This is a genomic window from Streptomyces sp. CC224B (assembly GCF_030010595.1).
In the GTDB taxonomy this organism is placed as follows: domain Bacteria; phylum Actinomycetota; class Actinomycetes; order Streptomycetales; family Streptomycetaceae; genus Streptomyces; species Streptomyces longispororuber.
The window spans coordinates 1-56,603 of the sequence record NZ_JASCXL010000021.1 but is presented as its reverse complement, the minus strand read 5'-3'; the positions used below and the strand labels follow the sequence as shown (position 1 = coordinate 56,603).

The window sequence follows — 56,603 nt, the reverse complement described above, 5'->3', positions numbered from 1 at the left end:
GCCGAGCACGATGGCCAGGAGCAGGCCCGTGAACAGCAGCAGCGGCAGCGGCTGCGCGCGGGAGGCCACCGACAGCGCGAACAGGACGAGCGCCCCCAGGAGCACCACCGTCACCAGCACCAGGAACAGCTGCGGGCGCTCGACGAGGAACAGCCGCTTCATCCAGCGCAGCGTGCCGACACCGCCGTCCCACTCGTTGTGCCACCACTTCTGCACCGCGAAGTAGCCGTCCCAGCGCCCGAGTCGGGCCCCCACCCAGCCCACGTACCCGAGCCAGCCGAGCGGCGCGAGGACGGCGCCCGCGACGGCGGCCGCGGAGAAGCGGCGGCGCAGGGCGAGCGCCGCCGTCACGGTCACCGCGGCGGCCAGCGCGACGCCCGTCGGGCGCGTCAGGCCCGCCAGCGCGGCCAGCGCCCCCGCCGCCACCCACCGCTCGGTGAGGACCGCGTACAGGGACCACGCCGCGAACGCGGTGAACAGCGACTCCGTGTAGCCCATCCACTGCACCAGGGCCACCGGCAGGCACGCCCACAGCGTCACGAGGAGCACCCCGGCCCGGCGCCCGTGCAGCCGGTCGCCGACCTTGAAGATCCCCCACGCGGCGAGGAAGGACGACACGAACGCGACCGCAAGGCCGACCGCGCCGCGCGGCTCGGGCAGCAGCACCTCGCCCGCCCGGATCAGCAGCGGGTACAGCGGGAAGAACGCGAGGTTGTTGGTGTCGAAGGAGTGGCCGAGCGTCTCCGCGTACCCGTGGTCCGCGATCCTCAAGTACCAGTCGCAGTCCCAGGATTCGGCGAGCAGGTGCCACAGGCCGCGGTGCTCCCGGCGCGCCCACACGGCGAACACCAGCAGGCCCAGGGTGCGCACCGCCGCGTACGCGAGCAGCGCCGGGGCCGCGTGCCGCAGGGCGCCGCTCGCCCGCGCGCGAAGCCCCCTCGGCAGCCGCGGGGCGCTACGGGACCGGCGTGACGCCGGGACGCGGGACGGCGCGGCGGCGGTGGCGGGGCCGGGCGGTGGGGCGGGGGGTCCGTACGGCACGGCGGCTCCCGGAGCGTGACAACGAGAAGGTGCGCTACCGGTCGGACCCTTCCTGGGGGACCGGCAGCGCACCGTCACGCTGCGCCGACTGCCGCGGGGAACCACCCGTACGGGTGGACTCCCGGCAACGGATTTCCGCTGTCGGAGGGGGCCGTCAGATGCCCGCGGCCGCCGCGAGGTCCCGCTTGAGGGCGGCGAGCAGCTCCGCCGCCCGCGCGTGGGCCGCCGGGAGGCCCGCCCGGTCGGCGACCGGGACGACGACCTCCAGGTAGCACTTGAGCTTGGGCTCGGTGCCGCTGGGGCGCACGATGACGCGGGCGCCCTCCAGCGCGTACCGCAGGCCGTCGGTGGGCGGCAGCGTCTCCGTGCCCTCCGTCAGGTCCTCCGCGCGCGTCACCGCGAGGCCGGCGAGGCGCGTCGGCGGCTGCTCGCGCAGGCGCCGCATGGCGTCCGCGATCAGCGACAGGTCCTCCACGCGCACCGAGAGCTGGTCGGTGGCGTGCAGGCCGTGCTCCACCGCCAGGTCGTCGAGGAGGTCGAGCAGGGTCCGGCCCTCCTCCTTCAGCTCCGAGGCCAGCTCGGTGACCAGCAGCGCCGCCGTGATGCCGTCCTTGTCGCGGACGCCCTCGGGGTCGACGCAGTAGCCGAGCGCCTCCTCGTAGCCGTACCGCAGGCCGTCCACGCGGGCGATCCACTTGAAGCCCGTGAGCGTCTCCTCGTAGCCGACGCCCGCCTTCCCGGCGATCCGGCCGAGCAGCGACGACGACACGATCGACTCCGCGAAGGTGCCCCGCGCCCCGCGCCGCACCAGGTGCGCGGCGAGCAGCGCGCCCACCTCGTCGCCGCGCAGCATCCGCCAGCCGGTCCGCTCGGCGTCGGTCGGTACGGCCACCGCGCAGCGGTCCGCGTCCGGGTCGTTGGCGATCACCAGGTCGGGCCGCGCCGCGCGGGCCGTGGCGAACGCCAGGTCCATCGCGCCCGGCTCCTCCGGGTTCGGGAAGGCCACCGTCGGGAAGTCCGGGTCGGGCTCCGCCTGCTCGGCCACGAGCACCGGCTCGGGGAAGCCGGCCCGCGCGAAGGCGGCGAGCAGGGTGTCCCTGCCGACGCCGTGCATGGCCGTGTAGACGGTCCGGGCGGTGCGGGGGGACCCGTCGGCCAGGACAGCGTCCGTACGGGCCAGGTAGGCCTCCAGGACGTCCTCGCCGAGGACCTCCCAGCCGCTGTCGAGCCGCGGCACGTCGGCCAGGGCGGCGACCGCGGCGATCTCGGCCGCGATCTCCCCGTCGGCGGGCGGCACGATCTGCGAGCCGTCGCCCAGGTAGACCTTGTAGCCGTTGTCGCGCGGCGGGTTGTGGCTGGCGGTGACCTCCACGCCCGCGACGGCGCCCAGGTGCCGGATGGCGAAGGCGAGCACGGGCGTGGGCAGCGGCCGGGGCAGGACGGCGGCGCGCAGCCCGGCCCCGGTCATCACGGCGGCCGTGTCCCGCGCGAAGTCCGCCGACTTGTGGCGGGCGTCGTAGCCGACGACCACCAGGCCGTCGGTGTGGCCCTTGCCCTTCAGGTACGCGGCCAGGCCCGCGGCCGCGCGGATCACCACGGAGCGGTTCATCCGCATCGGGCCCGCGCCCAGCTCGCCGCGCAGGCCGGCCGTGCCGAACTGGAGGGTGCCGCCGAAGCGGGCGGCCAGCTCGGCCCGGGCCTCCGGCGTGTCCGCGGCCGCCAGGAGCTTGGCCAGCTCCTCGCGGGTCTCCGGGTCCGGGTCCTCGTCGAGCCAGGCCTGGGCCCGCGTGATGAGTTCTCCGTGGTCCTGCACGTGTGGTCAGCCTCTCCGTGAGGGGGTCGTACGACTCGGGGCGCCGGGGTCAGACGCGCCCGAGGACCTTGCCGAGCAGCTCGCCCATGCGGGTGGCGGAGTCGCGGCCCGCCTGGAGGACTTCCTCGTGGTTGAGCGGCTCACCGGTCATGCCCGCCGCGAGGTTGGTGACCAGGGAGATGCCGAGCACCTCGGCCCCGGCCTCGCGCGCGGCGATGGCTTCCAGCACGGTCGACATGCCGACGAGGTCGGCGCCGATGGTACGGGCCATCCGGATCTCGGCGGGCGTCTCGTAGTGCGGGCCGGGGAACTGCGCGTAGACGCCCTCTTCCAGGGTGGGGTCGATCTCCTTGCACAGCGCGCGCAGCCGCGGCGAGTACAGGTCCGTGAGGTCCACGAAGTTCGCGCCCACGATCGGCGAGGTCGCCGTGAGGTTCAGGTGGTCGCTGATCAGGACCGGCTGGCCCGGGCGCATGCCCTCGCGCAGACCGCCGCAGCCGTTCGTCAGCACGATGGTCTTGCAGCCCGCGGCGACGGCGGTACGCACGCCGTGCGCGACGGCGGCGACCCCGCGGCCCTCGTAGTAGTGCGTGCGGCCCAGGAAGACCAGGACCCGCTTGTCACCGACCGTGACGGAGCGGATCTTGCCGCCGTGGCCCGCGACGGCGGGCGGCGGGAACCCGGGCAGCTCGGTGACCGGGAACTCGGCGTCGGGGGTGCCCAGCGCGTCGACGGCCGGCGCCCAGCCGGAGCCCATCACGAGGGCGACGTCGTGGGTCTCGGCGCCCGTGAGCTCGCGCAGGCGCGTGGCGGCGGCGTCGGCGGCGGCGTACGGGTCGCCCTGGATGTCGTCCGGAATAACTGAAGCGTTCACGCCGAAGAGGGTAGCCGCTTACGCCCTACGCGCGTAGATGACGATGGTCACGGCTTGAGGACGCTGCGCTTGTGCCTTCCCACAAGGCACGGCGACCACGGGCCCCCGAGCCCATCCCTTCCCGAAACCGACTGACCCCGGGGGTGGTCGCAGAGGCAGCACGGGTGGGCCGGAGGCGGGGACGACGGCGCGCAAGCCGCCAGGTCGGGGCCGGGGGTGGTTACAGAGGCAGCACGGGTGGGCGGGTGGGAAGAATCCGCCGCGGAGCGGCGGGAGGGGGACGACGGCGGGTCAGCCGCCAGGTCGGGGCCGGGCGGGCGGCGCCGGGTGGCACGGGTGGGCGGGTGGGAGAAATCCGTCGCGGAGCGGCGGGGCAGGCCGGGGCCGGGCGGGCGGCGCAGGGGCTGTGCGGGCGGGTGGGTGGGAAAGGCGGGGCCCCTGCGCCCTCAGCAGGGCCGCTTCCGCAGCCCCATGACGTAGTCGTGGGGCGCCCCCGCGGACTCGGCCGCATCCGCGATCTCCCCCAGGTACCGAGCCGACGGCAACCCGCCCTCGTACCCGTTGAGCACGTACACCCAGGCAGGCTCCTCGCCCTCGAGGGTATGCACCCGCACCCGCATCCGCCGGTAGATGTCGAGCCCGACCCCCTCCCACCGGTCCAGGGAGTCCTCGTCCATCGGCGCGACGTCGTACAGCGCGACGAAGACCTGCGAGCGCGGCGCCTCCACGATCGTGGCGAGGGCGCCCTCCCAGCCCATGTGCTCACCGCCGAACGTCAGCCGCCAGCCGTTGAGCCAGCCGGACGCGCGCAGCGGCGAGTGCGGGGCGCGGCGGCTCATCAGCCGCGCGTCGAGATTGCCGGCGTACGCGGCGTAGAGCGACATGCCCCGAGGGTACGACTTTCCGGCGCGGGCGCCTCACCCGGTGGACGCCCCGGGGCCCGGCCCCGTACCGCGCCGCCCGGCGGGGCACGGACCCCCCGGGGGCACGGGGTGCCCGGCGGTGCGGGACAATGGAGTACGTGACTCGGATCGTGATCATTGGCGGCGGACCCGGCGGTTATGAGGCGGCCCTGGTGGCCGCCCAGCTCGGCGCGGAGGTGACCGTCGTCGACTGCGACGGTCTGGGCGGGGCGTCGGTGCTCACCGACTGCGTCCCGTCGAAGACCCTGATCGCCACGGCCGAGGTCATGACGACCTTCGACTCCTCGTACGAGGAGCTGGGGATCATCGTCGAGGACGACACCCCCCACATCGACCAGGCCGCCCGCGTCGTGGGCGTGGACCTCGGCAAGGTCAACCGGCGCGTGAAGCGGCTCGCGCTGGCCCAGTCGCACGACATCACCGCCTCGGTGACGCGGGCCGGCGCCCGGGTCCTGCGCGGCCGCGGCCGCCTGGAGGGCCAGCAGGCCATGGACGGCTCGCGCACCGTCGTGGTGCGCGCCGCCGACGGCACCGAGGAGCGGCTCACCGCCGACGCCGTGCTCATCGCCACCGGCGGCCACCCGCGCGAGCTCCCCGACGCCCAGCCCGACGGCGAGCGCATCCTCAACTGGACGCAGGTGTACGACCTCGACGAGCTGCCCGAGGAGCTCATCGTGGTCGGCTCCGGCGTGACCGGCGCCGAGTTCGCCGGCGCCTACCAGGCCCTCGGCTCGCGGGTCACGCTGGTGTCGTCGCGCGACCGCGTGCTGCCGGGCGAGGACCCGGACGCCGCCGCCGTCCTCGAGGACGTCTTCCGCCGCCGCGGCATGAACGTGATGGGCCGCTCCCGCGCCGCCTCCGCCAAGCGCGTCGGGGACCGCGTCGAGGTCACGCTCTCCGACGGCCGCGTCATCTCCGGCACGCACTGCCTGATGGCCGTCGGCGCCATCCCGAACAGCAGCGGGATGGGCCTGGAGGAGGCCGGGGTCAAGCTCAAGGACTCCGGGCACATCTGGACCGATCGCGTCTCGCGGACGTCCGCCCCCGGGGTGTACGCCGCCGGTGACGTCACCGGCATCTTCGCGCTCGCCTCGGTCGCCGCCATGCAGGGCCGCATCGCGATGTACCACTTCCTGGGCGACGCGGTCACGCCGCTGAACCTGAAGACCGTCTCGTCGAACGTCTTCACGGACCCCGAGATCGCCACCGTCGGCTACTCCCAGGCCGACGTCGACGCGGGCAAGATCGACGCCCGGGTCGTCAAGCTGCCGCTGCTGCGCAACGCGCGCGCCAAGATGCAGGGCATCCGCGACGGCTTCGTCAAGATCTTCTGCCGCCCCGGTACCGGCATCGTGGTCGGCGGCGTCGTCGTCGCGCCGCGCGCCTCGGAACTCATCCACCCCATCTCGATCGCGGTCGACAACAATCTGACGGTGGAGCAGATCGCCAACGCCTTCACCGTGTACCCCTCGCTTTCGGGGTCGATCGCCGAGGTCGCCCGCCAGCTGCACACCCGCAAGGTGACCGGCGAGGCCTGACCCGGGGGCCCGCGCCACCGGGCGACGGCCGCCGGAAGTGATCCCTCCGGCGGCCGGATCCATCACCGCGCAGGTCACAGCCTGTCGCGGCGCATGCGTCCGGCATAGGCGCCGCGAGTTCCCCTATACCACTCCCACCCCTGTCGTGCGTACAACTTCTGTAATTCGGCGCAAACTGCTGAAAGCAGACGGTCGTTGGGGTTACTGTCAGTTTCGTGTTCGCTGCAGAACGTCGCCAATTGATCCTCGAAATGGTGCGGGCCAACGGAGCGGTGTCGCTCCGTGAGCTCGCCCGCGTCGTCCAGACCTCCGAAGTGACCGTACGGCGGGACGTGCGCGCGCTGGAGGCAGAAGGACTCCTCGACCGCCGGCATGGCGGTGCGGTATTGCCGGGCGGATTCACGCGGGAGTCCGGCTTTCCGCAGAAATCACATCTCGCGTCCGCCGAGAAGACGGCCATCGCCGACCTCGCGGCGGGTCTCGTCGAAGAGGGCGAGGCCATCGTCGTCGGGGCGGGTACGACCACGCAGGAGCTGGCCCGCCGGCTCGCGCGGGTACCCGGCCTGACCGTGGTCACCAACTCGCTGCTGGTGGCCCAGGCCCTCGCCCACGCCAACAGAGTGGAGGTCGTCATGACCGGCGGCACCCTGCGCGGTTCCAACTACGCGCTGGTGGGCAGCGGCGCCGAGCAGTCCCTCCAGGGGCTCCGGGTCTCGCGCGCCTTCCTCTCCGGCAGTGGTCTGACCGCCGAGCGCGGTCTCTCCACGTCCAACATGCTGTCCGCGAGCGTGGACCGGGCGCTCGTGCAGGCGGCGGCGGAGGTCGTGGTCCTCGCCGACCACACCAAGCTCGGCACGGACACGATGTTCCAGACCGTGCCGACGGACGTCATCACCCGGCTCGTCACCGACGATCCGCCCGCCCACGACGACCGCGCGGCCACGGAGCTGCAGGCCCTGGCGGACCAGGGCGTGCAGATCACCGTGGCCGGCGGAGCGGCGGGCCCCGGCCAGGCCCCCGGAGTTGACTCCGTCCCCACGGGCCGCCAGCCCCGCCGGGACGTGCCGCTGCCCGGCCAGCGACGGGGGCACGGGGGCCAGGCGCCGCAGCTTCGCAGCGCGACGGTCCTGGGTGAACAGCAGCCCGGGGAGCGGGCGGCGCGGGTGGCCGACCTGCGCCGCCGGTAGCCTCCGGCGGGGCGGGGCTCCTCGGCGCCCCGCGCCTCCGGGCGGGGGTCAGGCCGAGGGCTCGGCCCTGAGGCCCCGGAGCGTCAGGGTGAGGAGGCGGTCGGCCAGCTCCGGGTCGTGCGGGGACTCCTCGGCGGCCAGCGCGATCGCGTTGGTGAGCTGGAGCAGGTCCTCGATGGCCACGCCCGGGCGGACCGCTCCCGCGGCCTGCGCGCGGCCCAGCAGGGCCGCGCCCGCCTCCCGCATGGGCCGGCTGCACCGCCCCAGCGGGGTGGTGTCGTCCCGCGACACCGACATCAGGGCCCGCGCGAGCCCCCGGTACTCACTCGCGTGCGTGACGAGGGCCCGCAGCCAGGCCACGAGGGCCGCGCACGGCTGCGGGGCGTCGAGCAGTTCCCGCGAGCGGGCGAGCAGGTCGCTCACCGCGTCCTCGAACACGGCGCTCATCAGGGCGTGCCGGTTGGGGAAGTGGCGGTAGAGCGTGCCGATGCCCACGCCCGCGCGGCGGGCCACGTCTTCGAGGGAGGTGTCCGTGCCGTGCTCCGCGAAGGCGGAGCGGGCCTCTTTCAGGAGGCGCTGGCGGTTGCGCTGGGCGTCGGCGCGCATACGTCCTCCTCAGTTGCCGGGGGGCTTGCTTGTTCTTCCCCGCCCGCCCCTTCATCGCGCTTCGCGCTCGTCCTCAAGCGCCGGACGGGCTGTTTCTCTTCTGCGCGTCCGTTGCCTGTATCGCGCTTCGCGCTCGTCCTCAAGCGCCGGACGGGCTGATTCTCCTCCGCGCGTCCGGTGCCTTCACCGCCGCTGCGCGGCTTGTCCTCAAACGCCGGACGGGCTGGAGAACCCGGGCTCGTGCGCCGGACGGGCTGAGAGTAGCGCGTCCAAGGGGGTGACGTCCCCGCCCGCCCGGCCCCGGTAGGGGCGGGCGGGCGGGGGGACATCCGTCGCGGAGCGGCGGATCACCGTCAGGTGGCGACGGCGCCGCGCCGGGCGGGGCACCGAGGCCCGGAGGGCCGAGCCGGGAACGGCCCAGGGCACCCACGCCAGGGGAGATCAGTCCTTGATCTCGCAGATCGGCGCGCCCGACGTGAGGCTCGCGCCCACCTCGGCCTGCAGGCCCTTGATCGTGCCGGAGCGGTGGGCGTTGAGGGGCTGCTCCATCTTCATGGCCTCGAGGACCACGACGAGGTCGCCCTCCTTGACCTCCTGGCCCTCCTCGACCGCGACCTTGACGATCGTGCCCTGCATGGGCGACGCGAGGGTGTCACCGGACGCCGCGGGGCCCGACTTCTTCGCCGCGCGGCGCTTCGGCTTGGCACCGGCCGCGAGGCCCGTACGGGCGAGGGACATGCCCAGGGACGAGGGGAGGGAGACCTCCAGGCGCTTGCCGCCGACCTCGACGACGACCGTCTCGCGGCCCGGCTCCTCGTCCGACTCCCCGTCCGCGGGCGCGGCGAACGGCGGGATGTCGTTGACGAACTCGGTCTCGATCCAGCGCGTGTGAACCTGGAACGGCTCGGTGGAGCCGGTCAGTTCGGGCGCGAACGCCGGGTCGGTGACCGCCTTGCGGTGGAACGGGATGGCCGTGGCCATGCCCTCGACCGTGAACTCCTCCAGGGCGCGCGCGGCCCGCTGGAGCGCCTGCGCACGGGTCGCGCCGGTCACGACCAGCTTGGCGAGGAGCGAGTCCCACGCCGGGCCGATGACCGAGCCGGACTCGACGCCGGCGTCCAGGCGGACACCCGGGCCGGACGGCGGCGCGAAGGTGGTGACGGTACCGGGGGCGGGCAGGAAGTTGCGGCCCGGGTCCTCGCCGTTGATGCGGAACTCGAAGGAGTGGCCGCGCAGTTCCGGGTCGCCGTAGCCGAGCTCCTCGCCGTCGGCGATGCGGAACATCTCGCGGACCAGGTCGATCCCGGAGACCTCCTCGGTGACCGGGTGCTCCACCTGGAGGCGGGTGTTGACCTCCAGGAAGGAGATCGTGCCGTCGAGGCCGACGAGGAACTCGACGGTGCCCGCGCCGACGTAGCCGGCCTCCTTGAGGATGGCCTTGGAGGCGCGGTACAGCTCGGCGTTCTGCTCCCCGGTCAGGAACGGTGCCGGGGCCTCCTCGACGAGCTTCTGGTGGCGGCGCTGGAGGGAGCAGTCGCGGGTGGAGACCACGACGACGTTGCCGTGCTGGTCGGCGAGGCACTGGGTCTCGACGTGGCGCGGCTTGTCCAGGTAGCGCTCCACGAAGCACTCGCCGCGGCCGAAGGCGGCGACGGCCTCGCGCACCGCGGAGTCGTACAGCTCGGGGACCTCGTCGAGGGTGCGGGCGACCTTCAGGCCGCGGCCGCCGCCGCCGAACGCCGCCTTGATGGCGATGGGCAGGCCGTGCTCCTCGGCGAACGCGACGACCTCGTCGGCACCGGAGACCGGGTCCGGGGTGCCCGCGACGAGCGGGGCGCCCGCGCGCTGCGCGATGTGCCGGGCGGCGACCTTGTCGCCCAGGTCGCGGATCGCCTGCGGCGGCGGGCCGATCCAGATCAGGCCCGCGTCCAGGACGGCCTGGGCGAACTCCGCGTTCTCCGACAGGAAGCCGTAGCCCGGGTGGACGGCGTCCGCGCCGGAGTCCTTGGCGGCGGCGAGCACCTTGGCCATGTCGAGATAGCTGGTCGCGGGAGTGTCACCACCAAGGGCGAACGCTTCGTCTGCGGCCCGCACATGCAGCGCGTCCCGGTCGGGGTCCGCGTAGACGGCGACGCTCGCGATCCCGGCATCCCGGCACGCCCGGGCGACCCGGACAGCGATTTCGCCACGGTTGGCGATGAGCACCTTGCGCACGATGGCTCCCTCCTTGAAACAAGCCGAGTTTAGGGACTGCCGACACGAGCTTTCGACCCGTCCCCATTGGTGAGCTTGCCCACACGGAGCGTGATCCGAGGCTCGCTCGACCCCCGAAATCCCTTGTCGCACCGTGGTACGCAGGGTCCCACCAAGGCAGGGTAGTCCTCCGGTGTGGCCAAGGTCTCTGTGCGGCCGTGCTGCGGAGCACCGGGTTTCTTTGTGGAGTCCCTACGAATGGCCCAATGATTCTTTGCCCGTGCCACAGCCTTTGTCCCCTGGTTTACCCATTGGTAGCGTGCCGGTCGTCCCGTAGGTACTACCGGTAACAGCCCTGGGTGGAGGGCGGGTGGAGCGGGCGCCGTGGCACGCGGGCCGGGGGCGCGGCGGGCGCGGCCGTGCCCGCGCCGCCGGAGGGCGGGCGCGCGGGGTGGCCCGGGCGCCCGGTGGAGCGGCTCAGCGCTGCCACAAGTCGGTGATGGCGACGTCCAGTTCCGCGAGCAGGCGGCGCAGCAGCGGCAGTGACAGGCCGATGACGTTGCCGTGGTCGCCGTCGATGCCGTCGACGAACGGGGCCGAGCGGCCGTCGAGGGTGAACGCGCCCGCCACGCGGAGCGGTTCGCCGGTCGCGACGTACGCCGCGATCTCCGCGTCGGAGGGGGTGCCGAAGCGCACCACCGTCGAGGCGGTGGCGGCGGTGTGCCGGCCGGTGGCCGTGTCGTACACGCAGTGGCCGGTCTGCAGGACGCCCGCGCGGCCGCGCATGGACTTCCAGCGGGCGGTGGCCTCCTCGGCGTCGGCGGGCTTGCCGAGGGCCTGGCCGTCCAGCTCCAGGACCGAGTCGCAGCCGATGACCAGGGCGCCCCGGACGTCGGCACGGGCCGCGACCACGGACGCCTTCGCCTCGGCCAGGGCCTTGGCCAGCTCGGCGGGGGTGGGGGCCGAGACCGCGTCCTCGTCGACGCCGCTGACGATCACCTCGGGGGCGAGGCCCGCCTGGCGCAGCAGGCCGAGCCGGGCGGGGGACTGGGAGGCGAGGACGAGGCGGCGGGGCTGATCACTCATGGGCCCAGGGTAGCCGCGGCCCTCTCAGGCCACGCCCAGGACCAGCATGGCCAGCAGCATCGCCACGGCCAGGAGGACGCCCGCGCGGCGCATCTTGGCCTGCATGTCCCGCATGTCCTGGGGCGGGTCGTTCTCCGGGTCGGACCACAGCATGGCTCCGATGGTGCGCGCCGGGCCGGGACGGCGCCTGAGTACGCGTACTCAGGTTCCGCCCCGGCGGGCCGGACCGGTCAGACGGGCCAGTACGTGCGCCCCCACGCCGCGGGGCCCGGCGCGGGCAGCCGCTCGCGGGCGACGCGGGCCGGGTCCGACCAGGCGGCCGGGGTGCGGGGCGCGCCGGACGGCGCCTGCGCGGCCGCCGCGGCGCGCGCCTGGACCACCGCCAGGGCGGCGGCCAGCTCCTCGGGGGTCGGGTTGCCCCGTACGACCTTGATCACGAAGGGACTCCTCGGGGATCGGGGACACGGCATCGGGACACGGCATCGGAACACGGCACCGGGAGTACCGCGTCGAGGACACGGCCCTGCGCGCGGCCGTGCGGCCGGGCTACAGCGGGATGTTGCCGTGCTTCTTCGGAGGCAGTGATTCCCGCTTGGTGCGGAGCTGACGCAGGCCGCGCACGAGGTGCGAGCGCGTCTCGGACGGCATGATCACGGCGTCCACGTAGCCGCGCTCGGCGGCCGTGTACGGGTTCAGGAGCGCGTCCTCGTACTCCTGGATGAGCCGCGCGCGCGTCGCCTCCTCGTCGTCGGCGGCGGCGATGGTGCGGCGGTGCAGGATGTTCACCGCGCCCTGGGCGCCCATCACCGCGATCTGCGCGGTCGGCCAGGCCAGGTTGAGGTCCGCGCCCAGGTGCTTGGAGCCCATCACGTCGTACGCGCCGCCGAAGGCCTTGCGGGTGATCACCGTGATGAGCGGGACCGTCGCCTCCGCGTACGCGTAGATCAGCTTGGCGCCGCGGCGGATGATGCCCTCGTGCTCCTGGCCGACGCCCGGCAGGAAACCCGGCACGTCCACGAAGGTGATCACGGGCACGTTGAAGGCGTCGCAGGTGCGCACGAAGCGCGCGGCCTTCTCGCTGGCGTCGATGTCGAGGCAGCCCGCGAACTGCATCGGCTGGTTGGCGACGATGCCCACCGGGTGGCCCTCGACCCGGCCGAAGCCGGTGAGGATGTTCGGCGCGAACAGCGGCTGGGTCTCGAAGAACTCGGCGTCGTCCAGGACGTGCTCGATGACCGTGTGCATGTCGTACGGCTGGTTGGCGCTGTCCGGCACCAGCACGTCCAGCTCGCGGTCCTCGTCGGTGAGCTCCAGGTCCGCCTCCTCGGGGAAGGCCGGGGGCTCGCTGAGGTTGTTCGACGGCAGGTACGACAGGAGGGACTTGACGTACTCGATGGCGTCCTTCTCGTCGCCCGCCATGTGGTGCGCGACCCCGGACGTCGCGTTGTGCGTCCGGGCGCCGCCCAGCTCCTCGAAGCCGACGTCCTCGCCGGTGACGGTCTTGATGACGTCCGGGCCCGTGATGAACATGTGCGAGGTCCGGTCGACCATCACCGTGAAGTCCGTGATGGCGGGGGAGTACACCGCGCCGCCCGCGCACGGGCCGACGACCAGGGAGATCTGCGGGACCACGCCGGAGGCCAGGGTGTTGCGGCGGAAGATCTCGCCGTACATGCCGAGGGCCATGACGCCCTCCTGGATGCGGGCGCCGCCGGAGTCGTTGATGCCGACGACCGGGCACCCCGTCTTCAGGGCGAAGTCCATGACCTTCACGATCTTCTGGCCGAAGACCTCGCCGAGGGCGCCGCCGAAGACGGTGAAGTCCTGCGAGAACACGGCGACCGGGCGGCCGTCGACCGTGCCGTAGCCGGTGACCACGCCGTCCCCGTACGGACGGTTCGCGTCCAGGCCGAAGTTGGTCGAGCGGTGCCGGGCGAACTCGTCGAGCTCGACGAACGAGCCCTCGTCGAGCAGCAGGTCGATCCGCTCGCGCGCCGTCAGCTTGCCCTTGGCGTGCTGCTTCTCGACCGCGCGCGCGGAGCCCGCGTGCTTCGCCTCCTCGATGCGGCGCTGCAGGTCGGCCAGCTTCCCTGCGGTGGTGTGGATGTCGGCCCCGGGGGCGCCGGGACCGGTGGAACCGGTGGGTGCCGGGGACTCCTGGGGCTGCGCGGTCTGCTGGTGGGGCTCGTGAGGCTCGGACATCGGGACGCGGCTCCCTGCCTGCTCAGAAGGGGACGGTGACGGCCCAGGGGGTGTCCGGCGGGCCGGCACGGCGGCGCGGGCCCCGGCCCGCTCACCGCGCGGCCGGAACGCCCTGGCTGCTGTGCCACGAGGCCGTTCCGGCGGCCGGCGAGCGCACGCGCCGGACGCCGCGCCCCGCCCTGCGCCGACCCGTCGGACACCCCCCGTGGCGCTGGCTACTGACTCGTAGCGTATCGGCGTGGATACGCCTGTGCAGTGCGGCGTTTACCACACCTAGGGTGGCTTGCATGACGCCCTCCCATGCCTCAGACGACGCACAGAACCCCGGGAACACGGCGGGTCGCTGGAGCGACCTGGACCGCCCGCCCCTGAACGCCGCCGCGCTGCGCCGCGCGCTGGTCCGCGATGGCGGGCTCTACCGCTCCCTGGACGTCGTGCAGTCCACCGGCTCCACCAACAACGACCTGGCCGGCCGCGCCGACGCGCTGCCCGAGGGCGCCGTGCTCGTCGCCGAGGAGCAGAGCGCGGCGCGCGGGCGCCTCGACCGCCGGTGGAGCGCGCCCGCGCGCTCGGGCCTGTTCTTCTCCGTCCTCCTCAAGCCCGCGGAGGTGCCCGTCGAGCGCTGGGGGTGGCTGCCGCTGCTCACCGGGGTCGCCGTGGCCACCGGCCTGTCCCGCGCCGCGGGCGTCGACACCGCCCTCAAGTGGCCCAACGACCTGCTGGTCACCGTCGACGGCGAGGAGCGCAAGGCGGGCGGCATCCTCGCCGAGCGCGCGGGCGCGGACGGCGTCGTCGTCGGCATCGGCGTCAACGTCACCCTGCGCGCCGACGAGCTGCCCGTGCCGCACGCGGGCTCCCTCGCCCTCGCGGGCGCCCAGGGCACCGACCGGGACCCGCTCCTGCGGGCCGTGCTGCGCGGCCTGGAGCAGTGGTACGGCGACTGGCGCGCGGCCGGCGGCGACCCGGCGGCCTGCGGGCTCCAGGAGACGTACGCGGCCGGGTGCGCGACCCTGGGGCGCCGGGTGCGGGCCGAGCTGCCCGGGGGGCGCGCGGTCAGCGGCGAGGCGGTGGCCGTCGACGGGGACGGGCGGCTCGTCCTGGCCACGGCGGACGGGGTGCGGGAGCCGGTGGCGGCGGGGGACGTCGTCCATGTGCGGGGCACGGGCTGACGGCCCCCAGCAGGGGCCGCGGCCCCTGGGCCCGGCGTCGGGGGCCGCGGCCCCTGGCCCCGCTTCAGCGGCCTTCGGCCTCGTCCTCAAGCGCCGGACGGGCTCCTTCCCCGCGCTTCCCTCCGTTTCCCGCCGGCGCCCGCGCGCGGGGCCGAGGAGTGGCCGTACCGTCCCGCAGGGCGGCGCCGACGTGAGCTGCGGCACACCTGCCGTAAAGTTGGCGCCGGTCGATATCTGACCGTGGCAGATCGGAAGGGCAGCAGGCGTGACCGTCGACGACACCGGCTCCGGCCAGGGCGCACAGCCCGCCCCCGACGGTGGGCCCCGCCCGGCGGCGCCGTCGGCCGCCGGGGCGGCGGCGTCCGAGAAGCCGGACGACCCTTACCGGCCGGCGGGCCCGGACGGCCCAGGCGGCTCTGACGGCTCCGACGGTGAGGGCGGCCCTGACGGTGAGGGCGGCCCGGGTGAAGGCTCGGGTGAAGGCCCGAGCGAGGAGGACGGCGAGGGCGGCTCCCCGGGTGGCGGGAGCGGCTCCCCGAGCGGTGAGAACCGCCCCGACCCTGCGCACCCCTCCGGCGCCTCGGACGGCCCCGGCCCTGCGCACCGCTCAGGCCCTGCGGACGGCCCCGGCCCCGTGCACCGCCCCGGCCCTGCGCACCGCTCAGGCCCCTCGGACCGCCCCGGCCCCGTGCACCGCCCCCACCCCGAGGACCGCCCGAGCGGCGAGGACCGCACGCCCCGTAAGGACCCCGCGCTCGCGGAGGCCCTCGACCGGACGGCGAACCCCGTCGACTCGCAGCTCTCCGGGGACTCCCGGCGCCCGGGCCGGTACGACGACCGCGGCCAGGTCGACCGCGTCGACCGGGACGGCGGGGACGACGGGGACGACAGGGACCCCCTCGCCCTCCGTCTCGAACAGCTCATCCTCGGCGCCGACCGGCGCTACACCCCCTTCCAGGCGGCCCGCAGCGCGGGCGTCTCCATGGAGCTGGCGTCCCGCTTCTGGCGGGCCATGGGCTTCCCCGACATCGGCCAGGCCAAGGCCCTCACCGAGGCCGACGTCCTCGCGCTGCGCCGCCTCGCGGGTCTCGTCGAGGCGGGGCTGCTCAGCGAGGCCATGGCGGTGCAGGTGGCGCGGTCGACGGGGCAGACCACGGCCCGGCTCGCCGAGTGGCAGATCGACTCGTTCCTGGAAGGGCTCACCGAGCCGCCCGAGCCGGGGATGACCCGTACCGAGGTGACGTACCCCCTCATCGAGCTGCTCCTGCCCGAGCTGGAGGAGTTCCTCGTCTACGTCTGGCGCCGCCAGCTCGCCGCCGCCACCGGCCGGGTGGTGCAGGCCGCCGACGACGAGGAGATGGTCGACCGGCGGCTCGCCGTCGGCTTCGCGGACCTGGTGGGCTTCACGCGGCTGACCCGCCGCATGGAGGAGGAGGAGCTCGGCGAGCTGGTCGAGGCCTTCGAGACCACTGCCGCCGACCTCGTCGCCGCGCACGGCGGGCGGCTCATCAAGACCCTCGGCGACGAGGTGCTCTTCGCCGCCGACGACGCCGGGACCGCCGCGGAGATCGCGCTGCGGCTGATCGAGACCATGGCTAACGACGAGACCATGCCCGAGCTGCGCGTCGGCATCGCCTTCGGCACGGTCACCACGCGCATGGGCGACGTCTTCGGCACCACGGTGAACCTGGCCTCGCGCCTCACCTCGATAGCGCCCCGGGACGCCGTGCTCGTCGACGGGGCGCTCGCCGAGGAACTCACCCGCACCGGGGACGCGCCCGCCTCCGAGACGGAGGCCGCGGCGCTCGCCGAGCGCGCCGAGAAGGAGGGCGAGGAGCCGCCCTCGTACCGCTTCGCGCTCCAGCCCATGTGGCAGCGGCCGGTCCGCGGCCTCGGCGTCGTGGAGCCCTGGCTGCTCACGCGCCGCGGCTGACATCGCGTCCCGTACGTCCGCCCACCCGCCCGGTACCGGTGTCCGCCCGTCCGGTACGGGTACCCAGGGCGCGCCCGGGCTGACATGATCACCGGGTAACGGTCGTTAACCGGGAGTCTGGAGGGGTCATGGGCGAGCAGCGGTTCGGGGAGTTCGTGGGGGTGCGCCGGCACGGCCACGTGGCGGAGCTCGCGCTGGACCGGCCGGGGGCCATGAACGCCGTGTCCAGCGGCATGGCCCGGTCCATCGCCGAGGCCTGCGACGCGCTGGCCGCGGACCGGGACGTACGGGTGGTCGTGCTCACCTCGACCCATGAGCGGGCCTTCTGCGTCGGCGCCGACCTCAAGGAGCGGAACTCCCTCACCGACGCGGAGCTGGTGCGCCAGCGCCCCGTCGCGCGGGCCGCGTACACCGGCGTCCTCGAACTGCCGATGCCGACCATCGCCGCGGTGCACGGCTACGCCCTCGGCGGCGGCTTCGAGCTCGCCCTGTCCTGCGACGTCATCGTGGCCGACGCGACGGCCGTGGTCGGCCTGCCCGAGGTGTCCGTGGGCGTGATCCCGGGCGGGGGCGGCACCCAGCTCCTGCCCCGGCGGGTGGGCGCGGCCCGCGCCGCCGAGCTGATCTTCTCGGCGCGCCGGGTGGAGGCCGCCGAGGCGCGCGAGTTGGGCCTGGTCGACCTGGTCGCGGGCGAGGGCGAGGACCGCGACGAGGCCCTCGCGCTCGCCGCGCGCATGGCGGCCAACTCGCCCGTCGGCCTGCGCGCCGCCAAGCGCGCCCTGCGCCTCGGCCACGGGCTCGACCTGCGCACCGGCCTGGAGGTGGAGGACGCGGCGTGGCGCGCGGTGGCCTTCTCCGGGGACCGGGCCGAGGGCGTGGCGGCCTTCAACGAGAAGCGCAAGCCGGAGTGGCCCGGGGAGTAGGCGGGAGCAGGCCCCGCCGCCCGCCCCCTGCCCGCCGGGCCTTCCTGAACCCCGGCCTCCATTTGCTCATGAAGTATGAAATGTCCGTAACCTGTTCCAATGGGACAGGACGCTCGGCTGCGCGCTGTCGTGGCGCTCGCGCAGGGGATGGCCGCCGCGCACAGCCCGCGCGGGTCCTGGCGGGCGGCCGCGCAGGGGGCCCGGCAGGGGCTCGCCGGGAGCTTCGCCGCGCTGTCCGTGTGGGAGCGGGAGCGCGGGCGCCTGCGCGTGCTCGCGAACGTGGGGGAGCGGGCCCCGGGGGAGGAGGAGTTCCCCCGGGACGAGGCCTACCCCGTCCACGAGTTCCCGGAGATCACCGAGTTCCTGCACGAGCGCTGGGCGGGCGGCGTCGAACCGCACGCCTGGGTGGAGACGGCCCAGGGCCCCGGCGGCGGCGGGCGCGCGGGCTACTGCCACCAGCGGGTGGCCGCGCTGCGCCGGCGCGGGCGCGGCTGCTGCGTGGTGGCGCCGGTGGTGCTGCGCGGGCGGGCCTGGGGCGAGCTGTACGTGGCGCGGCCGGTGGGCGCGCCGGTCTTCGACCGGGCCGACGCGGACTTCGCCACGGTCCTGGCGTCCGTGGTCGCCGCCGGGGTCGCCCAGACCGAGCGCCTGGAGGAGGCCCGCCGCCTCGCCTTCACCGACTCCCTGACCGGGCTCGCCAACCGGCGCGCGGTCGACGTACGTCTGGACGAGGCCGTGGAGCGGCACCGCAGGGAGGGGGTCGTCGTCAGCCTCGTCGTCTGCGACGTGAACGGCCTCAAGCAGGTCAACGACCAGCTCGGGCACGCGGTCGGCGACCGGCTCCTGGAGCGGTTCGGCTCGCTGCTGTCGCTGTGCGGCGCGATGCTGCCGGGCGCGCTGGCGGCGCGCCTCGGGGGCGACGAGTTCTGCCTGCTGTCGGTCGGCCCCCCGTCGGACGTGGTGGTCCGGGTCGCCGAGGAACTGTGCGCGCGGGCGGCCCGGTTGGAGCTGGGCGACGGGGTCGCCTGCGGGGTCGCCTCCACGGGGGACCGGATCGGCCCGGTCCGCTCCGCGCGGCGGCTGTTCCGGCTCGCGGACGCGGCGCAGTACCGCGCGAAGGCCGCGCGGGCGGTGGCGCCGGTGGTGGCGGGCCGCGAGGGCGCGGACGACCCGGTGGTCAGGCTCGCGGACTCCCCGCCCCCGCCGGGGCCGGGTGAGCGAAGGCGCTTCCGCAGATAGCTGGCGGGGGCGCCTTGTGCGGGGTCGATCGGCCTTCGGCCTCGTCCTCAAACGCCGGACGGGCTGGAACCTTCGCCGAGGGAGGCGATGGGGGCCCCGCGGGGAACGACCAGTGACACGGGTCGATTCAGTGCGTACGCTCCTGAATATGGATATGCAGACTGTGGTCGTAGGGACGTCCGGTACCAGCGCACAGGACGTCGTCGCCGTCGCCCGGCACAACGCACGCGTCGAGCTCGGTGACGACGCCGTCGTCGCCCTGACGGCGGCGCGGGAGATCGTCGACGCCCTCGCCGCCAAACCCGACCCGGTGTACGGCGTCTCGACCGGCTTCGGCGCCCTCGCGACCCGGCACATCGGCCACGACCTGCGCGCGCAGCTCCAGCGGAACATCGTCCGCTCGCACGCCGCGGGCATGGGCCCCCGCGTCGAGCGCGAGGTGGTCCGCGCGCTGATGTTCCTGCGCCTGAAGACGGTCTGCTCGGGCCACACCGGGGTGCGCCCGCAGGTCGCGCAGACCATGGCCGACGTGCTGAACGCGGGCATCACCCCGGTCGTCCACGAGTACGGCTCCCTCGGCTGCTCCGGCGACCTCGCGCCGCTCAGCCACTGCGCCCTGACCCTCATGGGCGAGGGCGAGGCCGAGGGCCCCGACGGCACCGTCAGGCCCGCCGCCGAACTGCTCGCCGAGCACGGCATCACCCCGGTCGAGCTGCGCGAGAAGGAGGGTCTCGCGCTGCTCAACGGCACCGACGGCATGCTCGGCATGCTGGTGATGGCCCTCGCCGACCTGGACGTGCTCTACAAGTCCGCCGACATCACCGCCGCCCTCAGCCTGGAGGCCCTGCTCGGCACCGACCGGGTCCTCGCCCCCGAGCTGCACGCCGTCCGCCCGCACCCGGGCCAGGCGGCCGCCGCCGCCAACATGCTGGCCGTGCTCGCCGGTTCCGGCCTCACCGGCCACCACCAGGACGACGCGCCGCGCGTGCAGGACGCGTACTCGGTGCGGTGCGCGCCGCAGGTCGCGGGCGCCGGGCGGGACACGCTCGCGCACGCCCGGACGGTCGCCGAGCGCGAGCTGGCCGCCGCCGTCGACAACCCGGTCGTGCTGCCCGACGGCCGCGTGGAGTCCAACGGCAACTTCCACGGCGCGCCCGTGGCGTACGTCCTGGACTTCCTCGCCGTGGCCGCCGCCGACCTCGGCTCCATCGCCGAGCGGCGCACCGACCGGCTCCTGGACAAGAACCGCTCGCACGGCCTGCCGCCGTTCCTCGCGGACGACCCGGGCGTCGACTCCGGCCTGATGATCGCCCAGTACACGCAGGCCGCCCTGGTCAGCGAGATGAAGCGGCTCGCCGTACCGGCCTCGGCCGACTCCATCCCGTCCTCCGCCATGCAGGAGGACCACGTCTCCATGGGCTGGTCCGCCGCCCGCAAGCTGCGCACGGCCGTCGGCAACCTCGCCCGGATCATCGCCGTCGAGCTGTACGCGGCCACGCGCGCGGTCGAGCTGCGCGCCCAGGACCCGGCGCTCACCCCGGCGCCCGCGAGCCGCGCCGTCATCGAGGCGGTCCGCGCGGCGGGCGTCGCGGGCCCCGGCCCGGACCGCTTCCTGGCGCCGGACCTGGCGGCGGCGGAGGCGTTCGTCCGCGAGGGGCGCCTCGTCGCGGCCGTGGAACCGGTCACGGGCCCGCTGGCCTGAGCCCCCGGCCGGGCCACGGCTCCGGCTCCGGCCCGGTCACGGCTCCGGCTCCGGCTCGCCCGGGGCCGGGCCCCCGCCCGCTGCCCGCCCGTCCCCGGAGCCGTCGTCGGGGAAGTCCTCCCTGATCTCCTTCGGCCCGAACGGCCACACCTTCTCCCGGCGCGCCCAGACCAGGAACGCCACGCACCCGAGCGCGACCCAGGCCAGCGACCACTCGATGGGATGGCGGCCGGGGGAGTTCTCGTTCGCGTACCCGTAGATGACGAGCCAACCGACGAGCGCGACGAGGCTGGGCAGCGGGTACAGCCACATGCGGTACGGGCGCCGCAGCGCGGGCCGCCGCCGGCGCAGCACCGTCAGCGCGAGGATCTGCGCCAGGGCCTGGACCAGGACCATCACCGCGGTCAGGAGCTGGATCAGGGTCGCCAGGTCGGTGTGGCGGCCGAGCAGGAAGCCCGCCGACGTCACCGCGCCCATCGTCGCGAGGCCGAGCACCGGGAAGCGGTGCCGCGGGTGCAGCCGCCCGTACGGGCGGAAGAAGACGCGGTCGCGGGCCGCGTCGTAGGGCACGCGGGAGCCGCCGAGCAGGCCCGCGAAGACGGACGCGAACGCGGTCACCAGGATCAGCACGGTCACGGTGTCCGCGGCGCCCTTGCCCCAGGTCTCCTCCAGGACGGCCGACGCCACGGACGTCGAGGCCACGTCGTCGGGGTCCGTCATGCGGTGCCAGTCGATCACGCCGAGCGTGCCGACCTGGAGCAGCAGGTAGACCGTCATGATGCCGAGGATCGAGAAGACGATCGCGCGGGGCAGGGTGCGCCCCGGGTCCTTGACCTCCGCCCCCAGGTACGCGGCGGTGTTGTAGCCGAGGTAGTCGTAGATGCCGATGGTCAGGCCGCCCGCGAAGCCGGTCCAGAAGTGGTGGCCCGTCACCTCGAAGGCGCCCGCCGGGTACGTGAACGCCATGTCCGCGTCGAAGTGCGTGAGCGAGGCGACGACGACGCACCCCACGGAGGCGACCATCACCACCCACATCACGGCCGTGATCCGCGCGATGTGCTCGATGCCGCGCCACAGCAGCGCGACCACGAGCGCGATGACGCCGAGGCCGACCAGGTCGCCGGTGGTCTGCCCCATGCCGGGCGCGAGATAGCCCAGGTACTGCACGAACCCGACGATCCCCGTGGACATCCCGACGGGGATGAACAGCATCGCCGTCCACACGAACAGAAACGGCATCAGCCGTCCCGTGCGGTACTGGAACGCCTGCCGCAGATACACGTAACTGCCGCCCGAGCCGGGCATGGCCGCGCTCAGCTCCGCCCACACCAGACCGTCGCAGAGCGCGAGCAGCGCCCCCGCGACGAACCCGATGACGGCCTGCGGCCCCCCGAACGCGGCCACCATCAGCGGAATCGTCACGAACGGCCCGATCCCGCACATCTGGCTCATGTTGAGGGCGGTGGCCTGGAACGGCCCGATCCGCCGCACGAACCCGCACCCGGCGGCCGGGGGCGGGCGTTCGCTGGCCCCTGCACTCATCCGCTCATGCTCACCCGGAGGGCAGGGGTACGCCAGAGTGCCGTGGCTTGCCAGGGGAGTTGGGCGGGGTCGCCGTGTCCTACTCGGGCTGGAACGAGCGTTCTACACAGAGCGGGAACAGGTGCCGGGGGTGGCTCTCCCGTACGTACGGGGGTCACGCGCGCCAAGCGCTGTGGAGCGCCGACTGCACGTCTTCCCCGACGCACCCTCGGGCCCATAGCTGTCGGCCGGGTACCGCCCCGTGACCGCCGCTGCCACCGGCATACCGTCCCGCGGCAGCCTCTCGCGGGCATCAACCCAGGTCACGCGAGTTGGTCACCGCCGCCCACCGGCAGACTGCTGCCGCAGCGCACCGAGAAGGGCCCGGAACTGGTCGGCCCCGGTGGTGAGGACGACACCGGGTGCGTCGCTTTCCCGGAGGTGAACCCTCCCGGCCAGCTCCGGCTCTGAGTCCAGGAATTCGGAGCCCTGATGCGTGTCCAGTAGCACGGTGTCGAGTTGCGGAACAGGCTCCATGACGTAGTCCACGGACTGGCCGGAGCCGGGGAAGGAGGCCTGACCGAAGGGGATCACGCGGAAGGTGACGTTGGGGAGTTCGCTCATCTCCAGGAGGTGACGCAACTGGGCTCGAGTGACCGTGGGTCCGCCGAATCCGATGCGGAGTGCCCCTGTCGCTTGATGCGGTGGCTGAGGCGGTGCTCCACCTCGTACTGCCGCAGGGGCGGCACGACTTCGACGATGGCCACCGTATCCCCGACCGAACCCCCGACGTCCGCCCCGGCGTGGTCGTACACCCTCCACCTGCCCCGCGACCCCCGGTCGCCCCGTATCGCCCGGGCCACGCTGCGCGCCGTCCTGGTCGCACACGACCTGCCTGCCCGCCGGGTGTCCCGGGCGCCGAGGCCGACGGCGGCCGGGGGCTCTTCCTCGTCCGCCACTACGCGTACGCGTGGGGCGGGCACCCCGTGGGCGACGGCAAGCTGCTGTGGTTCGAGCTGGCGGCGGCCCGGCCCGCCGACGGCTGGGCGGTGGCGGCGTGACGGCCCCGCGCGTGGCCTAGCGCAGCGCCACGCGCTCGCGTCTCACCCCGTACGCGAGGAACCCCGCCCCGAGCCCCAGGGACGCCGTGCCCCCGACCACGTACGGCGTGGTGTCGACGCCGCCCGAGTCGGCGAGGCGGTCCTCGGAGGCGGCCTGCGTCGCGACGGCGTGGCGCTGCTCCGGGGACGGGGCCGCCTTCGCGGAGGGGACGAACCACAGGGCGCTCAGCAGGGCTCCGGCTGTGGCTGCGGTGAACAGGGTGCGACGTGCGGTCACGGGATGCGGATCCCCCTTGTGCTGCGGGCGAATTGGCCGCTTGGGCGATGCCAATGGGGCGATGCTAATGAAAGGCGCGGGTCGCGCGGAAGTCGAGCCCGCGCATGGTCGTACCCTCCGTCGCATGAGCATGAACGAGACATCACGGTTTGTCCGGCTACGTACCGAACTGGTCGTGGAGGTGGACGGCTCCGGCCGCCTGGGCGAGGCCGCCCTCAAGCGCCTCGCCGACGACCCGCACCTGCCCGAGGACGAGCGGCAGCACGCCGAGGGGGCCGTCAAGGACGACGCGGCGGAGGCACTCGCCTACCTCGTGGACCCGTACGACCTGGTCAAGGAGTTGCCCGGGATCGAACTCGCGCAGGCGTCCTGGAGCAGCGAGGTGATCGACTACGACCCCGATTCGCCGGACTGGGACCCGGACGAGCATGATGACGCCGAGGACGGCGAGGAGCTCTAGGCGCGGCGGCGCGGACCGGTCACGGGCCGCGGGACCGGGAGCCCCGGACGGCGGCCGCCGTCCGGGGCTCCGCCGTCTTCGGGTGGCGCGTGCGTCCCGGCCGCACCGCCGGACGTGGTGTTCCCCACAATGTGGGTGGATTTGGAACGGGGTGGACGGGCACAGCGTTAGGCGGGACTACGGGGACCCTCGGACTTTCTTGGGTATTCGGCAACGATGGAGATGCGTGGAATGACGGACAGTAAGCGGCGCAGGGGTCTGACGGCCGTGTCCGCCCTGGTCGGCGGGGTGCTCGTGCTCTCCGCCTGTAGCGGTGACGACGGCAAGGACGGCTCCGGCGGCAAGGAGTCGCAGAACCAGGTCGACGAGGCGGCGGCGGAGAAGACCTCGGCCGCCAAGATCGAGATCGCGCCGAAGAACGGCTCCGGCAACGCGGGCATCAACAACGACGCCAAGGTGTCCGTGAGCGACGGCACGCTCACGAAGGTCGTGATGACGGGCGAGGACGGCGCCGCGGTCGCGGGGAAGATATCCGCGGACAAGAAGAGCTGGAAGCCCAGCGCGCAGCTCGAGCGCGCCACCCGGTACCGGATCAGCGTGACGGCGGCGGACTCCGAGGGCCGCAAGGCGCACGAGAACTCCTCGTTCACGACCGTGTCGAAGGCCAACAGCTTCATCGGCAGCTTCACGCCGGAGAACGGCTCCACGGTGGGCGTGGGCATGCCGGTGTCGCTCACCTTCGACAAGGCGATCACGGACAAGAAGGCCGTGCAGTCGCACATCACGGTGAACTCCAGCAGCGGCCAGGAGGTCGTCGGCCACTGGTTCGGCAACCAGCGCCTGGACTTCCGCCCGAAGGACTACTGGAAGGGCAACTCCACCGTCACGCTGAAGCTGGCCCTGGACGGCGTCGAGGGCGCCGACGGCGTGTACGGCGTACAGCAGAAGACGGTGCGGTTCACGATCGGCCGCAACCAGGTGTCCGTGGTGGACGCCAAGACCAAGCAGATGAAGGTCATGCGGGACGGCAGGGTCATCAGGACCATCCCGATCTCGGCCGGCTCGCCGGACAACAAGACGTACAACGGCAAGATGGTGATCTCCGAGAAGTTCAAGGAGACCCGGATGAACGGCGCGACGGTCGGCTTCACGGACGACGACGGCAAGGGCGAGTACGACATCAAGGACGTGCCGCACGCCATGCGCCTGTCCAGCTCCGGCACCTTCATCCACGGCAACTACTGGGGCTCGTCGTCGATCTTCGGCAACGCGAACACGAGCCACGGCTGCATCGGCCTGAAGGACGCCAAGGGCGCGAACGACAAGTCGACCCCGGGCTCCTGGTTCTTCCGGAACTCGATCACCGGTGACGTCGTGGACGTCCGCAACACCGGCGACAAGACGATCGCCCCGGACAACGGCCTCAACGGCTGGAACATGAGCTGGGCGGAGTGGAAGGCCGGCTCCGCCGTCTGATCCGCCCCCTCGCACGGTCCCCGCGCACGGGCCCGCACCCCACCCGGGTGCGGGCCCGTGCCGTGTCCGGGGCCCGCGCCGCGGGGGTCGCGCGGCGTCCCCGCCGCGTGTCCGCGGTGTTGCGGAACCGTGGGATCCTGGCCAACAACCTCAACTATTCGCATCTGCACCATAGTTGAACGGATATCGTCCCCCTCGACATACTGCGTGACTCAGAGCTTTCACCTTGAGGGGGAAACTTGCTCAGACAAGTGAAGAAAGCAGCAAGACCGGTCACCGCGCGGCGTGCGGGGGCGGCCACCGTCGCCGCCGCGGCGGCGGTGGCGCTGGCGGCGGGCATGACCAGCCCGGCCCAGGCGGGGCCCGGCAGCCCGGCCCAGGCGGGGCCCGGCTCCGCCACCGCGACCGGTCGCGACGCCGCCGTGGCGCCGGTACGTCACCACCTCACGCTCCTCACGGGGGACCGGGTCACGGTGGACGCCACCGGGCGCGTCACCGCGTTCGACCCGGCCAAGGGGCGCGAGCACATCCCCGTGCAGACCAGCCGCAGGGACGGGCACACGCTCCTGGTCCCGGCCGACGCGCGCCGCCTGATAGCCGACGGCAAGCTCGACCAGCGCCTCTTCGACCTCACCGAGTTGAGCGAGAAGAGCACCCGCCGGGCCCAGAAGAAGGGCCTGAAGGTCATCGTCGCCTACCGGGGCGCCGCCGCCGGGGCGAAGGCCGAGGTCCGCGACGCGGGCGGCACCGAGGTGCGCCGGACCCTGAGGACGCTCAACGCGGACGCCGTGCGCACCCCGCAGCGGGACGCGGCGAAGCTGTGGGAGGCGCTCACCGCCGAGCGGGGCGCGGACCGCACCACCGCGTCCGGCATCGGCCGGGTCTGGCTCGACGGGACCCGCAAGGCCACCCTCGACAAGAGCGTCAAGCAGATCGGCGCCCCCAAGGCCTGGCAGGCCGGGTACGACGGCAAGGGCGTGAAGATCGCCGTCCTGGACACCGGCGTGGACGCCACCCACCCGGACCTCAAGGACCAGGTCGTCGCCGCCGAGGACTTCACCCCGTCCCCGGACACCAAGGACCGCGTCGGCCACGGCACCCACGTCGCCTCCACCGCCGCCGGTACGGGCGCCAAGAACGGCGCGTACAAGGGCGTCGCCCCGGGCGCGAAGATCCTCAACGGCAAGGTGCTCGGCGACGACGGCTCCGGCGACGACTCCGGGATCATCGCGGGCATCGAGTGGGCGGCCGCCCAGGGCGCCGACGTGGTGAACCTGAGCCTCGGCGGCGGCGACACGCCCGGCGTGGACCCGCTGGAGGCCACGGTCGACAAGGTCTCCGAGGACAAGGGCATCCTCTTCGCGATCGCGGCCGGGAACGACGGGGCCCCCGCCTCGGTCGGCTCGCCGGGCAGCGCGGACAAGGCCCTGACCGTCGGCGCGGTCGACGACAAGGACAAGCTCGCGCAGTTCTCCAGCCAGGGCCCGCGGATCGGCGACGGCGCGATCAAGCCGGACGTCACCGCCCCGGGCGTGGACATCACCGCGGCCGCCGCGCCGGGCAGCGACATCGAGAAGGAGGTCGGCCAGAAGCCCGAGGGCTATCTGACGATCTCCGGCACGTCGATGGCGACCCCGCACGCCGCGGGCGCCGCCGCGCTGCTCAAGCAGCAGCACCCGACGTGGACGTACGCCGAGCTGAAGGGCGCCCTGGCGGCGTCCGCCAAGGGCGGCGCGTACACGCCGTTCCAGCAGGGCTCGGGCCGGATCGCCGTGGACAGGGCGATCAAGCAGACCGTGATCGCCGACCCGGTGTCGGTGAGCTTCGGCACCCAGGCGTGGCCGCACACCGACGACAAGCCCGTCACCAAGAAGCTCACGTACCGGAACCTCGGCACCGCCGACGTCACCCTCGACCTGGCGCTCAAGGCCACCGGCCCCAAGGGCGCCCCCGCGCCCGCGGGCTTCTTCACGCTCGCCGCCAAGAAGGTCACGGTGCCCGCGGGCGGCACCGCCGCCGTGGACCTGACCAGTGACACCCGGCTGGGCGGGAGCCTCGACGGCACGTACTCCGCGTACGTCACGGCGACCGGTGGCGGCCAGAGCGTGCGCACCGCCGCCGCGGTCGACCGCGAGGTCGAGTCGTACGACGTGACGGTCAAGCACGTCGGCCGCGACGGACAGCCGGCGAAGTACTACGGCACGTCCCTGATCGGCGTCACCAAGGACACGGCCAACCGGGACATCAACGTCTACGACCCGTCCGGCACCGCCAAGGTCCGCGTCCCCAAGGGCGGTTACGTCCTCGACGCCGGGATCTACGCCGACCCGGAGGACGCCGCCAAGGGCATCGACTGGGTCGTCCAGCCGAAGCTGAACGTCACCGGGAACACCACGGTGACGGCCGACGCGCGGACGGCGAAGCCGGTGGACGTCACCGTGCCGGCCGCCGACGCGACGCCCGAGCTCGCGGCCCCGCTGTGGGTGGTCTCCAACGACGCGATCGAGACCGGCGTGGGCTGGCTCCTCCCGTCCTACCAGGGGTTCCGCACCGCGCACCTCGGCCCGAAGGTCACCGACGGCTCGCTGCACCAGCTCTGGGGCACGCACTGGACGCGGGGCGCGAAGGACGAGTACGACGTCCTGCCCGGCGGCAAGGTCACCCGCTTCGCCACCGGCTTCACCAAGCACTACAAGGAGTCCGACCTCGCCACGGTGAAGGTCGGCCTCGGCGCCTCGTCGAGCGGGAAGAAGGGCGTGGTCGTCGCCAACGGCACGCTCCCCGGCGACATCGGCGCGCTGGCGATCGGCGTCCCGCAGAAGGCGCCCGGCACCCGCACCCTGCACCTGTCCACGGGTGACAAGGTGAAGTGGGGCCTGGAGTTCGAACAGCAGGGTGCCGCCGGCGAGGACGGTGCCCCGGTCACCGAGGCCACGTACACGCTCGGCGCGCCGCAGACCTTCGCCGCGGACAAGACGTACCGCAAGACCTTCAACACCGCCGTCTTCGGGCCGCGGCTCGGCGGGGACTACGGCGTCTTCCGCAAGGGCAACGAGATCTCCGGCTACCTGCCGCTGTTCGCCGACGGCCAGACGCACGCGGGCGGCTCGCTGTACACCTCGGTGAAGACCACCCTGAAGCACAACGGCACGCAGTACGACGAGAACACCGACCCGCTGACCGGCGAGGTGTTCGAGGTGCCGGCCGGGGACGCCCAGTACCAGCTGTCCACGTCCGTCAAGCGCAGCGTCGCGGTGGCCGCGGCCTCCACGCGGATCGACGCGAGCTACACCTTCCGGTCGAAGAAGACCACCGCGCTCACCAAGCTGCCCGCCTCCGGGGTGCGCTTCAACGCGGCCGTGGGCCTGGACAGCCGCGCGCCCGCGGACAAGAAGCAGTCCATCCCGGTGACGGTGCAGGGCGCGGCGGCCGGGAACAACCTCAAGTCCCTCGCCGTCTGGATCAGCTACGACTACGGGCGCAACTGGAAGCCCGTGGACGTCGACAACGGCAGGATCTCGGTGAAGAACCCGGCCGCGGGCAAGGGCATCTCCTTCCACGCCAAGGTCACCGACAAGAAGGGCAACAAGTCGACGCTGTCGGTCTACAACGCGTACTACGGGAAGTGACCCACCCGGCTTCCTGAACGCGTGAGCCGGTCGTTCCGGGGCGCGGCGCCGAACGGGCTGTCGATCACTGGTCGCCAGTACCCGTCGGCGCCGCGTCGCGTTACGCCGGTGGGCCTTCGCGTGCCGCCGGGCGTCAGGAGACCCGGTCGTCCCGCGGCACGGGCGCGTCGGCGGTCCAGCTCGCCAGCAGGCGCAGGGACTCGGCCGACGGGGTGCCCGGCTCCGCGTGGTACGTGACCAGGAACTGCTCGCTGTCGTCGGCGAGGCGCAGGGTCTCGTACGACAGGGTCAGCTCGCCCACCAGCGGGTGGCGCAGGCGCTTGACACCGTGGCTCTTCTCCCGCACGTCGTGGGCCGCCCACAGGCGGCGGAAGGTCTCGCTCTTCACGGACAGCTCGCCGACCAGCGCGGAGAGGCGGGGGTCGTTCGGGTAGCAGCCCGCGTCCATCCGCAGGAAGCTGACCGTGTCCGACGCCTTCTGGTCCCAGGTGTCCGCGAACAGCTCCCGCGTCGCGGGGTCGAGGAAGACCAGCCGGGCCCAGTTCCGCTCCTCGCGCGGCAGCGCGCCCCAGTCGCCGAACACCGCGGTCGCCATGCGGTTCCAGCCGAGGATGTCGGAGCGGCGCCCGCCGACGTACGCCGGGACGGTGTCCATCGCGTCCAGGAGCTGCTGGACCGCGGGCCGGAGCTGCTGCGCCGGCGCGCCGCGCCGCTTCTTGTGCGCGGTGGGCTTGGCGAGGTGCGTGAGGTGCGCGTGCTCCGCGCTGCTCAGCCGCAGGGCCCGCGCGATGGAGTCCAGGACCTCCGCCGAGACGTTGCGGCCGTTGCCCTGCTCCAGGCGCGTGTAGTACGCCACCGACACCCCGGCGAGCTGCGCCAGCTCCTCGCGGCGCAGGCCGGGCACCCGCCGCTGCCTGCCGTAGGCGGTCAGGCCGACGTCCTGCGGCTGGAGGCGGGCCCTGCGGGTGCGCAGGAACTCGCTCAGCTCGGCACGGCGGTCGAGGCCTTCCGGGGCGGCGGCGTTGTCTTCCATACGCTCCAGTATTCAGGCTCGGCCGTCCGCGAGCCTGCCACCACCAGTGGTACGCACACCGTGCGTAGGCACGACGGAGGGCTGGGTGTCCCCGCGCGCCGCTGACAGCCTCGGCAGCATGACCGCACAGACCACGCACACCACGACCACCTCCTCCCCGGACGCCTCCGCCTCCGCCGGGGCCCGGCACGTCCCCGCGTACGCCGCCCCCGCGGCCTCCGCGCCGCTGGAGCGCACGACCGTGCCGCGCCGCGCCGTCGGCGAGCACGACGTGCTGATCGACATCAAGTACGCCGGAATCTGCCACTCCGACATCCACCAGGCCCGGGACGGCTGGGGCGAGGGCATCTTCCCGATGGTTCCCGGCCACGAGATCGCGGGCGTCGTCGCCGAGGTCGGCCCCGGCGTCACGAAGTTCGCGGTCGGCGACCGCGTCGGCGTCGGCTGCATGGTCGACTCCTGCCGTACGTGCGAGGCCTGCGAGGCGGGCCTGGAGCAGTACTGCGAGAGCGGCAACATCCAGACGTACAACGCGCTCGACAGGAACGGCGAGCCCACCTACGGCGGCTACGCCACCCAGATCGTCGTCGACGAGGCCTTCACGCTGCGCATCCCCGACGGCCTGTCCCTGGACGTGGCCGCGCCGCTGCTGTGCGCGGGCATCACCACGTACTCCCCGCTCGCGCACTGGAACGCCGGACCCGGCAAGAAGGTCGCGGTCGTCGGCCTCGGCGGCCTCGGCCACATGGCCGTCAAGATCGCGCACGCGATGGGCGCCGAGGTGACCGTCCTGTCGCAGTCCTGCGCAAGAAGGACGACGGGCTGCGGCTCGGCGCCGACCACTACTACGCGACCAGCGACGAGGCCACGTTCGAGCAGCTCGCGGGCGCCTTCGACCTGATCGTCTCCACGGTCTCGGCGCCGCTGCCGTTCGACAAGTACCTGGGGCTGCTGCGGACGGACGGCGCGCTCGTCAACGTGGGCGCCCCCGAGGAGCCCGTCTCCCTGAACGTCTTCTCGCTCATGCTGCGGCGCAAGACCCTCGCGGGCTCCGCCATCGGCGGCATCCGCGAGACCCAGGAGATGCTGGACTTCTGCGCCGCGCACGGCCTCGGCGCGGAGATCGAGCTGATCCGCGCCGACCAGGTCAACGAGGCGTACGAGCGGGTGCTGCGCAGCGACGTGCGGTACCGCTTCGTGATCGACACGGCGACGATCTGATCGCCCTGTGCGACGGCTGGGGGCGGCTCCGCGTGGGGGCCGCCCCTTCGTGCGGGTGGTGGCGGCGCGGTGACTGGCCGGAAACTGCCTGGGTCCCAAGCCCTAAACCCAAGGGCGCACCGGCTCCGGACCCGGTGACGGATGTGGCGGCCACGGCCCGGCCGTAGCGTCGGTGGCGTCGACGGAGAGGTCGTACAGACATCAGGCCGAGCGGGCCGGGCGGGTCACGCCGCCCCGCCTTCCGGCCGGGCACCGGAGGGAGTCCGCACGATGACCATCGAGCTGAACCACACCATCGTCCACGCCACCGACAAGAAGGCGTCCGCGCAGTTCCTCGCCGACATCCTGGGGCTCGACGTCGGCGACCAGTACGGCCCGTTCATCCCGGTGACGATCCCCAACGGGGTCACGCTCGACTTCTACGAGGGCGACGGCCAGCCGTTCGTGCCGCAGCACTACGCGTTCCTGGTCTCCGAGGACGAGTTCGACACGATCTTCGGCCGCATCAAGGAGCGGGGCCTGAGCTACTGGGCGGACCCGTACCACCGGCGGCCGCACGAGATCAATACCAACGACGGCGGCCGCGGCGTCTACTGGGAGGACCCCGACGGGCACAACCTGGAGATCATCACGAGGCCGTACGGCGCCGGGGACGAGTGACCCGGGGGCCGGGTGGCCGGGTGGCCCGGGGGCCTGGTGACCGCTGACCGGTGACCAGTGACCCGGTACGCGTGACCGGGGCGCGGCCCGAGGACGCTCGCGGGGCGCGCCCGGAGGGGGTTCGCGGGGGTCGGCGGCCGGGGGCGAGTGCGCTCGGGACTACTCGTCCTCGCCCCGCTGGAGGAACTCCACCACCAGCGGCGTCGCCACCTCCGCGAACTCCTCGAAGTAGGCGTGCCGGGCGCCCGGGATCATCCGCACCCGGGCGTCCGGGATGCGCTCCGCGAGCAGCGGGGCGTTGGCCGCCGGGTTGAAGGCGTCGTCGCTCCCGTGCACCACGAGCGTCGGGGCCTTGATCCGCGGCAGCGCGTCCCACGCGTCGTGCCGGGCGCTGGCCCGCAGATGGCGCCGCCTGGCGTGCCCGGGCATCGACGGGTCGCCCAGCGTGGCGAACTCCGTCTGCCCGGCGGCCTCCCGCGCCGCCAGCCACGCGGGGGTGTACATCAGCTCCCGCAGCGCCCGCCCCGCGGCGTCCTGGTCCGGCTGGGCGAGCGCCCGCCGCACCTCGGGTCCGCGCTCCACGCCGTGCGGCGCCCCCGGCGAGGTGCACCCGAGCACGAGCCGGGCCACGCTCTCGGGCCGCTCGGCGGCGAACCACTGCGCGACCCGCCCGCCCATCGACGTCCCGTACACGTGCGCCCGCCCGATCCCGGCGTCCGCCAGCACGGCCGCCACGTCGTCGGCGAAACCACGCGTGCTGTACGAGTCGGTGTCGGGCCGCCCGCTCCCGCCGGTCCCCCGCCAGTCCAGGGTCACCACCCGGAAGGCCCGAGCGAAGTCCGCCACGACGGGATCCCACCACCGCCGACTGTTCGCCTGCCCACTGAGCAGCACCAACGGCACACCGGAACCGCGCACTTCGTAGGAGAGGGGGGTGCCGTCGGGGGCGTGGGCGTGGGGCATGGGTGGCGGTCCCGTCGTCGCGTCAGTCGCCGGCGGGCGCGATGCCCGTCGGGCAGGCTCGGCCCCAGTTGGTCTGCGACGGGCTGGACAGTTCCAGGCCCGTGCCGCCGATGCCGCAGTAGCCGTCGGGGTTCTTGTCCAGGTACTGCTGGTGGTAGGGCTCGGCGGGCCAGAAGGGGCGGCCGTCGGCCGGGAGCAGCTCCGTGGTGATCGTGCCGTGGCCCGCGGCCGTGAGGACCTGCTGGTAGGCGTCGCGGGACGCGGCGGCCGCGGCCTCCTGGACGGGGGTGTGGGTGTAGATCGCCGAGCGGTACTGGGTGCCCACGTCGTTGCCCTGGCGGAAGCCCTGGGTGGGGTTGTGCGACTCCCAGAAGACCTTCAGGAGCTGGGCGTACGTCACCTTGGCGGGGTCGAAGACCACGCGGACCACCTCGGCGTGGCCGGTGAGGCCGGAGCACACCTCCTCGTAGGAGGGGTTCGGCGTGTAGCCGCCCTGGTAGCCGACCAGGGTCGTCCAGACGCCGTCGGTCTGCCAGAACTTGCGCTCCGCGCCCCAGAAGCAGCCCAGGGCGAAGTCCGCCACCTCCAGGCCCTCGGGGTAGGGGCCCAGGAGGGCGGTGCCGAGGACCGTGTGGCGGGACGGGACCTCGAACTCGGGGGTCTCGCGGCCCTTCAGGGCTTCCTCGGGGGTCGGGAGCACGGGCGTGCGGCCGAAGATCATCGGGTCCTCCTGGAGCGGGTGTCGGCCTGAGGCACAACGTCCGGGACCGGCCGGGAATTCCTGCCTCCGGTCGGCGGCGGGGCGGGCGGATGGGCGGGCGGCCGTGCTGGGCGGCCGTGCCGGGCCGGGTGGTCGGGCCTAGTGCGGCAGTGTCGCCGGGCTGCCGCCGTTCGCCTCGTACCCGGCGACCGCGAGCGCGCGGTGCAGCGCGTAGTCCGCGGCCGGGTCGGCGGACAGGGTCCAGGGCAGGGCGCCCACGTGGCCGTCGACGTGCACGAGCTGGTGCATGGCCTCGCCCCAGCGCTCGCAGCGCACCAGGAAGAAGATCAGCAGGTGGCGGACGTGGGCGAGCATCGGGTCGTCGGGACGGGCGGAGTGCACCGCGAACAGGGCGCCCTCGACGGCCTTGGTGACGACCTCGCTCTGGTAGAAGCTCCGCACCGTGGTCACCTCGGGCAGGTGCTCGTACACCGCGAAGAGGGGGAGCGCCGAGAGCAGGGACCCGCCGGGCGCGCGCGCCGCGGCAGCCTCGGCGAAGGCGTACGCCTCCTCCCGGGAGCCGTGCCACTTCTCGCACCAGTAGTGCAGCGCGGCCAGATGCGCGCCCATGTGCGCGGGCGCGCGGTCCAGGATCTTCAGCCAGAGCTGCTCGAACTCCGCGCGCGGGTAGGCGAGGCCGCGCGCGATGGACAGCTCGACGATGTACGGGATCGGGTCGCCGGGGGAGAGCAGCGCGGCCTGGCCGCAGGCCGCCTTGGCCTCCTCCAGGATGATGCGGAACTCGTCCGTGCCGGGCCGCGACGTGCGCCACGCCTGCTGCACCAGGAACTCCGCGTGCACGGCCGCCCCGCCCGCGTCCTTCTCGGCCTCCGCGCGCCACACCCGCAGCCACTGCCCGCCCGGGGTGTCGCTCACCCCGCCGGGCCGCTCCCTGAGCTCCAGGGACGCCGCGCCCGCGAAGGCCTGCACCCGCTGCCAGCGCTGCTCCCCGTGCACCTCGGTGCCGGCCAGGAGCTGCGCGGCGCCGCGCCAGTCCTGCGTGCGCTGCACCAGGTCGAGCACCTCGACGAGGTCCGGGTCCGGGCCCGGCATGCGGATGTCCAGCTCCTCCTGGCGCGCGAAGCCGTAGTTCGCCGGGTCCGCGGCGTCCGGGGCGCCGGGGTGCACCAGGCGGATGCCGCCGCGCCTGCGCAGCAGGAACGGCCCGAGGACCACCCCGATCATCGCCACTGCCAACAGGACCCAGAGAATCTCCATGCCTCAAGCGAACCAGACGCCTGTGACAATTGGCCAACCTGGCCGCCTCCCCAGGCCAAAGCGGGGGCCCGGGGCCCGCCCGGCCCCGCCCCGGCCGGACCGCGCCGCCCGGCCGCACTACGCTCGGGCCGCATGAGTGACTCGCACAGCAGCCAGAGCTTCGAGACCGTCGCCATCCACGCGGGCAACACCGCCGACCCGCTCACCGGCGCCGTCGTCCCGCCCATCTACCAGGTGTCCACGTACAAGCAGGACGGGGTGGGCGGGCTGCGCGGCGGCTACGAGTACAGCCGCAGCGCCAACCCCACGCGCACGGCGCTCGAGGAGAACCTCGCCGCCCTGGAGGGCGGCCGCCGCGGCCTCGCCTTCGCCTCCGGCCTCGCCGCCGAGGACTGCCTGCTGCGGGCGCTGCTCGCCCCCGGCGACCACGTGGTCATCCCCGACGACGCGTACGGCGGTACGTTCCGCCTCTTCGCGAAGGTCGTCTCGCGGTGGGGCGTGGACTGGTCCGTCGCGGACACCTCGGATCCGGCGGCGGTACGAGCGGCCCTCACCCCGAAGACGAAGGCCGTCTGGGTCGAGACCCCCTCCAACCCGCTGCTCGGCATCACCGACATCGCCGCCGTCGCGCGCGTGGCGCACGAGGCGGGCGCCCGCCTGGTCGTCGACAACACCTTCGCGAGCCCCTACCTCCAGCAGCCGCTCGCCCTCGGCGCGGACGTCGTCGTGCACTCCATGACGAAGTACATGGGCGGCCACTCGGACGTCGTGGGCGGCGCGCTGGTCGTCGACGACGACGCCCTGGGCGAGGAGCTGGCGTACCACCAGAACGCCATGGGCGCGGTCGCGGGCCCCTTCGACTCCTGGCTGGTGCTGCGCGGCGTCAAGACGCTCGCCGTCCGCATGGACCGGCACAGCGAGAACGCCACGCGGATCGCCGAGATGCTCACCAGCCACGCGCGCGTGACCAACGTCTTCTACCCGGGCCTCGCCTCGCACCCCGGCCACGAGGTCGCCGCCAAGCAGATGAAGGCCTTCGGCGGCATGGTCTCCTTCCAGGTCGAGGGCGGCGAGGAGGCGGCGGTCGAGGTCTGCAACCGCGCGCGCCTGTTCACCCTGGGCGAGTCCCTGGGCGGCGTGGAGTCCCTCATCGAGCACCCGGGCCGGATGACGCACGCCTCGGTGGCGGGCTCCGCCCTGGAGGTCCCCGCCGACCTGGTCCGCCTGTCGGTGGGCATCGAGGCCGTCGACGACCTGCTCGCCGACCTCAAGCAGGCGCTGGGCTGACCGGCCCGCCCGGGCGTACGCCGCCGCTCCCCGCTACCAGCGGGTGAGCGGCGGCGTCGTCTCCGAGGGCGGCTCCGCCCACGGCTGCGCCGTCACCGCCCACACGCAGAACGCCACCGCCGCCGCGAGCAGCAGCAGCCACAGCAGGCGCCGGGCCAGCGCCCGGCGCCGCAGGGCACGCGTGCCGCGCCGCACCGCATCGGCGTACAGGCCGGGCGGCACGGAGGCGGGCGCGCCGGCGTCCAGGAGCAGGCGTACGGCGGCCTCGCGGCGCTCCTGCTGGCTCATGACCGGCTCATGGCGAGGTCGCCTCCCCCAGGGCGGGCGGTGCCGCGGGCGCGGGCCCGCGGGGCGGGTGCAGGACCGCGGTCACGGCGCGCGCGGACACGGTGCGCACGCGCTCCAGCGGCAGCCCGAGCAGCGCCGCGGTCTGCTCCTCGGCGACGCCTTCGTAGAGGCGCAGCACCAGGACGAGCCGCTCCACGGGGGACAGGCGGGCGAGCGGCCCGCCCCGGCCGCGGTGGCGCCAGGCCCCGCGCGCGTAGCGCACGGCCAGGTGCGTACGGGCGCGCTCGTAGGGGTCCTCGCCGCGCAGCCGGTCCCAGGAGGCGTACGTCGCGGCCAGGGAGCGGGTCAGCAGGGCACGCGCGCGTGGGTTGGCGTCCGGGGCCTCACCGGTGAGCAGCGTCGCGGCATGCAGAAGGCGCCCTGCCGCGCCCGCGACGAACGCCTGGAACTCCCGGGCACGGCGGGCCTGCTGGGCGGCCTGCCGCTCTCGCACCGCGCCTCCCGCCGTCCGGCGTAGGGGACCCGGTTTTCATCTGAGGCCAGGCACCGTGCCCAGGTCAAGAGCCCGGCAGGAGCGGAACCGCGCCTTCTGGCCGCGGGCGCGGGGTGGTCGTCATGAGCCACGACCTCGTACGGGCGCTCGGCGACGAGCGTTTCGGCGGGCGACCCGTACGAGGTCCGGGGCCGCGGCAGTCGGCGAACCGCGGCCCCGGGCTCAGGAGTCGGCCGGCGCCACCGGTTCCGGTACCGCCTGGGAGCTCTGCCGCGCGGACAGCGCGGAGTTGAAACGGGTGAGCAGCGCGGTGAAGCTGGCGCGCTCCTCGGGCGCCCAGTCCTGCGTGAGCTCGGCCATGAGCTCGCGCCGCGAGGAGCGCACCTCGTCCAGGCGGGACTGGCCGCGCGGGGAGAGCTGGAGCACCACGGCACGCCCGTCCTCGGGGTGCGAGGTGCGCTTGACCAGGCCGGTGTCGACCAGCGGCGCGACCTGGCGGGTCACCGTCGAGGAGTCGATGCCCATGCTGGCCGCGAGCGCCTTGACGCCCATGGGTCCTTCCTTGTCGAGGCGGTTGAGCAGGAGGTACGCGGCGCGGTCCATGGAGTTGCGGACCTGTCCTACGCCGCCGAGGCGGGTCTGCTCCGCACGCCGCGCGAACACCGCTACCTGGTGCTGGAGCGTATCGAGGAGGCCGGGATCGCTGGCGGTCGTCATGTCCGGAGTTGTGGGCATGGCCGTGGGCTCACTTCATGGGAAGGGTGGTGGGTTGGGGGACAGGGTACGGGGTCCGGGCGCTACCCGTACCGGCGCTGCGCAAACCCGTCTCGCGGCTTGGGCACACCCGGAGGCGGCGGCCGTGAACTGGGAGACTGCGGGTCATGAGCTACCGCACGACACGCTCCTTGCCGGCCGTGACCCTGGACGACGTACGCGGCGCCCGCAAGATGCTGGGCGGCGTGGCCAGGATGACGCCGATGGAGAACAGCAGGTACCTGTCGGGTCTCGTCGGCGCCCCCGTGCACCTGAAGTGCGAGAACCTCCAGCGCACCGGTTCGTTCAAGCTGCGCGGCGCCTACGTGCGCATCGCCGGGCTGCTGCCCGAGGAGCGCGCGGCGGGCGTCGTCGCGGCCAGCGCCGGCAACCACGCCCAGGGCGTCGCCCTCGCCTCCTCGCTGCTCGGCGTGCGCTCGACGGTGTTCATGCCGGCCGGCGCCCCGCTCCCGAAGGTCGCCGCGACCCGCGAGTACGGCGCCGAGGTGCGCCTGGAGGGCCAGGTCGTCGACGAGACGCTGGCCGCCGCCCAGGAGTACGCGCGTACCACGGGCGCCGTGTTCATCCACCCCTTCGACCACCCGGACGTCGTCGCCGGGCAGGGCACGGTGGGCCTTGAGGTCCTCGAACAGCGCCCCGAGGTGCGCACCCTGCTCGTCGGTGTGGGCGGCGGCGGCCTCGCGGCGGGCATCGCCGTGGCCGTCAAGGCGCTGCGCCCCGACGTCCGCGTGGTCGGCGTGCAGGCGGCCGGTGCCGCCGCGTACCCGCCCTCGCTCGCGGCGGGCCGCCCGGTGTCGATCGAGAACCCGGTGACCATGGCGGACGGCATCAAGGTGGGCCGCCCCGGCGAGGTGCCGTTCCGGCTCGTCGAGGAGTTCGTCGACGACGTCGTCACCGTCTCCGAGGACGCGCTCTCGCGCGCCCTGCTGCTGTGCCTGGAGCGGGCCAAGATGGTCGTCGAACCTGCGGGCGCCGCCACGGTCGCGGCGCTGCTGAGCGAGCCGCGCGCCTTCGCGGGCCCGGTCGTCGCGCTGCTGTCCGGGGGCAACGTGGACCCGCTGCTGATGCAGCGCATCCTGCGCCACGGCATGGCGGCGGCGGGCCGCTACCTGTCGCTGCGGCTGCGCCTGCCCGACCGCCCCGGCGCCCTGGCCTCGCTCCTCGGCGCGCTGTCCGTGGCCGACGCCAACGTCTTGGACGTGAGTCACGTCCGCACCGACCCCCGGCTCGGCCTCACGGAGGTCGAGGTGGAGCTGCACCTGGAGACGAAGGGGCCAGAGCACTGCGCGGAGCTGGGCGCGGCGCTGCGGGACGCGGGGTACACGGTCCTCGACTGAGGCGGGGCGGGCGGCGCCGGGCAGGCGGTGCCGGGCGGGGTGGGACGGGGCTCGGGCGGGCCCGGCCGGGGTCCGGTCGCGGGGCGGGCTGGGGCCCGGTCGCGGGGCGGACCGGGTTTTCCACAGGCCTGCCCGAAACTCCTTGAACGGACGCGATGTATCGCGTTAGAGTGTGACGCGTTCCACGCAATGCCGGGCGGGACGGGCCCGGCGAACCTACGCTTTCGCTAGGCAAGCACCCCTATCAACGGGAGACTCCCATGCCAGGTGCCATCTACGCCGAGGGTCTGGTGAAGACCTTCGGCGACGTCAGGGCTCTGGACGGCGTCGATCTGGATGTCCCGGAAGGCACCGTGCTCGGCCTCCTCGGGCCGAACGGCGCGGGGAAGACGACGGCCGTCCGCTGTCTGACCACCCTGCTGACCCCCGACAGCGGCCGGGCGGTCGTCGCCGGAATCGACGTACTGAAGCATCCGAACGAGGTGCGGCGCTCGATCGGCCTGTCCGGTCAGTTCGCCGCCGTGGACGAGTACTTGACGGGCCGTGAGAACCTCCAGATGGTCGGCCAGCTCTACCAGATGCCAGCCAGGCAGGCCAAGGCCCGCGCGGCCGAGCTGCTGGAGCGGTTCAGGCTGACCGACGCGGCCGACCGCCCCTCCAAGACCTACTCCGGCGGCATGCGCCGCCGCCTCGACCTCGCCGCCGCGCTCGTCGTCTCGCCGCCGGTGATGTTCATGGACGAGCCGACGACCGGCCTGGACCCGCGCAACCGCCAGGCCCTCTGGGAGGTCATCCAGGAGCTGGTCTCCGGCGGCACCACGCTCCTGCTGACCACGCAGTACCTGGAGGAGGCCGACCACCTGGCGCACGACATATGCGTCATCGACCACGGCCGCGTCATCGCCCGCGGCACCTCCGACCAGCTCAAGGCCCGGACCGGCGGCGCGCGCGTCGAGGTCGTGGTGCACGACCGCGACCGCATCGCCGCCGCCACCCAGGTCCTCGCCGGGTTCGGCAAGGGCGAGACCGCCGTCGACCAGCACACGCGCAAGCTGACCGTGCCCGTCACCGGCGGCGCCAAGCTGCTCGCCGAGGTCATCCGCGAGCTGGACGCCCGCGGCATCGAGATCGACGACATCGGCCTGCGCCGCCCCACCCTCGACGACGTCTTCATCTCCCTCACCGGCCACGTGGCCGAGGCCGAGGGCACGAACGGCACCGACACCACCCCGGCCGGGACCCCCGGAGCGGGCGGCCGCGCGACCGGGGACCCCGCGCCGGACGCGAGCCCCGCGCCGGACGCCGGGGACCGGCCCAGGAAGGAGACCGGCCGATGAGCGCCCTCAGCGACACCGCCCGTGCCGTCAGGCCCGCGGGCGGCATCAGATCGTCCGTCCGCGACTCGCTCGTCGTCGCCAAGCGGAACCTGATTCGCATGACCAGAATTCCCGAAATGGTCCTCTTTGGCCTGATTCAGCCGGTGATGTTCGTCGTGCTGTTCACGTACGTCTTCGGCGGCTCGATCAAGGTCGGCGGCTCGCTCTCGACCCAGGACTACCGGGAGTTTCTGATGGGCGGCATCTTCGCCCAGACCGTCACCTTCGCCACCGCCGGAGCGGGCGCGGGCATCGCCGACGACATGCACAAGGGCCTCATCGACCGGTTCCGCTCGCTGCCCATGGCGCGGGGCGCCGTCCTCACCGGCCGCACCCTCGCCGACCTGGTGCAGACCGCCCTGACGCTGCTCGTCCTCGCCCTCGTGGCGCTCCTCGTCGGCTGGCGCTCGCACGAGAACTTCGCCAAGATCCTCGCCGGCTTCGGCCTGCTGCTCCTGCTCGGCTACGCCTTCTCGTGGATCGGCGCGCTCATCGGCCTCTCGGTCCGCACCCCGGAGGCGGCCACGTCCGGCGGGCTCATCTGGCTCTTCCCGCTGACGTTCATCTCCAACGCCTTCGTCGACTCCAACAACCTGCCCACGTTCTTCCGGCACATCGCCGAGTGGAACCCGTTCAGCACCACCGTCCAGGCCTGCCGCGAGCTGTTCGGCAACCTGCCGCCCGGCTTCCGGACCCCGGACGCGTGGCCCATGCAGCACCCGGTGCTCGCGTCCGTCCTGTGGTCCGTGCTGATCCTGGTGGTCTTCCGTACGCTCGCGGTCCGCAAGTACCGCTCCGCCACGGCCTGAGCCCAGGGCCCACGGGCCCCCCCGGGCCGGGGGGGCCCGAGGCCCCGGCGCACGGCGGGACTCCGGTACGCGCCGGGACCCGGCGCGCGTGAAGCCCCCGGGCACGGCGAAGCCCCCGGCGCGCGGTGTGCGTGCCGGGGGCTTCGGGGGCGTCGTGGGCTCAGCCCTGGTAGGGCTTGGCCTCCAGGATCTTCACCGAGGCGAGCTTGCCGTTCGGCAGCTCGTACTCCGCGTCCTCGCCGACCTTCTTGCCGTTCACGCCGGAGCCGAGCGGCGACTGCGGCGAGTACGTCTCGATGTCGTCGCTCGCGTACTCCCGCGAGGCCAGCAGGAAGGTCAGGGTGTCGTCCTCGTCGCCGTCGAAGGCGATCGTCACCACCATGCCGGGGGCGACCACACCGGACTCGGCGGGCGCCTCACCGACCTTGGCGTGCTCCAGGAGCTGAGTCAGCTGGCGGACCCGGAGCTCCTGCTTGCCCTGCTCCTCCTTGGCCGCGTGGTACCCGCCGTTCTCGCGCAGGTCGCCCTCCTCGCGCGCCGCCGCGATCTTGGCTGCGATCTCGGTGCGCGCGGGACCAGACAGGTACTCAAGCTCTTCCTTGAGCTTGTCGTACGCCTCCTGGGTCAGCCAGGTGACGTTCTCGCTGGTCTGGGTCACAGGTGCTCCTCGTAGGTACTGGGAATACAAAGCATCGCCCTACCCAGAAGGATGTTCCCTTATGGGTGGGCGAAACCACGAGCCTAACAATTCCGGTGCCAAAGGGGGAGGACATAAGCCGTCGGAAAACTGTTGTCGCAGGTGAGCGGCGCGGAGTCACCGCTTCCGGGTCACCCGGGGCCGGGCGTGGCACCGGTCGTCCCGGGGCCCGGGAGGACGGCGGGTCCGGTGCGGCTCCTGTGGTCCCCGAGGCCTGAGCGCACCGCGGGCCCGGCGGGTCCGAAGGGGCTTCGGCGGTCCCCCGGAGCGGCAGGTCCGAGGAGGCTGGGCGGCCCCCCGGAGCGGCAAGTCCGAGGAGGCTGGGCGGCCCCCGGAGCGGCGGGTCCGAGGAGGCTTCGGCGGCCCCCGGAGCGGCGGTCAGTCCGCGTGGCAGCCGACGAGCGAGGCGCTGGTGGCGCGCTCCGTCGTACGGAGCGTGACGACCTCGTCGATCCGGTCCTTGTCCTGGTCGAAGCGGAAGTCCGCGCGGCCCACCTCGGCGCCGCTCTCGGCCTGGGCACGCACGGTGCAATAGCCGTTCGCGTCCGCGTCCTTGCGCACTTCCAGGTGGACCTCGACGGCCTTCGCGGAGACGTCGTCGAAGGTGATGACCTCGGCGCTGATCTTCGTCCCGGCGATGGAGTCGTAGCCGAACCAGCCGACGACGCCGAGCACCACGACGCCGAGCACCGCGCCCACGACCTTGAGCCTGCGGTCGGCGCGCTCGTCGGCGGTACGGGTACGGCCGTAGCGGCCCTCCGGGGGCCGGGCGGCGGAGCCGCTGGTGTCACGGCCGCTGACCGCGGTCATGATCGTCCTCCACTGGACACGGGACAGGGGATGCCGGAATTTTCCGCCCCCCGGTTCCGTCACTATAGAAGCCGCCCATTGCAGTGGATGACCGAGGGCGCCCTATTCACTGAGGATCGAGTCTTGACTGAGCAGCTGCGACTGATGGCCGTTCACGCCCACCCCGACGACGAGTCGAGCAAGGGCGCGGCCACGATGGCCAAGTACGTGTCCGAAGGGGTGGACGTGCTCGTCGTGACCTGCACCGGCGGGGAGCGCGGCGACATCCTCAACCCCAAGCTTCAGGGTGACGCGTACATTCAGGAGCACATTCACGAGGTCCGCAAGAAGGAGATGGACGAGGCGCGCGAGATCCTCGGCGTCAAGCAGGAGTGGCTGGGCTTCGTGGACTCGGGCCTGCCCGAGGGCGACCCGCTGCCCCCGCTGCCCGAGGGCTGCTTCGCCCTGGAGGACGTGGACACGGCGGCGGGTGAGCTGGTCAAGCAGATCCGCTCGTTCCGGCCGCAGGTCGTCACCACGTACGACGAGAACGGCGGGTACCCGCACCCGGACCACATCATGACCCACAAGATCACGATGGTGGCCTTCGACGGCGCGGCCGATGCCGAGAAGTACCCGGAGGCCGAGTTCGGCCCGGTCTTCCAGCCGCAGAAGCTCTACTACAACCAGGGCTTCAACCGCCCCCGCACCGAGGCGCTGCACCAGGCGATGCTCGACCGGGGCCTGGAGTCGCCCTACGGGGAGTGGCTCAAGCGCTGGGACGAGTTCGAGCGCGTGGAGCGCACCCTCACCACGTACGTGCCCTGCGCGGAGTTCTTCGAGATCCGCGACAAGGCGCTGATCGCGCACGCCACGCAGATCGACCCCGACGGCGGCTGGTTCCGGGTTCCGATGGAGGTCCAGAAGGAGGTCTGGCCCACGGAGGAGTACGAGCTGGCGAAGTCTCTCGTCGATACGTCCCTCCCCGAGGACGACCTCTTCGCGGGCATCCGCGACAATGCCTGATATGAGCGCAAGCCTGGCAATGACGCACCTCGTCCCCCTCGCCAAGGAGGTGGACGAGAACAAGGTGACCCCCGGGGTCCTCGGCTTCATCGTTTTCGCGGTGATGGCGCTGGCCGTGTGGCGGCTGATGAAGTCGATGAACCGGCACATGAGCAAGGTCGACTTCAAGGAGACGCCGGAGGAGCAGGTCGGCGCCTCCGTCAGCGCCGACGGCGCGTCCGCGGGGGCTGACACGCCGGAGGAGCCGAAGAGCAAGACCGGGGAGCAGTAGCGACCTCTGGAGGCCGCCCGAGCCCCCGCTCGGCGTGACCACCCCCCTCGTCTCCCCTGTGCAGTGCGAGCGCACCCGCCATGCCGCACGGAAACGGCCCCCGCGATCGAGCTGCGCGGGGGCCGTTCTCGTACGGGGATCAGGCGTCTGGGGGAGGAGCCCGATCGTGGGGAGCCTCCAGGTGGCCGACCCGTTGACGAGGGGCGCCCGCGACGGACGGGCGGGCCGCCGCTGGCGCTGACGCTGGCGCGGGCGGCGCGCGCCGACCTCGTCCCCCGGCTCCTCACTGGCGCGTGCGACGTCCCGCTCGCGGACCCCGTCCACCGGGCGGATCGCGCGGGCACAGCCGCGCATGCCACACCACGCGAGCCCCGGCGCCTGACAGCGAGTCCTTCGCGCAGGAGTCGACCTGCTCGCCCGGCCGGATCGGCTGACCGCAGCGCCAGCACAACGGCGCGCCCGCGCCCGCGCCCGCGCCCGCGCCCGCGCTCACGACCGCGCCTCGCCGTCGACCGGGTACGCGGACAGCTCCCGCAGCCGCCGGGCGAGTTCCGCCAAGCGGATCGCCGCGGTCATCGGCCCTACACGAAGGTCCGGCTCCCCGCCCATCACCTCCAGGGCGTCGCGGGCCGCGTCCATGGCCTGGTGGTGCCGGTACCACTCCCGGCTGCGGACCGGCGCCGCGGCGGCAGCCCGCTCGGCCCCCGGCAGACGGAGCCGGATCTCGGCGACGAGCCGCCGGTGCACCTCGGCGGTCTCCTCGGGCGGAGGCAGCGTCGCGGTGGCCCCGAGGGCGAGCGCTAGGAGTTCGTCGAGCTGCGGCGTGGTGGTCATGAGCGTGTCCCTACTGCGATGGTGTCCACCCCGGCCCACGCGGCCAGCGCCCGCAGCACGACGGCCAGGCGGCGCTCGCCGAGCGGCAGGACGCGGTCGAGGAGGACCTGCCGCCCGAGCGCGATGGCGAGCACGACCTCCAGGAAGGCGTGCTCGGCGTCGTCCAGCTCCAGGTCCGGCAGGCGCAGCGACAGGTGCGTCCAGTCCGCACGGACACCGTCGTCGGTCCGCGCGACGAGGACGCGCCGCACGGCCGGGCGGGCGAGCAGCGCGTGCTCCTGGACGAGCATGGTCACCGCGATCCGGTCGCGGCCCTCGGTGGCCCAGGCACGCAGGCGCTCCTCGACGGGCGCGGGCCTGGGGGCGGGCGGGGTGTGGTTGTGGCGGACGGTCATCAGGGGCGCCTTCACAGTCGCGGTGAGCGGGGTCACATCGCGACCGTAGGCAGTCTCCCCGTGCTCACCCGGACTGTCAGCTCGGGTGAGCTACAGGCTCGCCAGCTACACGAGGCCCATCCGTACGGCAAGCTGCTCAGCCTGCCGTGCGTGCATCGCTCGGGCCCGGCGAATCACCGTCAGTACCAGTTGCCGCGCCAGAGGCGTCCGCGCGAGGTCTTCCGGGGCGATGGCTTCCAGGCCGAGGAGAGCGAGGAGTACGGCGGCGTCGTCCCGCCGCTGGCTGTGACAGGCCGCCACCTCCAGGCCGAACGTGAACTCCCGCTCCACCGAGGGCAGCCCAGCGGTGTCGATGGCGTCCGCCGTGTTCAGGGCCTCGCCGGTCTCACCGGCCTCCATCTCGATGGACACGGCGTGCAGGGCGATGTTGGTCGGCCCGAACACCGTCCAGCCGATGTTGCTGCCGTCGGGCACCTCGCGCGCCGCGGGCGCCGCGTGCTGGACCAGCCGCTCGCGCGCCTCCCACCAGCGGCGCCGACGGGCCGCCCCGAGCACGGCCACCAACTGGAGCGCGCCCCCCATCGCCGTGCGCTCCACCTCCGGCATCTGAGCGGCGGCGACCTGCTCGGCCGCGCGCAGCGCCAACTCCTCCGCCTGAGCGGGCTGGTTCGCGGCCAGGAGCGCGTGCCCGAGGTTCCACTGTGCCGTCGCGACGCGCAGTGGATCGCCCGCATCCTCGGCGGCGCGCATCGCCCGGTCGGCCGCGAGGGTGGCGAGGTCCGCCCGGCCGATGCGGCGTAGGTAGGAGCGGAGCAGGCAGTACAGGTCAGCGGCGGTACGCAGGACCGCGCGGCGGTGGGCGGCGTCGCTGCTGGCGCGCGCTGCGCGAAGGGCGTGCTCCACGTCTGCCACCAGGTCCGGCAGGGTGGCGGCCGCCGTGGTGAACCGCTTGCCGCTGGTCTGCCAGCTGTGCCACGCGCTCTCCACCCGGTCTCTCAGCACGCCCGCCGCTACGGGCCTGTCGCTGCGGGCGGGGCCGTGGCCGAGGAGCGCGCGCCCCACAGCGGTGTCGGGGCCGTCGCTCGTCGCGTCCTCGGGCGGCGGTTGCTCCGACAGCAGAGCCGAGGCGGGGACGCCGAGTTCCTGAGCGAGGGCGTACAGGATCGGCAGCGAGGGCACCTTGAGGCCGCGCTCGATCTGCGAGAGGTAGTCCGGTGAGATGCCGACCAGCCCGGCGACCGCGTCCTGGCGGCGCCCGCCGCGGTAGTGCCTGATCCGGTCTCCGATGGGAAGGTCCGCCGCGACCATGCTGTTCACTCCTCGCTCACTGCCTGAGCGTAAGGTGCCCGCAACGCGGGGACACGGGAAACTGTCGAGACAGGGGGCGCCGTGACGAAGCTTGTGCTGTGGGACATCGACCATACGCTGATGGCCACCAGGGGCCTGGGGCGTGAGCTGTGGGCCCAGGCCTTCCACGAGGTGACCGGGGTTGAGCCGCGTGAGCAGGCGTCCGTCACCGGTTCGACCGAGCGCGTCATCCTGCGGGAGACCGCGCGCCTGCATCAACTGCCCTACAGCGATGAGCTGTTCGAGTCCTTCGCCCACGCCCTCGGAGCCGTGCACGTCCGACGGGCCGCCGAGCTGCGCGAGCGCGGGCACGCGCTGCCCGGAGCCGCCGCCGTCCTGGCCCGCCTCGCCGAGCAGGGCCTGCGGCAGACCGTGGTGACGGGCAACGTCCGCGGCGCCGCCGAGGTGAAGCTCACCGTCTTCGGCCTCGATGACCACCTGCGTCTGGACGACGGAGCGTACGGCGAGGACGGAGAAGAGCGCCCCGAGCTGCTGCGCGTGGCCCTGGAGCGTTCCTCCACCCGACGTGAGGACGCCGTGTTCCTGGGGGACACCCCTGCGGACGTCGCGGGCGGGCTGGAAGCCGGCGTCCGGGTCGTCGCCGTCGCCACGGGACGCACGTCGGCGGATGAGCTGCGCGAAGCCGGTGCTGACACAGTGCTCGACGGGCTGGCGGACACGGACGGAGCGCTCACCGCCATCGTGACCGGATGGTGAATCGGCCAGTCGGCATCGGCGCCGTGGCGGACTGTCAGTGCCACCGCCTACGCTGGCAGGCATGTCCCCCGATGCCCTTCCTCAGGCTGCTGCCCGCCCCGCCGCGGTGGTGAACGAGGACATCCGCGCCCTCTGGTACGACCCCCGCGTCGGCCTGACCGACGACCGACGAGCCGCGTACGAGCGGCTTCTGACGGAGTGGGCCGCCGCCGTCCGCGCGGACGTCGTCACCGCCGCCTGACCCCGGCACACGACGGACCCTCGGCCCGGGCGCCCAGGCGTACGTCATGCGCACCGGCGCTGGGCGGGGGCCGAGCGCGGCGGCCCGCGGGCCGCTCCGGTGGACGCGCCTGTCCGCAGCGGACGTCGGCGCCGGTCATGGGCCTGGTGGGGTGGGGCGCAGGGCCAGGAGGGCGATGTCGTCGGTGCTGCCGGCGCCGAGCCCGAGGATCAGTTCGTCGCAGAAGACGTCGAGGGGTGCCTGGGCGAGGGCGGCGGTGTGCCGGCGCAGGCGGGCCATGGCGTCGGTGAGGGACTCTCCCGGGCGTTCGATCAGGCCGTCGGTGAACATGAGCAGGGTGGAGCGGGCCGGCAGCGGGTCGCGGGCGGTGGGCCGGGGCAGGGTGCTGTCCACGCCGATGAGGAGACCGGAGGCGGTGTCCAGGTAACGGGTGTCGCCGTTGGGGCAGGTCAGCAGCAGGGGGAGGTGTCCGGCGGAGGAGTGGTGCACTTCCCACGGGCCGTCGCGGGGGCCCTTGACGACGGCGTAGGCGCAGGTCGCGGTGGAGTGCGGGTAGAAGGTGAGGGTCGCGAGGTCGAGGCGGCGCAGTACCTCCGCGGGCCGGTCCTGGCAGTCGACGGCGATGCCGCGGAGCATGTTGCGTAGTTGGCTCATCGTCACGGCGGCGTTCAGGTCGTGCCCGGACACGTCTCCGATGACCAGTGCCGTGCCGCCGTCGGGCAGGGTGAAGGCGTCGAACCAGTCGCCGCCGACCTGGGCGGTGGTGCTGGACGGGGCGTAGCGGGCGGTGATCTCCATGGACGGGATGTGCGGGAGGCGGGGCAGCAGGGAGCGCTGAAGGCGCTCGGCCGCGGTGCGCGTGTGCTGGTGCAGACGGGCGTTGTCGACACTCAGTGAGATGCCTTTGACGAGGTCGGCGACGAGGAGCGCGTCCTGTTCGGTGAAGGGGTCGTCGTGGCCGGTGCGTACGACGATCAGGGCGCCCAGCACCTCGCGGTGGGCCCGTAGCGGGGCCATGATCGTGCTGGTGGCGTCCAGCAGCTCGAACAGCTCCAGTTGCCGGGCGTCCAGGGCGCTCTCCGCCTGGTCCGGTGCGGGGATGTCGGTGATCAGCAAGGGCCCCGCGCCGTTCAGCACCCGGGCCAGCGGCCCTCGCGCGTTCTCGGACACCGGGGGCAGCCTGCCGAGGTCCACCCCGACGCTCAGCGCCTGGGGCTCGCGGTGGACGACGCAGACCCGTTCGGCGTCCCCGTGCTCGTCGAGCAGGTCGACCACGCACCAGTCGGCCATCTGCCGGGTGAGGACGTGGCACACGCGGCGCAGTCCCTCGCACAGGTCGAGGGTGCTCGACAGCGCGCCGGTGGTGTCGGCCAGCAGGCTCAACCGCTCCCAGGCCCGTGCCGCCTTCTCACCGCCGGCCCGCGGCGCCGCCGCCGCGCCGGTGTGCAGCCGCACCGAGGGCCCGGGATCGGGGCGTGACACCGGCCTGTCCTCCCCGGGAGCCACCGCTCTGGGCATGAACTGGCCGACCCGCACCGTGCGGCCGTCCACCGCCTCCTGGCTCTGGACGTGCAGACGTACGGGGACCAGGGTGCCGTCGTGGTGCAACGCCGGCAGGGGGATGGACCGGCCCATGAGGCGGGACCGGCCGGTCAGCCGGAGCGCGGTGAACCCGGCACGGTGGCGCTCGCGCAGGTGTTCGGGGATCAGTACGGTCAACGGCCGGCCGATCAGCTCGTCGGTCTGCCAGCCCAGCAGCTCGGCCAGAGCGGCGTTCGCCGCGATGATCCGGCCGTCGTCGTCGGCCGCGGCGGTCGGGACACTGCTGTCCTCCACGTCGCCGGCGTCCCACGGCGCCAGTTCGACGGAGGTCGCGTCCGGCGCGCCGGGCAGCAGCGTCCACGCGGTGGGCGGGCCTCCGGAGAGCTGGGTGACCAGTTGGCCGAGCACCCACTGGTAGTGGCTCCGCGTGTGCGGCGGAGCCGGCAGGGTGAGCAGGGATCCCAGCTGCGCCGCCTCGTCGCCTTGTTCCAGCACGTGCCGCAGCGTGTCCACGGCCGGCGCGGCGTCCAAGGGGAACGCGATGTCCAGGGTCACCGTGGAGCCGCCGCTGACCGCCTCCTCCAGCGCGGGCGTCATGGATGCGTTGATCACGTTGGCCACGTCCTTGGCGACCAGCAGCTCGGGGCCCGACACCCCGGCACGCTCCTCGACGCGCTCGGTCAGGAGCAGCTCGCGCAGCATCTCGGCACCGTGCTGCTGGGCCGCGCGGAACACGATGGAGGGCAGGTCGATCAGGGTCACGGTCGCGGTTCGCCCGCGCACCGGCACGGACTCCCACCCGGACGCCGGCGGCACCGGGGCCTCGGGCCACAGCTCGAACCAGGCCGTCTTGCGGCCCTCCCCGATGTGGGCCCCATGGCTGGAAGCCAGCTCCTCGACCACGGCCAGGCCCCGCCCGGTACCGGCGTACGGCCTGGACTCCCGCGGCACGAGCGGGCGGTCCGGCCGGCCGTCGCCGACTCGTACCCGCACGTGGCCCCCGTACGACCAGACCCGCACCTCCACCTCGGTACCCGCGTGCAGCACCGCGTTGGTCACCAGCTCACTGGCCAGCAGCTCGGCGGTGTCCACCACCTCCGGCGCGGCACCGCGCAACGCCGACCGCACGAACCGCCGGGCCAGCGGCACAGTGCGCGTTTCGGGGGGAAAGCGCTGGGAGAGAACTCCGGGCGGACGAGAGCTATCCATAGCGCTATCAATCCCTCTGAAAAGGGAATATCTAACTCGCCGGTCCTCGCCCGGGCCCCCGCTAAGCCGAACCCACCACCACCCCCATGATCTCCCTGGCGTGCCGGTCCGGGGTCATGCCGAGGCGCCAGCCCTGCCAGCCCGCCTCCAGTTCCGCCTTGCGGTCCAGGAACAGGCTGTAGGCGTCCAGGTAGCCGTCCAGCTTGTCGTCCCGCAGGGGGTGGCCCGTGCGGGCGAGCTGGGCCAGTTCCTCCTGGGCGACGGCGACGCCGACGTCCCAGCCGCCGGGGGACGCGTACGGCAGCAGCGTGGCGCGCAGGAAGTGGGCCCAGTCGCCGCCGCGGCGGTCGCCGTAGGAGGCGAAGAGGGTGATCGCCTCGTCGCACAGGGACAGCGCCGCCTGCGTCCGGGCGTTGCCCGCGTCGACCACGGCCAGCTCCAGGCACGTCCAGCCCTCGCCGTGCGCGACCCCGATCCGCTGGAAGTCGGCGCGGGCGTCGACCAGGAGCTGCCGGGCGAAGCCGGAGTTGCGCAGCGAGCCCGTGCGGGCGGCGCGCTGGTCGCGGGTGACGCGCGCCGAGTGGTGGCGGGCGCAGGCCAGGCCGTAGACGTCCCGCATGCGCGAGAACATCGTGCGGGCCCGCTCCAGGTCCCGTACCGCCTCGTCCAGGTCGCCGGTCTCCTCCAGGGCCTGCCCCAGGTAGTACAGCGTCCAGGCCTCGCCGCGCGCGTCGTCGTTGTCGCGGTGGCGGGAGACCGCCTGCCGCAGGCCGTCGGCCGCCGGCACCGGGTCCCCGGCGACCAGCCGGGCGCGGGCGAGCTGGGTGAGCGCCCACGCCTCGCCGCGCGCGTCCTGCGTACGCCCGTACAGGCCGAGGGCCTCGCGCAGCTCGGTCTCCGCGCGCGGTACGTCGCCCATGCGCAGGCACACCTGGCCCAGCTGGAAGTGCGTCCAGGCCTCGCCGTGCACGGACCCGCTGTCGCGGTGCAGGTCCAGGGCCGTGCGCAGCATCTCCTGGGCCTCGCCGAGGCGGGACCGGTCGCGTTCCACGGCGGCGAGCGCGTGCAGGGTCCAGGCCCGGTCGCCCGCCAGCTCGTCGGCGACCTGGAGGTCCAGGGCCTCGCGCAGCCGGGCCGCGGCCTCGGAGAGGTTGCCCTGGTGGTGCAGCGTGATGCCGAGGGAGCCCAGCGCGCGGGCCGCCCCCGCGTCCTGGTGGGCTTCGAAGTACTGGTCCACCACGGTGGCGAGGGTGGAGCGGGCCTGGTCCAGCTCGCCCAGGTGGCGGGCCGCGATGCCGGTGCGCCACCGCACGCTCCGGCCGAACTGGCTCTGGTCGACGGTCTGCGCCAGCTCGCTGATCTCGCCCAGGCGGTAGAGGTCGCCGCGCAGCAGGCAGTAGTCGCACAGCGCGCCGAGCAGCCCGAGCACGGCCCGCGGCTCGACGCCCTCGGTGTGCCGCAGGGCCGCGGTGAGGGAGCCGGACTCGTCGTCGAGCCAGCGCAGCGCCGCGTCCAGGGAGGAGAAGCCGTGCTGCCCGAAGTACTCGGCGCGGGTGGAGGTCTTGCCGTCGACGAGGCGGATCACCGAGTCGGCCAGCTCCCCGTAGCTGACGATGAGACGTTCCTGCGCGGCGCCGCGCTCGGCCGGCTCCTCCTCGTCGGCGAGCCGTCCCCGGGCGAAGGCGCGGACGACGTCGTGCAGCCGGTAGCGGCCGCCGCGCACCTGGTCGATGAGGCCCGCGCGGGACAGCGCCGCCAGCTGCCGCCCCGCCTCCTGCTCGTCGGCGCCGAGCAGCGCGGCCGCGGCGGCGGTGCCGAGCGAGGCCCGCCCGGCGAGCGCGAGCCGCCGCAGCAGCCGGCGCGCGGGCTCGGGCTGGTCGCGGTAGCGCAGCCACAGGGTGCGCTCGACCGCTTCGACGGGCCCGTACGCCTCCAGGTCGGCGACGAGCGCCTCGGGCGTGCGCGGCCCCAGCGAGGAGCCCGCGACGCGCAGGGCCAGCGGCAGGCCCCCGCACAGCTCCCGCAGCCGCCCCAGGGACTGGGCGTCGTACGGCTCCGGCAGGTCCTGCGCCACCTCGCGCAGGAGCTGCTCGGCGCCCGCGTCGTCCAGCGCGTCCACCGGCAGCCGGTGCACCCGCGCGGGCAGGTCCGCGGGCAGGTCGAGGGGTTCGCGGGCGGTGACGAGCAGCAGGCTGTCGGAGCGCTCGGGCACCAGGGTGCGCACCTGCTCCGGGTCGCCGGCGTCGTCGAGGACGATGACGACCTCCAGGCCCGTGAGGTACTGGTGGTAGAGGTCGGCGAGCCGCTTGACCTGCTGCGCCTGGGTGGAGCGCTCGCGGAACAGGAGCTGCTCGCGCGGGGCTCCCAGGCGGTTCAGGAGGTGCAGCAGCGCGTCGCGCGTGGACAGCGGCGGGGTGTCCGGGCTCTCCCCGCGCAGGTCCACCACGCACGCGCCCCGGAACTGGTCCCGCAAGTCGTGCGCGGCCCGCACCGCCAGCGAGCTGCGGCCCGCGCCCGGCGCGCCGTGCAGCACCACCACGGTGGGCCTGGTCTGGGTGCTGGCCCGGGCCGCGTGCACCCACTGCGCGATCTGCGCGAGCTCGGCGCGCCGCCCGGCGAACCCGGCGCCCGCCTCGGGCAGTTGCGCGAAGGACTGCTCCAGGACGCTCCGCCGCCGCGCGGCCCCGCTCTTGTCGGCGCCGCGGAGCTGCGGCGCCGACTTCGGCCGGCCGGGGCGCCCGCCGACGCCGCCCGCGGTCGCCGCGGTGAGGACCCGCTGCTGGTCCAGGAACGGCCGGATGCCCCGCACCTCCAGGGCCGTCAGCCACTGCAGCCGGAGCTGCTCGGGCCCGCCGGGCTGGTGCACTGTGCCCGCGTGCCGCTGCGCCGCCGGGAGGTGGGAGGCCGTCACCTTCGCCACGGTCGCGGCGACCCCCGCCACCGCGACGGCCCCGCCCGCGGCGAGCGCGGTGCCGCCGCCCGTGCCGAGCGCGAGGTCGGCCACCGCCGCGGCCACGGCGGCGACGGCCACCACGAGCAGCGGTGTCCCCGCCGCCTCCTGCGCGTACCGGCGGCCGAACGAGAGCTGTCCGGCCGCCGCCTCGTCCAGGGCCCGGGTGTACGCCTCGTACTCCTCCGCCGCCGTCTGCTCCATGGCGTCCAGGGCGGCCCGCGCCCGCGTGAGCAGCACGCTCCCGTCGGTGCGCCCGCCGGTGCGGCGGACCTCCTCCTCGACCGCCCGTGCCAACAGCCGCTCGGCCTCGGCCCGATGGCTGTCCCGCATGTGGTTCCCCCTCAGCCCGCCTCTACATGTACGTGTCAGTGTCCTGCGAACGCCCGGCGGAAGCGAGGCTCCCGTACGGGATCACCCCGAGGGCGGGGAACCACCCCGGTCCACGGCTCCGCCGCGGGGGCGCGCGACCCGCCGCCGCGGGCGCGGCACGCCGACCGGCCCCCGGGGCGCGCCGGGGAACCCCGCCCTCGGGCGCTCGGTGCGCGAGGATGGACCCATGCCGAACCGACTGGCCCACGAGACGTCCCCCTACCTCCTCCAGCACGCCGAGAACCCCGTCGACTGGTGGCCGTGGTCGGCCGACGCCTTCGCCGCCGCCCGCGAGCGCGGCGTCCCCGTCCTGCTCTCCGTCGGGTACTCCAGTTGCCACTGGTGCCATGTGATGGCGCACGAGTCGTTCGAGGACGGCACCACCGCCGCCCTCATGAACGAGCACTTCGTGAACGTCAAGGTCGACCGCGAGGAGCGGCCCGACGTCGACGCCGTCTACATGGAGGCCGTGCAGGCCGCCACCGGCCACGGCGGCTGGCCCATGACCGTCTTCCTCACGCCCGACGCCGAGCCCTTCTACTTCGGTACGTACTTCCCGCCCGAGCCGCGCCACGGCATGCCGTCGTTCCGGCAGGTCCTGGACGGCGTGCGGCGCGCGTGGGAGGACCGGCGCGCGGAGGTCGACGAGGTCGCGGGGAAGATCGTCAAGGACCTGGCGGAGCGTCAACTCGCGTTCGGCGACGCCGGCCGCCCCGCCGAGGAGGACCTCGCCAAGGCGCTGCTCGGCCTGACCCGGGACTACGACGCGACCCACGGCGGCTTCGGCGGCGCGCCCAAGTTCCCGCCGTCCATGGTCCTGGAGTTCCTGCTCCGCCACCACGCCCGCACCGGCGCGGAGGGCGCCCTCCAGATGGCCGCCGACACCTGCGAGCGCATGGCGCGCGGCGGCATCTACGACCAGCTCGGCGGCGGCTTCGCCCGCTACTCCGTGGACCGCCACTGGACCGTGCCGCACTTCGAGAAGATGCTGTACGACAACGCCCTGCTGTGCCGCGTCTACGCCCACCTGTGGCGCGCCACCGGCTCCGAGCTGGCCCGCAGGATCGCCCTGGAGACGGCCGACTTCATGGTCCGCGAACTGCGCACCGCCGAGGGCGGCTTCGCCTCCGCCCTCGACGCCGACAGCGAGGACGCCGCGGGCCGCCTCACGGAGGGCGCGTACTACGTCTGGACCCCCGAGCAGCTGCGGGAGGTCCTCGGCGAGCAGGACGCCGACCTCGCCGCCGCCTACTTCGGCGTGACCGAGGAGGGGACCTTCGAGGAGGGCGCCTCCGTGCTGCAACTCCCGCAGGCCGACGGCGTGGTCGCCGACGCCGAGCGCGTGGCGTCCCTGCGCGAGCGGCTCCTCGCCGCCCGCGCCCGGCGGCCCGCGCCCGGCAGGGACGACAAGGTCGTCGCCGCCTGGAACGGCCTCGCCGTCGCCGCGCTCGCCGAGACCGGCGCCTACTTCGACCGGCCCGACCTGGTGGCGGCCGCCGTCGGCGCGGGCGACCTGCTCGTCCGCGTCCACATGGACGACCGCGCCCGCCTCACCCGCACCTCCAAGGACGGCCGCGCGGGCGCCAACGCCGGGGTCCTTGAGGACTACGCCGACGTCGCCGAGGGCTTCCTCGCGCTCGCGTCCGTCACCGGCGAAGGCGTCTGGCTGGAGTTCGCGGGCCTGCTCCTCGACCACGTCCTGGTGCAGTTCACCGACGACGAGACGGGCGCCCTGTACGACACGGCGGCCGACGGCGAACGCCTCATCCGCCGCCCCCAGGACCCCACCGACAACGCCGCGCCCTCGGGCTGGACCGCCGCCGCCGGCGCGCTGCTCACCTACGCCGCGCACACCGGCGCCGAGCCGCACCGGCGCGCCGCCGAGCGGGCCCTCGGCGTCGTCAAGGCGCTCGCGCCGCGCGCGCCGCGGTTCATCGGGCACGGGCTCGCCGTCGCCGAGGCCGCGCTCGACGGGCCGCGCGAGGTCGCCGTGGTCGGCGCGGTGGACGGGCCGATGCACCGGGTCGCGCTGCTCGGCACGGCGCCCGGCGCCGCGGTGGCCGCGGGCCCGGCCGACGGGGAGCTGCCGCTGCTCGCCGACCGGACGGCCGTGGACGGCCGCGAGACGGCGTACGTCTGCCGCGGCTTCGTGTGCGACCGCCCCACCACGGACCCGGCGGAGCTCGCGGAGACGGTGGGTGCCCTGCGCTGAACCAACCGGACTGGCTGATTCAGGGCTCTCCCGCGGCGGCCCTGAGGGTTCTGCCGCCGCGGCCCTGACGGCGAATCACCGCTTCCGGCTGCCTCGCGAATGTCCTGCTTCTGTCACGGCTGTGGCCCGGGGGCGACCTTGTGCCGTTTGTGTGACCGGAGGCGTGATAACAATACGGGCGTCACGGCGACGTAAAGGCGCGCTGTGAATGTTCCGCATCGTTCTGTCAGTCGGTCCCGGGAGGGACCACGGGGGAGAGGTACTCACCGTAGTGAACCGCACGCGCATCACCGCCGCCGCTCTGGGCACGGCCGCTCTTGTCACCGTCAGCCAGCTGGGCCTCGCCGGCACCGCCTCCGCGGCGGGTGACGCCACCCAGCGCTCGGCGTCGGCCGACAAGCCGCGCAGCGCCGCGCCGTCCGCCACGCGCAGCTCCGGCTGCCCGATCGACATCGTCTACACCTCCCGCTTCTACATCGGTTCGGGCGGCTGGGTGACGGGCAACGGCCTGTACTTCGGCATCAAGAACAAGAGCAGCAAGAAGTTCGGCAAGGTGAAGTTCACCGTCACGAACGTCAAGAACATCCGCTTCGGCCGGGCCACCGCCAAGGGCGGCAAGGTCACCCACAAGACGTCGAAGAGCGTCACTGTCTACACCAAGACGCTCAAGGGCAAGGCCAAGCTGGGCGTGCAGGTCCGTACCCGCCTGCTGAACAAGAACAGCTACAAGGTGAAGTTCCAGGTCCGCGGCAACGGCTGGAACTGCGCCGTGAACCAGGGCACCTGGGGCAACTAGCCCTGAGTGACACCAGCGGGACCTGAACCGGGGTGGGGGGGGGGGGGGGGGGGCGCCCCCCCGGGGGGGGGGGGGGCGGCGCCCCCCCCCCCCCCGCGCGCCGGCGGGCGCGGGGGGGGGGGCCCGGGGGGCG

48 protein-coding genes and 3 pseudogenes (1 of these 51 running past the window's edge) are annotated in these 56,603 nt (G+C 73.8%); 23 read left to right on the top strand and 28 right to left on the bottom strand.

Going from position 1 to position 56,603, the window contains the following annotated elements; genetic code table 11:
* The 4 genes from QK440_RS11030 to QK440_RS11015 all read right to left on the bottom strand — a co-directional run.
* Window positions 1–945 carry the 5' portion of a glycosyltransferase family 39 protein gene (locus QK440_RS11030; RefSeq protein WP_282792886.1) on the bottom strand. The gene continues 183 nt to the left of window position 1, outside the view, so only the first 945 of its 1,128 coding nucleotides appear in the window; it begins with the start codon at window positions 943–945; the stop codon falls past the left edge of the window.
* A 250-nt stretch (window positions 946–1,195) separates the two neighbouring features.
* Window positions 1,196–2,854 carry a phospho-sugar mutase gene (locus tag QK440_RS11025; protein ID WP_282792853.1) on the bottom strand — a complete coding sequence of 553 codons (1,659 nt, stop codon included), beginning with the start codon at window positions 2,852–2,854 and terminating at the stop codon, window positions 1,196–1,198.
* Between the two features lie 49 nt (window positions 2,855–2,903).
* Window positions 2,904–3,728 carry a purine-nucleoside phosphorylase gene (locus tag QK440_RS11020; protein ID WP_282792852.1) on the bottom strand — a complete coding sequence of 275 codons (825 nt, stop codon included), beginning with the start codon at window positions 3,726–3,728 and terminating at the stop codon, window positions 2,904–2,906.
* Between the two features lie 446 nt (window positions 3,729–4,174).
* On the bottom strand, window positions 4,175–4,612 hold the full coding sequence (locus QK440_RS11015) for a gamma-glutamylcyclotransferase (RefSeq protein ID WP_282792851.1): 438 nt from the start codon (window positions 4,610–4,612) through the stop codon (window positions 4,175–4,177).
* 128 nt (window positions 4,613–4,740) lie between these two features.
* Between QK440_RS11015 and QK440_RS11010 the strand changes: the two genes are divergently transcribed.
* Window positions 4,741–6,189 carry an NAD(P)H-quinone dehydrogenase gene (locus QK440_RS11010; RefSeq protein WP_282792850.1) on the top strand — a complete coding sequence of 483 codons (1,449 nt, stop codon included), beginning with the start codon at window positions 4,741–4,743 and terminating at the stop codon, window positions 6,187–6,189.
* Between the two features lie 215 nt (window positions 6,190–6,404).
* Complete coding sequence (locus QK440_RS11005) at window positions 6,405–7,376, top strand: DeoR/GlpR family DNA-binding transcription regulator (protein WP_282792849.1); 972 nt, start codon at window positions 6,405–6,407, stop codon at window positions 7,374–7,376.
* Between the two features lie 48 nt (window positions 7,377–7,424).
* On the opposite strand, the gene QK440_RS11000 is transcribed toward QK440_RS11005, so the two are convergent.
* From QK440_RS11000 to QK440_RS10975, 6 genes are all read right to left on the bottom strand, one after another.
* Entirely contained in the window at window positions 7,425–7,982 is a 558-nt protein-coding gene (locus QK440_RS11000; protein ID WP_282792848.1) for a TetR/AcrR family transcriptional regulator, read from the bottom strand.
* 441 nt (window positions 7,983–8,423) lie between these two features.
* Window positions 8,424–10,196, bottom strand: coding sequence for a biotin carboxylase N-terminal domain-containing protein (locus QK440_RS10995; protein ID WP_282792847.1), 1,773 nt, complete (start codon window positions 10,194–10,196; stop codon window positions 8,424–8,426).
* A 456-nt stretch (window positions 10,197–10,652) separates the two neighbouring features.
* On the bottom strand, window positions 10,653–11,261 hold the full coding sequence (locus QK440_RS10990) for a nucleoside triphosphate pyrophosphatase (protein WP_282792846.1): 609 nt from the start codon (window positions 11,259–11,261) through the stop codon (window positions 10,653–10,655).
* Between the two features lie 24 nt (window positions 11,262–11,285).
* Window positions 11,286–11,414 carry a hypothetical protein gene (locus QK440_RS10985; protein WP_282792845.1) on the bottom strand — a complete coding sequence of 43 codons (129 nt, stop codon included), beginning with the start codon at window positions 11,412–11,414 and terminating at the stop codon, window positions 11,286–11,288.
* Between the two features lie 77 nt (window positions 11,415–11,491).
* A complete protein-coding gene (locus tag QK440_RS10980; RefSeq protein ID WP_282792844.1) occupies window positions 11,492–11,731 on the bottom strand; it encodes an acyl-CoA carboxylase epsilon subunit in 240 nt (79 codons plus the stop codon).
* 76 nt (window positions 11,732–11,807) lie between these two features.
* Window positions 11,808–13,463 carry an acyl-CoA carboxylase subunit beta gene (locus tag QK440_RS10975; protein ID WP_282792843.1) on the bottom strand — a complete coding sequence of 552 codons (1,656 nt, stop codon included), beginning with the start codon at window positions 13,461–13,463 and terminating at the stop codon, window positions 11,808–11,810.
* A 287-nt stretch (window positions 13,464–13,750) separates the two neighbouring features.
* Here QK440_RS10975 and QK440_RS10970 point away from each other — a divergent pair, with 287 nt between their 5' ends.
* The 5 genes from QK440_RS10970 (at window position 13,751) to hutH (ending at window position 20,429) form a co-directional block, all read left to right on the top strand.
* On the top strand, window positions 13,751–14,632 hold the full coding sequence (locus tag QK440_RS10970) for a biotin--[acetyl-CoA-carboxylase] ligase (RefSeq protein WP_282792842.1): 882 nt from the start codon (window positions 13,751–13,753) through the stop codon (window positions 14,630–14,632).
* Between the two features lie 688 nt (window positions 14,633–15,320).
* Complete coding sequence (locus QK440_RS10965) at window positions 15,321–16,565, top strand: adenylate/guanylate cyclase domain-containing protein (RefSeq protein ID WP_282792841.1); 1,245 nt, start codon at window positions 15,321–15,323, stop codon at window positions 16,563–16,565.
* Between the two features lie 128 nt (window positions 16,566–16,693).
* On the top strand, window positions 16,694–17,488 hold the full coding sequence (locus tag QK440_RS10960; RefSeq protein WP_282792840.1) for an enoyl-CoA hydratase-related protein: 795 nt from the start codon (window positions 16,694–16,696) through the stop codon (window positions 17,486–17,488).
* A gap of 99 nt (window positions 17,489–17,587) precedes the next feature.
* The gene (locus QK440_RS10955; RefSeq protein WP_282792839.1) at window positions 17,588–18,727 is read left to right on the top strand and encodes a sensor domain-containing diguanylate cyclase; all 1,140 of its coding nucleotides are present in this window, start codon (window positions 17,588–17,590) and stop codon (window positions 18,725–18,727) included.
* Between the two features lie 154 nt (window positions 18,728–18,881).
* Window positions 18,882–20,429, top strand: a complete 1,548-nt coding sequence (gene hutH, locus QK440_RS10950; protein ID WP_282792885.1) for a histidine ammonia-lyase — start codon at window positions 18,882–18,884, stop codon at window positions 20,427–20,429.
* Window positions 20,430–20,465: 36 nt separating this feature from the next.
* Here the strand turns inward: hutH and QK440_RS10945 are convergent, their stop codons facing one another.
* The 3 genes and pseudogenes from QK440_RS10945 to QK440_RS10935 form a co-directional block, all read right to left on the bottom strand.
* The gene (locus QK440_RS10945; protein WP_282792838.1) at window positions 20,466–21,971 is read right to left on the bottom strand and encodes an APC family permease; all 1,506 of its coding nucleotides are present in this window, start codon (window positions 21,969–21,971) and stop codon (window positions 20,466–20,468) included.
* Between the two features lie 219 nt (window positions 21,972–22,190).
* A pseudogene (locus QK440_RS10940) lies at window positions 22,191–22,277 on the bottom strand (amine oxidase); the annotation flags it as partial.
* Between the two features lie 129 nt (window positions 22,278–22,406).
* Window positions 22,407–22,702 (bottom strand): annotated as a pseudogene (locus QK440_RS10935) (Scr1 family TA system antitoxin-like transcriptional regulator); the annotation flags it as partial.
* On the opposite strand from QK440_RS10935, the gene QK440_RS10930 reads away from it, so the two are divergent.
* The gene (locus QK440_RS10930; protein ID WP_349239282.1) at window positions 22,655–23,011 is read left to right on the top strand and encodes an ATP-binding protein; all 357 of its coding nucleotides are present in this window, start codon (window positions 22,655–22,657) and stop codon (window positions 23,009–23,011) included. The pseudogene QK440_RS10935 and the gene QK440_RS10930 overlap by 48 nt on opposite strands.
* 16 nt (window positions 23,012–23,027) lie before the next feature.
* Here QK440_RS10930 and QK440_RS10925 read toward each other — a convergent pair whose 3' ends face one another.
* The gene (locus tag QK440_RS10925; protein ID WP_282792837.1) at window positions 23,028–23,288 is read right to left on the bottom strand and encodes a hypothetical protein; all 261 of its coding nucleotides are present in this window, start codon (window positions 23,286–23,288) and stop codon (window positions 23,028–23,030) included.
* A 124-nt stretch (window positions 23,289–23,412) separates the two neighbouring features.
* On the opposite strand from QK440_RS10925, the gene QK440_RS10920 reads away from it, so the two are divergent.
* From QK440_RS10920 to QK440_RS10910, 3 genes are all read left to right on the top strand, one after another.
* Window positions 23,413–23,748: a hypothetical protein gene (locus QK440_RS10920; protein WP_282792836.1), complete on the top strand. Its 336-nt coding sequence runs from the start codon at window positions 23,413–23,415 to the stop codon at window positions 23,746–23,748.
* Window positions 23,749–23,979: 231 nt separating this feature from the next.
* The gene (locus QK440_RS10915) at window positions 23,980–25,224 is read left to right on the top strand and encodes an Ig-like domain-containing protein (RefSeq protein WP_282792835.1); all 1,245 of its coding nucleotides are present in this window, start codon (window positions 23,980–23,982) and stop codon (window positions 25,222–25,224) included.
* 338 nt (window positions 25,225–25,562) lie between these two features.
* Window positions 25,563–28,853: a S8 family serine peptidase gene (locus QK440_RS10910; RefSeq protein WP_282792884.1), complete on the top strand. Its 3,291-nt coding sequence runs from the start codon at window positions 25,563–25,565 to the stop codon at window positions 28,851–28,853.
* Window positions 28,854–28,986: 133 nt separating this feature from the next.
* Here QK440_RS10910 and QK440_RS10905 read toward each other — a convergent pair whose 3' ends face one another.
* On the bottom strand, window positions 28,987–29,886 hold the full coding sequence (locus tag QK440_RS10905; RefSeq protein ID WP_282792834.1) for a helix-turn-helix transcriptional regulator: 900 nt from the start codon (window positions 29,884–29,886) through the stop codon (window positions 28,987–28,989).
* A 226-nt stretch (window positions 29,887–30,112) separates the two neighbouring features.
* On the opposite strand from QK440_RS10905, the pseudogene QK440_RS10900 reads away from it, so the two are divergent.
* Both QK440_RS10900 and QK440_RS10895 read left to right on the top strand, forming a co-directional pair.
* Window positions 30,113–31,107 (top strand): annotated as a pseudogene (locus QK440_RS10900) (NAD(P)-dependent alcohol dehydrogenase).
* Window positions 31,108–31,377: 270 nt separating this feature from the next.
* Complete coding sequence (locus QK440_RS10895; RefSeq protein WP_282792833.1) at window positions 31,378–31,767, top strand: VOC family protein; 390 nt, start codon at window positions 31,378–31,380, stop codon at window positions 31,765–31,767.
* A gap of 159 nt (window positions 31,768–31,926) precedes the next feature.
* On the opposite strand, the gene QK440_RS10890 is transcribed toward QK440_RS10895, so the two are convergent.
* From QK440_RS10890 to QK440_RS10880, 3 genes are all read right to left on the bottom strand, one after another.
* Entirely contained in the window at window positions 31,927–32,730 is an 804-nt protein-coding gene (locus QK440_RS10890) for an alpha/beta fold hydrolase (protein ID WP_282792832.1), read from the bottom strand.
* Between the two features lie 22 nt (window positions 32,731–32,752).
* A complete protein-coding gene (gene msrA / locus QK440_RS10885; protein WP_282792831.1) occupies window positions 32,753–33,451 on the bottom strand; it encodes a peptide-methionine (S)-S-oxide reductase MsrA in 699 nt (232 codons plus the stop codon).
* Window positions 33,452–33,589: 138 nt separating this feature from the next.
* The gene (locus QK440_RS10880) at window positions 33,590–34,708 is read right to left on the bottom strand and encodes a hypothetical protein (protein ID WP_282792830.1); all 1,119 of its coding nucleotides are present in this window, start codon (window positions 34,706–34,708) and stop codon (window positions 33,590–33,592) included.
* 132 nt (window positions 34,709–34,840) lie between these two features.
* Here QK440_RS10880 and QK440_RS10875 point away from each other — a divergent pair, with 132 nt between their 5' ends.
* The gene (locus QK440_RS10875; RefSeq protein WP_282792829.1) at window positions 34,841–35,995 is read left to right on the top strand and encodes a cystathionine gamma-synthase; all 1,155 of its coding nucleotides are present in this window, start codon (window positions 34,841–34,843) and stop codon (window positions 35,993–35,995) included.
* Window positions 35,996–36,028: 33 nt separating this feature from the next.
* Here QK440_RS10875 and QK440_RS10870 read toward each other — a convergent pair whose 3' ends face one another.
* From QK440_RS10870 to QK440_RS10860, 3 genes are all read right to left on the bottom strand, one after another.
* A complete protein-coding gene (locus QK440_RS10870) occupies window positions 36,029–36,283 on the bottom strand; it encodes a hypothetical protein (protein ID WP_282792828.1) in 255 nt (84 codons plus the stop codon).
* A 7-nt stretch (window positions 36,284–36,290) separates the two neighbouring features.
* Window positions 36,291–36,776 carry a sigma factor-like helix-turn-helix DNA-binding protein gene (locus QK440_RS10865; RefSeq protein WP_282792827.1) on the bottom strand — a complete coding sequence of 162 codons (486 nt, stop codon included), beginning with the start codon at window positions 36,774–36,776 and terminating at the stop codon, window positions 36,291–36,293.
* Between the two features lie 222 nt (window positions 36,777–36,998).
* On the bottom strand, window positions 36,999–37,511 hold the full coding sequence (locus QK440_RS10860; RefSeq protein ID WP_282792826.1) for a MarR family transcriptional regulator: 513 nt from the start codon (window positions 37,509–37,511) through the stop codon (window positions 36,999–37,001).
* 146 nt (window positions 37,512–37,657) lie between these two features.
* On the opposite strand from QK440_RS10860, the gene ilvA reads away from it, so the two are divergent.
* From ilvA to QK440_RS10845, 3 genes are all read left to right on the top strand, one after another.
* Window positions 37,658–38,887, top strand: a complete 1,230-nt coding sequence (gene ilvA / locus QK440_RS10855; protein ID WP_282792825.1) for a threonine ammonia-lyase — start codon at window positions 37,658–37,660, stop codon at window positions 38,885–38,887.
* Between the two features lie 260 nt (window positions 38,888–39,147).
* Window positions 39,148–40,224, top strand: coding sequence for an ATP-binding cassette domain-containing protein (locus tag QK440_RS10850; protein WP_282792824.1), 1,077 nt, complete (start codon window positions 39,148–39,150; stop codon window positions 40,222–40,224).
* Window positions 40,221–41,072, top strand: a complete 852-nt coding sequence (locus tag QK440_RS10845) for an ABC transporter permease (RefSeq protein ID WP_282792823.1) — start codon at window positions 40,221–40,223, stop codon at window positions 41,070–41,072. Before QK440_RS10850 ends, QK440_RS10845 begins: the two co-directional genes overlap by 4 nt.
* Window positions 41,073–41,232: 160 nt before the next feature.
* Here the strand turns inward: QK440_RS10845 and greA are convergent, their stop codons facing one another.
* Entirely contained in the window at window positions 41,233–41,730 is a 498-nt protein-coding gene (greA, locus tag QK440_RS10840) for a transcription elongation factor GreA (RefSeq protein WP_282792822.1), read from the bottom strand.
* Window positions 41,731–42,147: 417 nt separating this feature from the next.
* The gene (locus QK440_RS10835; RefSeq protein ID WP_282792821.1) at window positions 42,148–42,579 is read right to left on the bottom strand and encodes a DUF4307 domain-containing protein; all 432 of its coding nucleotides are present in this window, start codon (window positions 42,577–42,579) and stop codon (window positions 42,148–42,150) included.
* Window positions 42,580–42,702: 123 nt separating this feature from the next.
* Between QK440_RS10835 and mca the strand changes: the two genes are divergently transcribed.
* Together mca and QK440_RS10825 are read left to right on the top strand one after the other, a co-directional pair.
* Window positions 42,703–43,584, top strand: a complete 882-nt coding sequence (gene mca / locus QK440_RS10830) for a mycothiol conjugate amidase Mca (RefSeq protein WP_282792820.1) — start codon at window positions 42,703–42,705, stop codon at window positions 43,582–43,584.
* The gene (locus tag QK440_RS10825) at window positions 43,577–43,855 is read left to right on the top strand and encodes a hypothetical protein (RefSeq protein WP_282792819.1); all 279 of its coding nucleotides are present in this window, start codon (window positions 43,577–43,579) and stop codon (window positions 43,853–43,855) included. Before mca ends, QK440_RS10825 begins: the two co-directional genes overlap by 8 nt.
* A 489-nt stretch (window positions 43,856–44,344) precedes the next feature.
* Here QK440_RS10825 and QK440_RS10820 read toward each other — a convergent pair whose 3' ends face one another.
* The 3 genes from QK440_RS10820 to QK440_RS10810 form a co-directional block, all read right to left on the bottom strand.
* Window positions 44,345–44,689 (bottom strand): DUF6415 family natural product biosynthesis protein, encoded by a 345-nt coding sequence (locus tag QK440_RS10820; RefSeq protein ID WP_282792818.1) that lies wholly within the window; start codon window positions 44,687–44,689, stop codon window positions 44,345–44,347.
* A complete protein-coding gene (locus QK440_RS10815) occupies window positions 44,686–45,120 on the bottom strand; it encodes a hypothetical protein (protein ID WP_282792817.1) in 435 nt (144 codons plus the stop codon). Before QK440_RS10815 ends, QK440_RS10820 begins: the two co-directional genes overlap by 4 nt.
* Window positions 45,121–45,189: 69 nt before the next feature.
* A complete protein-coding gene (locus tag QK440_RS10810; protein ID WP_282792816.1) occupies window positions 45,190–46,392 on the bottom strand; it encodes a transcriptional regulator in 1,203 nt (400 codons plus the stop codon).
* Window positions 46,393–46,473: 81 nt separating this feature from the next.
* On the opposite strand from QK440_RS10810, the gene QK440_RS10805 reads away from it, so the two are divergent.
* Window positions 46,474–47,148: an HAD family hydrolase gene (locus QK440_RS10805; protein ID WP_282792815.1), complete on the top strand. Its 675-nt coding sequence runs from the start codon at window positions 46,474–46,476 to the stop codon at window positions 47,146–47,148.
* 61 nt (window positions 47,149–47,209) lie between these two features.
* Entirely contained in the window at window positions 47,210–47,389 is a 180-nt protein-coding gene (locus tag QK440_RS10800; protein WP_282792814.1) for a hypothetical protein, read from the top strand.
* A gap of 135 nt (window positions 47,390–47,524) precedes the next feature.
* Here QK440_RS10800 and QK440_RS10795 read toward each other — a convergent pair whose 3' ends face one another.
* Both QK440_RS10795 and QK440_RS10790 read right to left on the bottom strand, forming a co-directional pair.
* The gene (locus QK440_RS10795) at window positions 47,525–50,140 is read right to left on the bottom strand and encodes a SpoIIE family protein phosphatase (RefSeq protein WP_282792813.1); all 2,616 of its coding nucleotides are present in this window, start codon (window positions 50,138–50,140) and stop codon (window positions 47,525–47,527) included.
* A 61-nt stretch (window positions 50,141–50,201) separates the two neighbouring features.
* Window positions 50,202–53,423, bottom strand: a complete 3,222-nt coding sequence (locus QK440_RS10790; RefSeq protein ID WP_282792812.1) for a tetratricopeptide repeat protein — start codon at window positions 53,421–53,423, stop codon at window positions 50,202–50,204.
* Window positions 53,424–53,649: 226 nt separating this feature from the next.
* Here QK440_RS10790 and QK440_RS10785 point away from each other — a divergent pair, with 226 nt between their 5' ends.
* A complete protein-coding gene (locus QK440_RS10785) occupies window positions 53,650–55,674 on the top strand; it encodes a thioredoxin domain-containing protein (protein WP_282792811.1) in 2,025 nt (674 codons plus the stop codon).
* Between the two features lie 271 nt (window positions 55,675–55,945).
* Window positions 55,946–56,470 carry a hypothetical protein gene (locus tag QK440_RS10780; RefSeq protein WP_282792810.1) on the top strand — a complete coding sequence of 175 codons (525 nt, stop codon included), beginning with the start codon at window positions 55,946–55,948 and terminating at the stop codon, window positions 56,468–56,470.
* The last annotated feature ends 133 nt before the right edge of the window (window positions 56,471–56,603 follow it).

Coding starts and splice junctions, on each gene's coding strand:
- QK440_RS11015 (WP_282792851.1), bottom strand. CDS start 4,612: ATGTCGCTCTACGCCGCGTACGCCGGCAATCTCGACGCGCGGCTGATG.
- QK440_RS11010 (WP_282792850.1), top strand. CDS start 4,741: ATGGAGTACGTGACTCGGATCGTGATCATTGGCGGCGGACCCGGCGGT.
- QK440_RS11000 (WP_282792848.1), bottom strand. CDS start 7,982: ATGCGCGCCGACGCCCAGCGCAACCGCCAGCGCCTCCTGAAAGAGGCC.
- QK440_RS10990 (WP_282792846.1), bottom strand. CDS start 11,261: ATGAGTGATCAGCCCCGCCGCCTCGTCCTCGCCTCCCAGTCCCCCGCC.
- QK440_RS10985 (WP_282792845.1), bottom strand. CDS start 11,414: ATGCTGTGGTCCGACCCGGAGAACGACCCGCCCCAGGACATGCGGGAC.
- QK440_RS10980 (WP_282792844.1), bottom strand. CDS start 11,731: ATGCCGTGTCCCCGATCCCCGAGGAGTCCCTTCGTGATCAAGGTCGTA.
- QK440_RS10975 (WP_282792843.1), bottom strand. CDS start 13,463: ATGTCCGAGCCTCACGAGCCCCACCAGCAGACCGCGCAGCCCCAGGAG.
- QK440_RS10970 (WP_282792842.1), top strand. CDS start 13,751: ATGACGCCCTCCCATGCCTCAGACGACGCACAGAACCCCGGGAACACG.
- QK440_RS10960 (WP_282792840.1), top strand. CDS start 16,694: ATGGGCGAGCAGCGGTTCGGGGAGTTCGTGGGGGTGCGCCGGCACGGC.
- QK440_RS10955 (WP_282792839.1), top strand. CDS start 17,588: ATGGGACAGGACGCTCGGCTGCGCGCTGTCGTGGCGCTCGCGCAGGGG.
- hutH (WP_282792885.1), top strand. CDS start 18,882: ATGCAGACTGTGGTCGTAGGGACGTCCGGTACCAGCGCACAGGACGTC.
- QK440_RS10945 (WP_282792838.1), bottom strand. CDS start 21,971: ATGAGTGCAGGGGCCAGCGAACGCCCGCCCCCGGCCGCCGGGTGCGGG.
- QK440_RS10920 (WP_282792836.1), top strand. CDS start 23,413: ATGAGCATGAACGAGACATCACGGTTTGTCCGGCTACGTACCGAACTG.
- QK440_RS10915 (WP_282792835.1), top strand. CDS start 23,980: ATGACGGACAGTAAGCGGCGCAGGGGTCTGACGGCCGTGTCCGCCCTG.
- QK440_RS10910 (WP_282792884.1), top strand. CDS start 25,563: ATGACCAGCCCGGCCCAGGCGGGGCCCGGCAGCCCGGCCCAGGCGGGG.
- QK440_RS10905 (WP_282792834.1), bottom strand. CDS start 29,886: ATGGAAGACAACGCCGCCGCCCCGGAAGGCCTCGACCGCCGTGCCGAG.
- QK440_RS10895 (WP_282792833.1), top strand. CDS start 31,378: ATGACCATCGAGCTGAACCACACCATCGTCCACGCCACCGACAAGAAG.
- QK440_RS10890 (WP_282792832.1), bottom strand. CDS start 32,730: ATGCCCCACGCCCACGCCCCCGACGGCACCCCCCTCTCCTACGAAGTG.
- msrA (WP_282792831.1), bottom strand. CDS start 33,451: ATGATCTTCGGCCGCACGCCCGTGCTCCCGACCCCCGAGGAAGCCCTG.
- QK440_RS10880 (WP_282792830.1), bottom strand. CDS start 34,708: ATGGAGATTCTCTGGGTCCTGTTGGCAGTGGCGATGATCGGGGTGGTC.
- QK440_RS10875 (WP_282792829.1), top strand. CDS start 34,841: ATGAGTGACTCGCACAGCAGCCAGAGCTTCGAGACCGTCGCCATCCAC.
- QK440_RS10870 (WP_282792828.1), bottom strand. CDS start 36,283: ATGAGCCAGCAGGAGCGCCGCGAGGCCGCCGTACGCCTGCTCCTGGAC.
- QK440_RS10860 (WP_282792826.1), bottom strand. CDS start 37,511: ATGCCCACAACTCCGGACATGACGACCGCCAGCGATCCCGGCCTCCTC.
- ilvA (WP_282792825.1), top strand. CDS start 37,658: ATGAGCTACCGCACGACACGCTCCTTGCCGGCCGTGACCCTGGACGAC.
- QK440_RS10850 (WP_282792824.1), top strand. CDS start 39,148: ATGCCAGGTGCCATCTACGCCGAGGGTCTGGTGAAGACCTTCGGCGAC.
- QK440_RS10845 (WP_282792823.1), top strand. CDS start 40,221: ATGAGCGCCCTCAGCGACACCGCCCGTGCCGTCAGGCCCGCGGGCGGC.
- QK440_RS10835 (WP_282792821.1), bottom strand. CDS start 42,579: ATGACCGCGGTCAGCGGCCGTGACACCAGCGGCTCCGCCGCCCGGCCC.
- QK440_RS10825 (WP_282792819.1), top strand. CDS start 43,577: ATGCCTGATATGAGCGCAAGCCTGGCAATGACGCACCTCGTCCCCCTC.
- QK440_RS10820 (WP_282792818.1), bottom strand. CDS start 44,689: ATGACCACCACGCCGCAGCTCGACGAACTCCTAGCGCTCGCCCTCGGG.
- QK440_RS10810 (WP_282792816.1), bottom strand. CDS start 46,392: ATGGTCGCGGCGGACCTTCCCATCGGAGACCGGATCAGGCACTACCGC.
- QK440_RS10800 (WP_282792814.1), top strand. CDS start 47,210: ATGTCCCCCGATGCCCTTCCTCAGGCTGCTGCCCGCCCCGCCGCGGTG.
- QK440_RS10795 (WP_282792813.1), bottom strand. CDS start 50,140: ATGGATAGCTCTCGTCCGCCCGGAGTTCTCTCCCAGCGCTTTCCCCCC.
- QK440_RS10790 (WP_282792812.1), bottom strand. CDS start 53,423: ATGCGGGACAGCCATCGGGCCGAGGCCGAGCGGCTGTTGGCACGGGCG.
- QK440_RS10785 (WP_282792811.1), top strand. CDS start 53,650: ATGCCGAACCGACTGGCCCACGAGACGTCCCCCTACCTCCTCCAGCAC.